Origin of the sequence: Pseudoalteromonas sp. SD03 (assembly GCF_040937955.1) — a bacterium.
Lineage (GTDB): Bacteria > Pseudomonadota > Gammaproteobacteria > Enterobacterales > Alteromonadaceae > Pseudoalteromonas > Pseudoalteromonas tetraodonis.
The window spans coordinates 1-57,671 of sequence record NZ_CP162514.1; the positions used below are offsets into that span (position 1 = coordinate 1).

The window sequence follows — 57,671 nt, forward strand, 5'->3', positions numbered from 1 at the left end:
GTGTATCTGTCGGTTTGGCAAAGTTGTTTATATGTATTGCAAGATGAATTGCCTTCGCAGCAATTTAGTATGTGGGTCAGACCACTTCAAGCAGAAAGTACCGAAGATACCTTGACGATTTATGCGCCTAATCGTTTTGTACTTGATTGGGTAAGAGAAAAATACCTAAATAGAATAAATGAGTTACTGGTTGAAATTTGTGGTGTAGAAGCCCCTGAATTACGCTTTGATGTAGGCAGCAAGCCGCTATTAAATGCACAAGCTGCGCCGGTAGTTGAAACACAATCAGCACCAAGTACGCAAGCAACGGCAAAACAACAACCTCGAGAACAAAAACCAGTTGTTGAGCCCGCTCCTAAATCGGGTTATAAATCAAACATTAAAGAAAACTATACCTTTGACAGTTTTGTTGAGGGTAAATCTAATCAATTAGCAAAAGCGGCTGCCACTCAGGTAGCAGATAATCCTGGCTCTGCATTTAATCCTGTTTTTATTTACGGTGGTACGGGCTTAGGTAAAACGCATTTATTACATGCGGTAGGCAACGGTATTATGGCCAATAAGCCAGATGCTAAAATTGTCTACATGCATTCAGAACGCTTTGTGCAAGACATGGTTAAAGCACTGCAAAATAATGCTATCGAAGAGTTTAAGCGTTATTACCGCAGTGTTGATGCACTCATGATTGATGACATTCAATTTTTTGCTAATAAAGAACGTTCACAAGAAGAGTTCTTTCATACCTTTAATGCATTATTAGAAGGTAACCAGCAAATTATTTTAACCTCTGACCGTTATCCTAAAGAGATAGAAGGGGTTGAAGATCGCCTTAAATCTCGTTTTGGTTGGGGATTAACTATCGCGATTGAGCCGCCAGAGCTTGAAACACGCGTTGCCATTTTGATGAAAAAAGCCCAGCAAAGTAAAATTAATTTACCGCATGAAGTGGCATTTTTTATCGCTAAAAAATTACGTTCAAACGTACGTGAACTTGAAGGGGCTTTAAACCGTGTAATTGCTAATGCAAACTTTACCGGCCGCCCAATTTCTATCGACTTTGTAAAAGAAGCACTGCGTGATTTACTCGCACTGCAAGATAAACTAGTCACCATAGACAATATTCAACGTACGGTAGCAGAATACTATAGAATACGTGTGTCTGATTTACTGTCTAAGCGCCGCAGTCGCTCTATAGCAAGGCCGCGCCAAGTTGCCATGGCATTATCTAAAGAACTCACTAATCACAGCTTACCTGAGATTGGGGATGCCTTTGGTGGGCGTGACCATACAACAGTACTGCACGCGTGTCGCAAAGTTAAATCATTACGTGACGAAAGCCACGAGATTAAAGAAGATTACCAAAATTTAATAAGAACATTGTCATCTTAGGGCTGACTTTATTATGCAAATAACAATATCAAGAGAACAATTTTTAAAACCATTGGTGCAAGTATCGGGTGCCATAGAGCGTAAGCATACGTTACCTATTTTATCTAACGTATTACTCGTGGTAGAAAATGGCCAGCTTTCAATGACAGGGACCGACCTTGAAATTGAATTAGTGGCGAGCGTGTTTGTAGGTGATGATGTTGCCGATACCAAGCTCACATTACCGGCTAAAAAATTACTCGATATTTGTAAAAGTTTACCGGATGGTTCTGATCTTACTTTAAGCTTGCAAGACCATCAGCTACTTTTAACCAGTGGTAAAAGTCGTTTTTCATTGACCACTTTAGCTGCTGAAGATTTTCCTAATTTAGAGCAGTGGGATGGTGAGGTTGAGTTTCAACTAACGCGTTTAGAGTTGCGTAAATTACTTGAAAGCACGCACTTTTCAATGGCAAACCAAGATGTGCGTTATTACTTAAACGGCATGTCGTTTGAAGTTGATAACAGCGATATAAAAACAGTCGCTACTGATGGGCACCGTTTAGCGATTGCACAAAAGCAACTAGGTCAGTCATTAAATACACAGCGCCAATTAATTATACCGCGCAAAGGCGTGCAAGAAATTATGCGCCTAATGGTGGCCGACCAAGAGTTAGTGACTATTCAGTTTGGTGCTAACCACATTCGTATAATTGATATTGAATTTACGTTTACGAGTAAATTAGTTGATGGCCGTTTCCCTGATTACCGTCGTGTTTTACCACGCGGTGGCGATAAAGTTATTACAGCAAACAGAGAATGGTTACGTAATGCATTTCAACGCGTATCGATTTTATCGAACGAAAAGTTTCGTGGTGTACGTTTAAATTTATCAAACGGTTTATTAAAAATTACGGCTAACAACCCAGAGCAAGAACAAGCGGAAGAAGTGGTTGAAGTAATGTACGAGGGCGATGACCTAGAAATAGGGTTTAATGTGTCTTACGTGCTTGATGTATTAAATACATTAAAAACTGAAGATGTGTTATTTACACTTGCCGATTCAAATAGCAGTGCACTAATCGAAGGTGCTGGCGATGAAGAAGCGATGTACGTCGTTATGCCTATGCGTTTATAAGATTATAAATACATAATGAGCTTAAGTCATTTGAGCCTCAAATATTTTCGTAATATTGAGGCGCTGACGCTAGAACCAGTTAATGGCGTTAATATAATTTATGGTGAAAACGGCAGCGGAAAAACCAGCCTTTTAGAGGCTATATATTACCTTTCTCACGGCAAATCTTTTCGAACTTCTAAACATAAAAGTATTATTGCACACCAGCAAGATCAGTTTGTTATTCATGGCCGCAAAGCGTTATACGATTTATCTATCCCTATTGGTATTAGTAAAACCCAAGCGGGTGAAACCAATTTAAAAATCCAGGGTAAGGCGAGTCGAAAAGTATCTGAACTTGCCCAGTTAATGCCGGTACAAATAATAACACCAGAAAGCTACTCACTATTTTTTGGCGGTCCTAAGGAGCGCAGAAAGTTTTTAGACTTAGGTTTGTTCCACGTGGAACATGAGTTTTTTTTCTTATGGCAATCGTTTAATAAAGTGCTTAAACAACGCAACGCCTTATTAAAATCTAAGCCTAAGAATTATTTTGACCAAATCAAGTTTTGGGACAAAGAATTTGTTAGACTGGCAGAACAAATAAATAAATTAAGAATCGCGTATATAACTAGGTTTAAGCAGCAATTTTTTGATAAAATGTGTGCAGAATTAACGCTAATACGCGATTTAGAAATTAGCTTCAATGCGGGCTGGAAAGAGAGTGAATCTCTTTGTGATGCGTTAGAGCAAAGTTTTGAGCGAGATTCTCGCCAAGGCTTTACAAGTAAAGGCCCTCATAAGGCTGATTTTAGTTTTAGTGTCGCTGGCAGCAGTGTTGAGAATGTATTCTCACGCGGGCAATTAAAGTTATTGTTGTATGCGTTAAAAGTAACGCAAAATAGCTTAATTGAGTCAGAGACAGATAAGCAATCTATATTGCTAATAGATGATCTACCTTCAGAACTAAGCGAAGATACAAAAGAGAAAGTGGGCCAGTTATTGACTCACTGTAGTTCTCAAATATTTATTTCTTCAATTTTATCTGAAAGTATTTCTGCTGTGGTGGAACCCATGCAACGAGAACTAAAAATGTTCCACGTGAAACATGGCAACCTAATAACAAGATAAGTGGGATTAACCATGTCTGAGAATTATGATTCGTCGAGTATTAAAGTACTTAAAGGATTAGATGCAGTAAGAAAGCGTCCTGGTATGTATATAGGGGACACCGATGATGGTACGGGCTTACACCACATGGTGTTTGAGGTCGTTGATAACTCTATCGATGAGGCCTTAGCGGGTCACTGTGATGATATTTATGTCACTATTCACTTAGACGGTTCGGTATCTGTAAGAGATAACGGCCGTGGTATTCCTACTTCTATACATGAAGAAGAAGGTGTATCTGCAGCTGAAGTAATTATGACGGTACTACACGCCGGTGGTAAGTTTGATGATAACTCTTATAAAGTATCAGGTGGCTTACACGGTGTTGGTGTATCGGTAGTAAATGCATTATCAGAAAAATTAAAACTAACCATTCGTCGTGAAGGTAAACTTCATGAGCAGTTTTACACTATGGGTGTACCTGATGCACCACTAGCTGTAATTGGTGATTCTGAAACAAATGGTACTGAAATTCGTTTTTGGCCAAGTGGCGAAACGTTCACTAACCTTGATTTTCATTACGATATTTTGGCAAAGCGTTTACGCGAGCTGTCGTTTTTGAATTCAGGTGTAAGTATCATATTAAGCGATGAGCGCGAAGAAAATAAAAGCGACCACTTTAAGTACGAAGGCGGTATCAGAGCATTCGTTGAATACCTAAACCGCAATAAAACACCAGTGCATAAAGGGGTATTCCATTTTACTCACGAACGTGAAGAAGATGGTATTAGTGTAGAAGTATCAATGCAGTGGAATGATGCATTCCAAGAAAACATTTACTGTTTCACAAATAATATTCCTCAACGTGATGGTGGTACTCACTTAGCTGGTTTTAGATCGGCGCTAACGCGTACGCTTAATAACTACATGGAAAAAGAAGGCTTTAACAAAAAAGCTAAAACAACCAGTAATGCAACGGGCGATGATGCACGTGAAGGCTTAACTGCAGTTGTGAGTGTTAAAGTACCTGATCCAAAGTTCTCATCACAAACAAAAGACAAGCTAGTTTCTAGCGAAGTTAAGTCGGCAGTTGAGCAAGCAATGGCTGAAAAATTCACTGAGTTTTTATTGGAAAACCCATTGGATGCAAAAATTGTTGTTGGCAAAATTATTGATGCAGCACGCGCCCGTGAAGCAGCGCGTAAAGCGCGTGAAATGACACGTCGTAAAGGCGCTATGGACTTAGCTGGTTTACCAGGTAAATTAGCTGATTGCCAAGAAAAAGATCCAGCCCAATCTGAACTATACATAGTGGAGGGTGACTCAGCTGGCGGTTCAGCCAAGCAGGGTCGTAACCGTAAGAATCAAGCGATTCTTCCGCTTAAAGGTAAAATCTTAAACGTAGAAAAAGCACGCTTTGATAAAATGCTTTCTTCACAAGAAGTGGCAACGCTAATTACTGCATTAGGTTGTGGTATTGGCCGTGACGAATATAACCCAGAAAAACTACGTTACCACCGTATCATCATCATGACCGATGCCGACGTGGATGGCTCTCACATTCGTACCTTGCTACTAACGTTCTTCTACCGTCAAATGCCGGAAATTGTTGAACGTGGTTACATTTATATTGCTCAGCCACCTCTTTATAAAGTGAAAAAAGGTAAGCAAGAGCGTTATATTAAAGATGACCCTGCATTAGTTGATTACCTTACATCTTTAGCGCTAAGTAATGCTGCTCTTTACACGAGTGATAGTGCAGAAGCGGTTGATGGTGAAGCGTTAGAAGCAATCGTTCATGATTACCAAAACACGGTTAAAGTTATCGAGCGCTTAAAGCGTAAGTATCCAAACACAGTGATGAACCGTTTGATTTACCAAAGCGAGCTGAAAAAAGAAGACCTTTCAGACGAGGCTAAGGTAATTGCTTGGACTAAAGAGCTTGTTGATGACTTAGTTGCGCGTGATGAAGATGCAACTATTTTCCACGCAGGTACAGAGCACGATACAGAGCGTAATTTATATTACCCTGTTGTGAATATTCGTCAGCATGGTGTGGATAAAGCGCATGTACTTCATTATGACTTTATCACTTCAAGAGATTACCAACGTATTGCTGTAACAGGTAAAAACATTGCTAATATCATCACTGAGGGTGCTTATATCCAACGCGGTGAAAAAACAAAACCTGTTGATAACTTTGTGGATGCATTGGAATGGTTGATCGCAGAATCTAAGCGTGGGATCTATATTCAACGCTATAAAGGACTAGGTGAAATGAACCCAAATCAACTTTGGGAAACTACCATGGATCCAAGCGCACGCCGTATGTTGCAAGTAACGATTGAAGATGCTGTTGCAGCGGATCAATTATTTGCCACGTTAATGGGCGATCAAGTTGAGCCTCGTCGTGAGTTCATAGAAACGAATGCACTGCGTGTGGTTAACTTAGACGTATAATTAAATTATGCTAATCACAAAAAAGGAGCCTTAGGCTCCTTTTTTATTTTCTCAATTGCACAAACTGCTTAAAACCTGAGTGTGCACAAGGTATACTGAGGGTAATTTTCACGCTACTTCTCAGATAGTAAAAAGCCAAAATATGCAAAAATATGACGTTAAAACCTTTCAAGGTTTGATCCTGGCTTTACAGGATTATTGGGCACAGCAAGGCTGTGTCATTATTCAACCACTTGACATGGAAGTGGGCGCAGGGACATTTCACCCGCAAACATTTTTAAAATCAATTGGCCCAGAGCCTATGTCGAGCGCTTACGTTCAACCGTGTCGTCGACCTACCGATGGTCGTTACGGTGAAAACCCAAACCGCTTACAACATTACTACCAATTCCAAGTGGTGTTAAAGCCATCTCCAGATAATATCCAAGAGCTTTATTTAGGCTCTTTAGCGGCGATGGGTATTGATACCCTCACTCACGAAGTGCGCTTTGTAGAAGATAACTGGGAATCACCAACGCTGGGTGCATGGGGACTGGGCTGGGAAATTTGGTTAAATGGCATGGAGGTAACCCAGTTTACCTACTTCCAGCAGGTGGGCGGCTTAGAATGCTCACCGGTCACAGGTGAAATTACCTACGGCCTAGAGCGTTTAGCAATGTATATTCAAGGCGTAGATAGCATTTACGACTTAGTATGGGCAGACGGTCCATTAGGGCGCGTAACCTACGGTGATGTATTCCATCAAAACGAAGTAGAGCAGTCTACTTATAATTTTGAACATGCAAACGTAGAAGACTTATTTGCACAGTTTGATAAGTGCGAAGCAGAAAGCCAAAAGTTAATTGAAGCAAACTTACCATTACCTGCCTACGAGCAAGTAATGAAAGCATCGCACGCATTTAACTTATTAGACGCACGTCATGCTATTTCGGTGACCGAGCGTCAACGTTACATTTTACGCGTTCGTGCATTATCAAAAGCGTGTGCACAAAGTTATTACGATGCACGTGAAGCGCTTGGTTTCCCGCTGTGTAAGGATAAGTAAGCATGTCAGCAGAAAATTTATTAGTTGAAATTGGCACCGAAGAATTGCCACCAAAATCACTTCGAAAATTAGCCGAAGCCTTTGCTGCAAACTTAACAGCAGAACTTGAAAGCTTAGAACTTGCTCACCAAGGTGTGAGCTGGTATGCATCGCCTCGTCGTTTAGGTTTACAAGTAAAAGCACTTGACGCTAAACAACAAGACAAAGAAGTTGAAAAACGCGGCCCAGCAACTAAAGCGGCATTTGACGCTGAGGGCAACCCAACCAAAGCAGCCATGGGTTGGGCTCGTGGTTGTGGAATTGAAGTAAAAGATGCGCAAACACTCGAAACCGATAAAGGCGCATGGTTATTACATATTGCTAAAGTAGCAGGGCAAGAAACCAAATTACTAATGGCTGATGCAATTAGTAAAGCGCTTGCTAAATTACCTATTCCTAAACCAATGCGTTGGGGCGCGAATAAAACACAATTTATTCGCCCTGTGCATACAGTCACTATTTTACTGGGTAATGAGCTAATAGAAGGTGAGATACTGGGTAAGCAAGTGAGCAATCAACTGCAAGGCCATCGTTTTCATCATCCAGAAAAAATTAGCATTAACCATGCTGATGATGTGTTTGACGTACTTAAATCAGCTTACGTGATAGCTGACTACGAACAGCGTAAAGCACAAATTCGTGCTCAAATAGAAGACGCAGCAAAAGCAGTTAATGCCGTAGTTGCTATGGATGAAGATTTACTTGAAGAAGTTACTTCATTGGTTGAATGGCCAGTAACGCTAACAGCTACATTTGAAGAAGCATTTTTAGATGTGCCAGCCGAAGCGCTTATTTACACCATGAAAGACGATCAAAAATACTTTCCGTTATTAGATCAAAACGGCAAACTTTTAAATAAGTTTTTGTTTGTTTCTAACATCGAAAGTAAAGATCCAAGTGTGGTTATTTCTGGTAACGAAAAAGTAGTGCGCCCGCGTTTAGCTGATGCGCAGTTCTTCTTTGAAACAGATAAAAAGAAAACACTTGAAAGCCGACTTGAGTCGCTAGACAGCGTTTTATTCCAAAAGCAGTTGGGCACACTTAAAGATAAGTCACAGCGTATCAGTGAACTTGCCGGTTACATTGCAGAGCAACTAGGTGCAGATAAAGCACTAGCAGCGCGTGCTGGCTTATTAAGTAAAACCGATTTAATGACCGAAATGGTGATGGAATTTACCGACGTACAAGGTGTAATGGGAATGCATTACGCACGTCATGACGGTGAAGCTGAAGATGTCGCTGTTGCGCAAAACGAGCAGTACATGCCACGCTTTGCCGGCGATAACTTACCAACGAGTTTGATCAGCTGTGCAGTGGCTATTGCAGATAAGTTTGACACGCTGGTGGGTATTTTTGGTATAGGCCAAGCACCAAAAGGTGATAAAGACCCATTTGCACTTCGTCGTGCGGCTATTGGTGCATTACGTATCATGGTAGAAAAGCAGCTACCACTTGATATTTTAGACCTGGTTGCTAAGTCGCAAACCTTGTTTGGTGAAAAGCTGACTAACCTAAATGTATCAACCGATGTATTCGAATTTATGCTAGGGCGTTTCCGTGCTTGGTATCAAGATGAAGGCATTGAGGTAGATGTAATTCAAGCGGTACTTGCGCGCCGTCCAACGAAGCCTGTTGATTTTGATCGACGAGTTAAAGCCGTAAGCCATTTCCGCACTCTAGACGCCGCAGAATCGCTTGCAGCCGCTAATAAGCGTGTAAGTAATATTCTGGCTAAAAACAACATTACAACGCAAGGTGATGTTGATCAGAGCTTACTAAGTGACGACGCAGAAAAAGTATTGGCTACGCAAGTTGCAAAATTTGCCACTGATTTAGCACCACTGTACAGCGATGGAAACTACCAAGAGGCATTAAGCCAATTAGCAGGCATTCGTGACAGTGTTGATAACTTTTTTGACAATGTCATGGTAATGGCCGACGATGAAGCGGTTAAGCAAAACCGCCTTGCGCTTTTAAGTCAGTTAAGTGGGTTATTTTTAGAAATTGCAGATATTTCTGTATTACAAAAATAACAGCTAACAGCTATTAAAAAAGCCAGCATAATGCTGGCTTTTTAGTGTTTTATTTATATTAGTTAATAGAGGATTCACCATGAAGCTCCCAATGAAACGCATTTTCACGTTAGCCTTAGTGGGCTTATTGAGTGCTTGTACCAGCCAAATTTCAATTAACGACGTGTTGCCGCAGCAAGAATTGGATCGCAGTATTTATTTAAGAGGGGACTTCACATTATGGGATGCCGAACCTCAATATCAATTTAAACAAGTTGGCCCTGCGCTTTACCAAGCCCAAGTTAGGTTTTCGACCCCAGGCAAAGTGTACGAATTTAAAATAGCCGATGCGGATTTTAGTGAAGGTTTTAACTGTGGCTACAGCGATTCACAGCCATCAGGGCAAAGCCTAACACTCGGCCAATCAACACGCGCCGACTGTAATACCATTTATAATTACTTTAGCTACACACCAGCGATTAAAGGCTCCTACATAGTCAGCATTGATTTTAGTGACTACGATGAGCCGCAAGTGACGATAACGAAGAAGTAAAAGCTGTAAGTCGTTAGTTTAAAGATAAAATAAAAAACCGTGCTTGATTTAACAAACACGGTTTTTTTAATTTTGAGCTGATAGCTGATAGCTGATAGCTGATAGCTGATAGCTGATAGCTGATAGCTGATAGCTGATAGCTGATAGCTGATAGCTGATAGCTGATAGCTGATAGCTGATAGCTGATAGCTTTACAACCCTTTCTTCACCACATATCTATATGGTGACTCTTCAACTTCTTTAGCCACTAGCGTGTGATCCATGAACGTACAAAAGCTGGGTATATCACGGGTAGTTGAGGGGTCGTCGGCAATAATAAGCAGTGTTTCACCCTCGCTCATTTTGCGAATTGCAGCGCGTACCATCATCACAGGTTCTGGGCAGCGAAGGCCGATAGCATCTAATTGGTGATCGGGGTTATCAAAGCTCATAAAAATTACCTGTAAAAATAGTCGTGGCTTGGTTAGGTCGGTAGTTTAGCGCAAATAAAGCTGTTGGTTAACTATTTTACGTATAACAAAACAGCTCAACTTATTAATAGATAATCTGAGATAAATTTAATGCACCCGATCACATTATTCATTTTAAACCTGCAAAAGCGGGTGGCATAAAAAAGGCGAACTAACTTGCGCTAGTTCGCCTTTTAATCACCAAGATGGTTTTACATGTTAAAAACTAATTAGTCTTGAACACGTTCAAATACAGTAGCAATACCTTGGCCTAAACCAATACACATAGTCGCTAAACCGTATTTTGCGTTATTGTCTTCCATTAAGTGAATAAGTGAGGTGCTAATACGCGAACCCGAACAACCCAGCGGGTGACCCAGTGCGATAGCGCCGCCATTTAAATTCACTTTTTCGTCAACCACATCCGCTAAACCTAAGTCTTTAAGTACGGGTAATGATTGTGCTGCGAATGCTTCGTTAAGTTCAGCAACATCGATGTCATCAATAGTAATACCAGCTTGTGCCAATGCTTTTTTACTTGCTGGTACTGGGCCGTAACCCATGATTGATGGATCGCAACCGGCAACGGCCATCGCGCGAATATATGCACGAATTGGTAAGCCAAGTTCTTTTGCTTTTTCTTCGCTCATCACTAACATAGCTGATGCGCCATCAGAAAGTGCTGAAGATGTGCCCGCTGTAACAGAACCCGTAGCAGGGTTAAATACTGGACGCAGCTGCGATAAACCTTCAACCGTTGTTTCAGGGCGAATTACTTCATCATCTTCAACAAGGATAAGTGAACCGTCAGCATCGTGACCTTCCATTGCTAAAATTTCGCGGCGGAAACGCCCTTCAACTGTTGCAGCATGTGCACGTTGATGCGAGCGGTAAGCAAACTCATCTTGTTGCTCACGGCTAATACCGTGAATAGTAGCAAGGTACTCAGCAGTTAAACCCATAGAGCCAGATGCTTGTGCAATTGATGTAGCTAAGCCTGGGTGAAAGTCGTTACCGTGAGTCATAGGTACGTGGCCCATGTGTTCAACACCACCAATTAGGTAAGTATCACCAGCGCCAGTCATAATAGCGCGAGCAGCGTCATGCAATGCTTGCATTGATGAGCCACATAAACGGTTCACTGTGGTTGCTGGCACTGAATGTGGAATGCCTGCAAGTAGAGATGCGTTACGTGCAACGTTAAAGCCTTGCTCTAAAGTTTGCTGTACACAACCCCAATAAATATCGTCAATTGACGCAGGGTCAACTGCTGGATTACGTTCTAATAAGCCTTTCATTAAATGAGCGCTTAAGTCTTCCGCACGTTTGTTTTTAAATACGCCGCCTTTTGAGCGACCCATTGGTGTGCGGATACAATCTACAATTACTGGATTATTCATGATATTAACCTTCCACCTTATAGAAAACACGGCCTTCTTCAGCCCACTTGCGAGTTTGCTCTGATACTTGGTAAATCGCACCTAGGTGAGCGTATTTGTCTGCTGCTGCAACAAAGTTAGCTAAACCTGTTTGATCTAAGTAACGGAACGCGCCGCCTCTAAATGGAGGGAAACCAACACCGTATACAAGTGCCATATCAGCTTCTTGAGGAGAAGCAACAATGCCTTCTTGTAAGCAAAGTAGCACTTCGTTGATCATTGGGATCATACAACGGTCAATGATTTCTTGTTTATCAAATTCTTTTGGTGCGTCTGTAATTGGTGCAAGTAGTTCAATCGCTGTTTGGTCATGCGATTTTTTAAGACGACCGCGACGGTCTGTTTCATACTTGTAAAAACCTGCTTTGTTCTTTTGACCAAAACGTTTTTCGTTAGCAAAAACAGTCACTGGATCTTTCTCTGCACGTGCCATACGTTCAGGGAAGCCGTCTGCCATTACGCCAGTACAATGGAAAGCAGTATCAATACCGACTACATCAAGTAGGTAAGCCGGACCCATAGGCCAGCCAAATACGTTTTCCATGACTTTATCTACTTTTGCAAAGTTAGCGCCTTCAACCACTAATTTGCTAAAGCCTGCAAAGTAAGGGAATAAAACACGGTTTACAAAAAAGCCTGGGCAATCGTTAACAACAATCGGCGATTTACCTAGTTTAAGTGCGTAATCAACCACGGCATTAATGGTTTTATCTGAGGTTTTTGCACCACGGATAATTTCTACTAATGGCATTTTTGGTACTGGGTTGAAAAAGTGCATACCACAGAAGTTTTCTGGTTTTTCAAGTGCTTCTGCAAGTAGGTCAATACAAATAGTCGATGTATTTGACGTGAGCACAGTGCCTTCTGGCATATTCTTTTCAAGATCAGCAAGTACGGCTTGCTTCACTTTAGGGTTCTCTACTACCGCTTCAACAATAATATTGGCGTTTTGTAGGTCTGCATCGTTAAGCGTTGGTTTGATTTTGCTAAGCGTTGCTAGCATTTTTTCCATCGGCATGTGGCCGCGCTTAACTTTTGCACCTAATAGCTTAGACGCTTCACCCATACCTAAATCAAGTGCATCCTGTTGGATGTCTTTCATTATGATTGGTGTACCTTTATAAGCAGATTGGTATGCAATACCGCCGCCCATAATACCTGCGCCTAATACAGCAGCTTGTTTAATTTCTACATCGCTGTGCTTAGCAAATTTACGTGCTTTACCTTTAATGTATTGATCCGCTAAAAAGATACCTGTTTGCGCGGCTGCTTCGTTGGTACGAGCAAGCTTTGCAAAGTTGGCATTTTCAATTGCCATTGCTTCGGCGCGTGAGCAGTTTGCTGCCGCTTTAATAGTGCGAACGGCCATAACTGGAGCAGGATAGTGGCCTTTGGTTTTACCCATTACCATACCTTCTGCCATTGCAAAGCTCATGCCTTGCTCAACACGGTTTAATTTAAGCGGTTGTAATTTTACAGCGCGTTTTGCTTGCCAATCTAGCTTGCCAGCAATCGCTAATTCTAATGTTGCTATACTTGACTCTTGTAGTTTGTTGGCACTAACTACTGCGTCAAACGCACCTACTTTAAGGGCATCAGCTGCGCGATTTTCGTTACCTGTGGTGATCCACATCATCGCGTTATCGGCGCCAATAATGCGCGGAAGGCGCACTGTGCCGCCAAATCCAGGCATTATGCCTAATTTAACTTCTGGTAAACCCATTTTTGCTGAGTCACTTGCAACACGATAATCGGTAGCAAGTGCCCACTCACAGCCGCCGCCAAGCGCCAAGCCGTTTATAACACTTAGTGTTGGAAATGGTAAATCTTCAATTGCATCAAAAACGTCAGTTGCATTTTTGATCCACGTTACTAATTCTGCTTCAGGTTTAGTAAAAGTAGGTAAAAATTCGAAGATATCTGCACCAATAATAAAGTGGTCTTTATCACTGGTAAAAATCATGCCTTTAATATCAGCGTTAGCGGCTAATTCTTTTAATGCTGCCGCGCAATCTGAAAGAGTTTGTTGAGATAATGTGTTTACAGAACCTGTAGCACAAAACTTAAACTCGGCGATGTTTTCCTTCACGAAGCTAACTTCAAAGGAATCGCTTTTATATAACATTATTATTCTCCCTAGTTGATGAACTAAGACTGGTACGATGAGTTCATATTCAGACCAGTGTGCTTGCTTTAAATTAAAAATGCAACGAAAAATTTATCTTGGTTACAAACGTCTGGTTAAAATATAGCTGGTTTGGTGCTAAGGTGGGTTTGAAAGTTTTCTTTATTCATTTTATTGCGCTGTCTTAGTGTTCATAGCTTGGGTTTTATTAGAATAAATAGTACAGCTGTGTATGTGCTGTTGTTTACTTACTCTTCGCCACACTTCGTCAGCCTTGAAGGTTACTATGCCCTAAAGGACATTATGAAAAAATACTTATTAAGCGTAGCGGCAGCGACTCTATTTTTCTCTTTCCCCTCTGCCAACGCGAAAACTGATATTGATGCATTTTTAGACGCTGAAAAACAGGCGCGCTATGGCAATTATCAAAATTTTAAAGAAGCGGTGGATTCATTGTCTCATCCGCTTAAACCGTATGTTGAAAAAGCCTATTGGGAACGTTACCCCAGCTTAGCCCATCAAACAGAGATAGAAAATTTTCTCACTGTTTATGAACATACGCCATTAGAGTGGCCAGTGCGTAAAGCATGGTTAAACTATTTAAAACGCAGAAATCAAAAAGCAGCGTTTATTAAAAACTACCGTGAAACCTCTGACAGTGAGCTTACTTGTACCCACCTTACTTTTCAGCTTGATCTTGGTGCGCCTAAAAAAGCAATACTCAATCAGGTAACCGACTTATGGACAGTGGGTGAGTCGCAGCCAAGTGAATGTGATGGCCTTTTTAAACGCTGGCGTCAAAATGGTTATTTAACGCCCGATGTTGTTTGGCAACGAGTCACTTTAGCGGCACAAGGTGGGTCTTATCGTTTACTGCCTTATTTAAAAACATTGTTGCCAGCCAATGAGCGCTACTTAGCCGATTTATACTCAAAAGTAAGACGTGACCCAAGTGCAGCGGCGGGGTTATACCGTTATAAGCGCAAAACAGTGAAAGAGGGTGAAATAGCGCTTTATGGTATTAAGCGTTTAATTTGGCGTGATAAAGAGTTGGCATTAAAGGCATGGCAAAAAATTGAGGGGTTATTTGATTACACTGATGATGAAAAAGCGGATGTATATTATACCTTTGCGCTTTCATTGGCGTCGAGCGGCCATAGCCAAGCTAGCTTCTATTTAAATAAAGTACCCAAAGAGCGCCAAGATCGTAAATTAATGCAATGGCAGTTAGCTAATCTACTCAAAACCCAAGATTGGGAGGGAATTGCGGCATTTTTTACAGGTAAAGAAAATCTTAGCTTAGGGCAACAGTATTGGCTTGCTTATAGTTATGACAAACGCGCAGATCATGAAAAAGCCAAGGCAATTTGGACTAAAGTGGCCGCTAATCGTGATTATTACGGCTTTTTAGCCGCTGCGCGTTTGGGCATACCGGTTGATTTAAATGAGTTGCCCGTTAATGTAAATCAAGCTTTAGTAACAAGAGTGAGTAACGCACCGGGCTTTAAGCGTGCCAAAGCCTTGTATGAGTTAGAGCGCTTTACTGCTGCTCGACGCGAGTGGAATTATTTAACTGATACCTCAGCTGATGATGAAAAATTAGCTGCGTCGGTACTTGCAGCCGAGCTGGATTGGTTTGATAGTACTATATTCACCTTAGCAAAAATAAAAGCATGGGATTATGTGGATTTGCGTTTCCCTTTTGCATTTCAAGAAATGTTTGAGCGTTACAGCAAGCGAAGCAAAATTGACCTAACTTGGAGTATTGCTATTGCACGTCGCGAAAGCTCATTTGCACCTGATGCGCGCTCCCATGCAAATGCACGCGGGTTAATGCAGCTATTACCGAGTACGGCAAAGTATATTAATAAAGGCACGGTTTCTAATCGTCGTTTGTATCAACCAAAAACCAACATTCGTCTCGGGACTCGTTATTTACAGTATTTAAAAAAGAAAAACCACGGCAATGAGGTGTTAGCTACAGCATCTTATAACGCTGGGTATCATCGTATTAAGCGTTGGTTACCAGAAGAAGCAATGCCGGCTGAGCTATGGGTTGAACTTATTCCTTACAGAGAAACCCGAGATTATGTAAAAAATGTATTTGCTTATCGGCAGGTTTATCATACTCGCCTTGGTCGGGAGGGAAACCTTCTAGCCCCCATATTAGAAATGACGATGGGCGGATAGTAAAAATAAATCTACAACCACAGAGGGATATTTACACAGTAAGTATCCCTCTTTTTTGAGCGCTTTGTGTATAAGTGGTAGACTCAAAGCAAGTTAAATTTAACAGATGGGTTTATTATGGAAAAATTAGCCGTTTTATACGCCGAACATATTGCAACATTGCAGCAGCGTACACGTACTATTTGTGAGCAAGAAGGGTTAGAAGGATTAGTCATTCATTCAGGCCAAGCTAAGCGCCAATTTTTAGATGATATGTATTACCCGTTTAAAGTTAACCCCCATTTTAAAGCGTGGCTACCGGTTATTGATAATCCACATTGCTGGATAGTGGTAAATGGTAGCGATAAGCCAAAACTTATTTTTTATCGTCCAATTGATTTTTGGCATAAAGTACCTGATGAGCCAAGAGATTTTTGGGCAGAATACTTCGATATTGAATTGTTATTACAACCTGATCAGGTTGAAAAGCTACTACCTTACGATAAAGCTAAATTTGCCTACATTGGTGAGTATCTCGAAGTAGCACAAGCACTTGGTTTTAGTATTATGAACCCTGAGCCAGTACTTAACTATATTCATTACCACCGTGCTTATAAAACGCAATATGAACTTGAGTGTTTACGTAATGCGAACCGTATTGCGGTTGATGGCCATAAAGCAGCGCGTGATGCGTTTTTTAATGGTGGTAGCGAGTTTGATATTCAGCAAGCTTACTTAATGGCAACGCGTCAAAGTGAAAACGAAATGCCATATGGCAACATTGTGGCCCTTAACGAAAACTGCGCTATTTTGCACTACACCCATTTTGAGCCAAAAGCACCACAAACGCATAATTCATTTTTAATTGATGCGGGCGCTAATTTTAATGGTTACGCTGCGGATATTACCCGTACCTACGACTTTAAAAAGCAGGGTGAGTTTGCTGACTTAGTTAACGCTATGACAGCGCATCAAATTGAGTTAGGAAAAAGCTTAAAGCCAGGTTTACTGTATGGCGATCTGCATATTGATTGTCATAACCGTATTGCTCAGCTATTAAGTGATTTTGATATTGTTAAACTACCTGCAGCTGAAATTGTTGAGCGTCAAATTACCTCAACTTTCTTCCCGCATGGACTCGGGCATCATTTAGGTGCACAGGTTCACGATGTGGGTGGTTTTATGCGTGATGAAACAGGGGCACATCAAGCGCCACCAGAAGGCCATCCATTTTTACGCTGCACTCGCTTAATTGAGAAAAACCAAGTGTTTACTATTGAGCCAGGTTTGTATTTTATTGACTCTTTACTGGGTGATTTAGCACAAACAGACAATAAGCAGTTTATTAACTGGGAAAAAGTCGAAGCGTTTAAACCTTTTGGCGGTATTCGTATCGAGGACAATATTATTGTTCACGAAGATAGCCTAGAAAATATGACGCGTAATTTATTACTCGACTAAATCCTTATTAAAGACGAGTTAGCCAATACGCGCTAAAATAAACGGATACAAAGGGGCCTTTTGGCCCCATTTTTTTAATTAAAGCCTAAGTAAGTGCTATGTCTGAATATAAATACCCAGCCGAAGCTGTATTTCATCAAGAAGAAATTAAAAAAAGTACCTTTATCGTTCATATAGGTCACACGCCCGATCTAAATGCTGCGAAAGCCTTTATTAAAAATATTGAAGAAAAATATAGTGATGCACGCCACAATTGCTGGGCACATGTTGCAGGTAACCCAGGGGGCAGCCATGTTTATGGCTTTTCTGATGACGGAGAGCCCAATGGCACCGCCGGTAAACCCATGCTCAATGTGCTAGTGGGCTCAGGCTTAGGTGAAGTGACCGCTGTGGTAACACGTTACTTTGGAGGTATAAAGCTCGGTACGGGTGGGCTGGTGCGTGCTTATGGTGGTTCACTCAATAATGCCTTAGCAAAACTACAAACCGTGGTGAAAGTGCCGAGCGCTGAGCTGGTGGGCTTTAGTGAATACAGTATGCAAGGGGCGATAGAGCAACATTTAAAAACGAACTTTCAGGTACTTAATATTGAAAAGCAGTTTACTGCAAATATTGAGTGGACTATTACCATTGATAGTCGCCAAGCGCAGCAAGCCATCAAAGATATTTTTGATTTAAGCCACGGCGCAGTTGAGTTAACAATCAAAGAGTAATAGTCTTACATTCATCCCATTTAATGATTAAACATTAAATTTCGAGTCATACAGTAGTTATTTTAATTTACTAATAAAAAAGCGATACGCTCAATGCAATTTCGTACCATCATAAAAATTCTTGGCCAATTGGTTGCGCTATTCAGTATTACTATGGTGCCACCAGCGCTAGTGTCTTTAATTTATAAAGATGGTGGAGGGGTGCCGTTTGTTTTAGCCTTTATATTCAGTGTTGTTATTGGCTTAATGGCTTATTACCCAAATAGGCATGAGCATGGCGATTTAAAAGCCCGCGAAGGCTTTTTAATCGTGGTTTTGTTTTGGCTAGTACTAGGCGCGTTTGCCTCCTTACCGCTGGTATTTTTACAAGAACCCAATCTCTCTTTGGCCGATGCCGTGTTTGAAGCCTTTTCTGGCTTAACCACTACAGGAGCTACCGTACTGACCGGTATAGAGTATCTGCCTAAATCGGTCTTGTTTTATCGCCAACAATTACAGTGGTTTGGTGGTATGGGGATCATTGTATTAGCGGTAGCAATCCTGCCAATGCTTGGCGTAGGTGGTATGCAGTTGTATCGGGCTGAGATTCCAGGCCCCGTAAAAGATTCCAAAATGACCCCGCGTATAGCCGACACCGCTAAACACCTTTGGTATATTTATGTGTCTATTACCCTTGCATGTACTTTGGCGTATTGGAGCGCTGGCATGAATTGGTTTGATGCAATTTGCCATGCTTTTTCTACGGTGGCTATTGGTGGTTTTTCTACTTATGACGCTTCAATGGGGCATTTTGATAGCCCAGTAATTAACTTTATTTGTGTGTTCTTTTTAATTATCGCAGCCATTAACTTTTCTCTGCATTATGCTGCTGTAGCGAGTCGTAATATTAGTGTCTACATTCGTGACCCTGAATTCAAAGTGTTTCTATGTATTCAGCTCGCGCTGGTGGTGATTTGTTTCACGGTACTTTCATCTCACGATGTTTATGCCAATGGCGATGAAACCCTCGATCAGGCATTGTTTCAAGCTGTATCTATAAGCAGCACCGCAGGATTTGCCACAGATAACTTTTCTGCTTGGCCTTTGTTTTTACCTATTTTATTAATATTCTCTAGTTTTATTGGTGGCTGTGCTGGTTCAACTGGCGGCGGTATGAAAGTAGTGCGCGTGTTTTTACTTTATCTACAAGGGGTGCGAGAGCTAAACCGCTTAGTGCATCCTCGAGCTATATACTCTATAAAGTTAGGACGAAAGGCGCTACCAGATAAAGTAGTTGAAGCGGTATGGGGTTTTTTCTCGGCTTATGCACTAGTCTTTATTATTATTATGTTAGCGTTAATGGGCACCGGGTTAGACAATATAACGGCATTCTCAGCAACGGCAGCGTGTTTAAATAACCTTGGGCCTGGTTTAGGTGATGTTGCTTCTCATTATGGCGCTATTACCGATACTGCAAAATGGATATTAACCGTGGCAATGGTATTTGGTCGTTTAGAGATATTTACCTTACTTGTGCTATTTACCCCAACATTTTGGCGTGGATAACGTTATAAATATCAGGAAGGAAATATGCGAAAAACCAATTTGGAAAAGTTAAACCAAATCGTCACGGGTGGCATAGTTGATTTAGAAATCCTCACCCCCACGAGTAGCCGACGCGTAAAAACAGAGTTTATAGGCTTATTAGAAAATAAGTTTATTATTTTAAATTACCCCAATGCAAAACGGCTCCCCATGGCAAGTGATTATTTACGCGATGGTGTGATGGTGGTGGTAAGAGCGCTTATAGAGGGCAGTGGTGGGCATGTTTTAGCGTTTCGTCAGCAGCTTATGTCTGTAGCATCTCACCCAGCTAAGTTATTGTTTATCGACTATCCTTCACAAGTACAGCTATTTGAACTGCGCTCGCAAGCGCGTATACCGACGCTGTTTCCTGCCAAGTTAAAATTATCGGATGATCGCCCTTCCTTTGAAGGCGTTATAAAAGATATTTCGTTAACGGGTGTTATGTTTGATATTAAAACAACTCAAGAAATCGACGACATTAAAGATATGCGTTGCATCGTAGTGTTTGATGAAGATACAAAGCACGAAGGGCAAATATGCAGTGTGAAAAAACATGCTAAGGGCATATATTGCGGAATTCGATTATTTGCCAGTGAAGAGCAAATGAAAACCCTGATGGGGGATCACTTCATTGACCTTAGTGCACTTGAAGTTGAAATTGTATAAGGCCTGTTATCTTTCGACGCTGAACATTTTACAATTCTAAAATATCAACAAGCTCTAACATTTTCGCTCTTTTGCAACAAATAGCCATGTGTTGTTGTTATTTTTAAAAGCCATTTCAAATTTATTTTATAAATTCATTAAAAACAATTAGTTAAATATGTTTTTTATTCTAATTTTTTGTTTATAACAAAATTAAACTCAACTCACCTTCCTTTTTGTTTATTTAATCCTCTTTTTTAGTGGTTGCTCACCGACTGTGTGGGGTTTTCCCTAAACTCAACTCTTTGATTTTTATTGTTTTAATTTTATTGCCTTATCTACTGTTGCTAAAAAGCAACAAAATAACGAGTTAAATAGCGCCATTTTCAGCTAGTTGCTGGTTAATTTATTGAAAATTATGGTTTTTATATTTTTGGCATCGAAGTTGTAATAGTCAGGCTGTATAGAACGAAACGTGATTTAAAGTAAAACACTTAATCGCATAAAACATAAACTTTGAAGGAAGATTGATTATGAAAAGCATTAATAAAACTTTAGCACTTATCGCATTAGCTTCATCATCAGTCGCTTTTGCAGCAAGCGACTTTGACACGCTAGACGTTGACGGCAACGGCGCAATCAGTCAAAGCGAAGCATCGGTTGATGCAAAATTAATGAGCATGTTTTCAGAGCTTGATACTGACCAAAACGGTGAGTTATCAAAACAAGAGTTCTCTAAAGCATAACCCTAAGCTATTAAAGTTTTGGGAGTTAAAAGCTCCCTCATTATTTAAACGATTTTAAGGAATACTCATTATGAAAACATTACACAAAACATTTGCACTTATCGCTCTTGCTTCTTCATCAGCTGCCTTTGCAGCGAGCGACTTCGACACACTAGATACCGACGGCAACGGTGCTATTAGCCAAAGCGAAGCATCGGTTGATGCAAAATTAATGAGCATGTTCTCAGAGCTTGATACTGACCAAAACGGTGAGCTATCAAAAGAAGAATTTTCGAAAGCATAAGGCAAGGCTAAGTATATTCTGAGTTGCCAAAGACAACCTAAATAGGCAGGGAAGCCTATGAAAGAGAATAACAAGGACCGTGATAGCCAGACACAATTTTTTGATAAACCATTGCATTACATTTTGAAGGATTAAATTATGAAAACATTACATAAAACATTTGCACTTATCGCGCTAGCTTCTTCATCAGCTGCTTTTGCAGCAAGCGACTTTGACGCGCTTGATACTGATGGTAACGGTGCTATTAGTCAAAGCGAAGCCGCTGTAAACGCTGATTTAACAGCCGCATTTACTGAGCTTGATACTGACGGTAATGGTGAGCTTTCTAAAGCTGAGTTTGCAAACTTTTAATTTTTGACTTTTTTCATTGCACAGGGATCTCAGAAAAGGATTTCCCTCTTATAGGAGACTTATTATGAAAGCATTAAACACAACACTTGCGATTTTAGTATTAGCGTCATCATCAGCAGCTTATGCAGCGGTAGATTTTGCCTCTTTTGATAGTAATGGCGATGGTGTAATTAGCCAGCAGGAAGCCGCCGCTAATAAACAACTAATGAACATTTTTGATGATTTAGATACCGACGGAAATGGTGAACTTTCTAAAGAAGAGTTTGCAAGAGTACAATAAGTATTAACTCATCATACTCCACTAAAGCCGCTTAATAGTCAGCGGCTTTTTTGTGCTTGTTAGAGGCTATATTTAAGTTGGAGAGAGAAGCTTCTTGGCTTACCATAACGATATTGGTTATAGAACCCAATTTGACCGTAATAATGCTTATCAAATAAGTTATCGATATTTAGACTAACAGATAACTGCTCATTCATTTGATAATCTGCCATTAGGCTTGCAATACCATAGCTAGGCTGGTTTACCTCAACAGCGCCATAAACAGGGTTTTTAACTTCGTCATAGCTGTTGCTTTGCCAGCGATAGCCTCCACCCAATTTTAGATTGTCTAATGCACCTGAGAGTTGATAGCTAGTAAAAAGTTTAAATTGATCGTTTGGGTTGGTGGTATTTAATACCGTATTATCCGGTTTTTCGCCTTTACTATGGGTATAGCCAAAATAAGCGTTCCAGTTATCGGTTAATTTTCCGTTGATTTCTAGCTCGTAGCCTTGAGTTAATGTGCCGTTAATGGGCTTGTAGATGGCCTGAAGTGTTTCTACAATGGTATCGCCCGTGTACTCGCCCACATTATCTTGATAAATTTTAAATCCAGAAAGGGATATGTCTAAACGTTCATCAAGTACAGAAGCTTTTATGCCAAGTTCATAATTCTTACCTTCAATAGGGCTTAAATAATTGCCATTTTTATCAACTCGACTTTGTGGTGTAAAAATATCAGTGTAATTAGCATACAAAGCCCAACTCTGTGTTAGTTCATAAGTTGCTCCAAAATAATTAGTTAGTTCATCACTTATTTTGTAATCATGCTTGCGACCAAAATTATCTTGATTGGTTTGCCATTGATTTAACCGGCTTCCAACAATTAAAGACAAGGCATTGGTTATATTTAGTTGTGCAGCAACATAAAGCGCATCTTGTTTAGTTGTGCCATAAGCGCCGTAAGCCGCTTCTGACTGCCAAGTTGGTTTTGCAATGCTATAACTAGAGTCAGTGAAATCGCCGATAACATAGTCACTTTGTTGGCTAGCATAATAAGGGGTCGAAAACTGTTGCTCTTGGGTATTATAACCAAATAGCAGTTGGTGACTTTGGCCCAGCCAATTAAACCGACCATTGAGTTCGACCTCATAGGTATCCTGCGTTCTGTTCGCATCAATATAGTTTATAGAACCTGGCATCATTCCAGTGTTGTTTATAGGATCGGGCTCTCCTTTTATCCAAAACACATCATAGTCTAGGTCGTTATCACCATAGACATAATTAGCGGTTAGCTGCCAGTTAGCATTAAAGTAATGCTCAAGGCGAATAAACGCATTAAGTGCATCGGTTTGAGAAGATGCCCAATCTTGAGCCGTTGAAGCATCTCTGTCATAAGCTGTACGGGAGCCATCACTATAAAAAATAGGCAAACCACCTGACATTGTTCCTTTAGGAGTTGTCGATTGATTATCAACAGCAAGAGTCAATAAAGTACTGTTAGAAAGATCTGCCTCAATAATGCCATATAATGTTTGACTGGTTTGCGAAAAGCGATCTTGATATGAGAGTCTATCTTGATAAGCAACAACAGCTCGTCCTCTTATACTTTCACTATTATTTATGCTTCCCGACACATCCACCATCGCGCGGTAGTTGTCCCATGAGCCTAATGAAGCAGTAAGATTTATTTGAGTGTTTGCAGTTGGGCGTTTACGTATCAAATTAATTGCTGCCGAAGGGTTACCCGCGCCCAGCATTAACCCCGTTGCTCCTCTAACTATTTCGATACGATCATAAATTGCGGTATCGGTTAGGTTATCTCCATAATTAAAGCGGGTGTCATAGGTGGTCGCTATGCCATCATAAAGTATGCTGGTGACACTAATACCTCGGGCTGAAATAGAAAACTTACCATTATCTGCTTCTCGCGCATTTATGCCTGTCACACTGGTTATAGCTTCAATTGCGGTATTTAGTTGTTGGTCTGCCATGAAGTCGCTTGTTATCGCTATCGTTGATTGCGGCGTTTGCAAATGTGATAGCTCAAGGCCAGTTGCAGAGCTCATAGAATTAACTCTATAGCCCTTCGCTTGCTCTCCGATTACGGTTAACCTTTCGATACCTTCGCTAGTGTGGGCGAGCGTTTGAGTTGAAACTGTTGAAAGTAAAAGGCCAACCAGAGTGTAATGAGTTATGGGAGAATTTTTCTTTGAGAGTAGGTGTATCATTTGAAATCCATTTTTATTTAAAAACGTGAAATTAACTTTTCACATCTGTAGATGTCGCTGCTTGATAATCGAGCAAGAAGAGACTAATGGATTTTTCTTAGTTAGTAAATGCTTTTGATAATGATTTTCATTTAGGTTTGGGTGTTCTCCTTTTTACTTACAAGCGGGTTGTGAATAAAAAGGAGGAATTACTTATAAAAAGATTGCGCTAACTTGGAATAACTTTTCAACCACGTTAATGTGCTTTTTATCAATTAAGAACATGATTACATGATCGCCTGACAAAATAATTGTATCGTCATGGGCAATCAGTACATCGTCATTTCGCACAATTGCACCTATTGTGGTACCTGCAGGCAATTTAATATCGGCAATTGCGCGACCTACCACTTTAGAGGTATTTTCATCACCATGGGCAACCGCTTCTATGGCTTCTGCAGCCCCTTTACGCAACGAGTACACGTTTACAATATCACCACGGCGCACGTGAGTCAGCAATGCAGAAATAGTCGCTTGTTGTGGTGAAATCGCAATATCAATTTCGCCGCCCTGTACTAAATCAACGTAAGCGCCTCGTTGAATAAGTACCATGGTTTTTTGTGCCCCCATGCGTTTTGCGAGCATAGCCGACATTATATTTACTTCATCGTCGTTGGTAACGGCAATGAAAACATCAACCTGTTCAATGTGTTCTTCAGAGAGCAGCTCCTGATCGGATGCATCACCACAAAATACCACTGTGTTGTCGAGCATTTCAGAAAGCTGTTCGGCACGCTCTTTACTTCGCTCTAGTAACTTAACGCTGTGGTTTCTTTCCAGTGAACGGGCTAGACCTGCACCAATATTACCGCCACCGGCAATCATGATTTTTTTATACGAGCGTTCCAGCTTTTGTAGCTCGTTCATTACCGCACGAATGTGTTTGGTTGCGGCAATAAAAAATACTTCATCGTCGGCTTCTATTACGGTGGTGCCTAAGGGTTTTATCGCTTTACCTTGGCGGTAAATAGCGGCTACCCGAGTTTCAACATTAGGAATATGCTGCTTAAGTGTAGATAGGGCATAGCCTACCAATAAGCCGCCATAGTAGGCTTTTACAGCCACTAAAGAGAGCATGCCATCGGCAAATTGCAGTACTTGTAATGCGCCAGGGTAGTCTATTAGGCGGCGAATATACTTAGTAACGAGTGCTTCTGGGGCTATGTAATGATCGACAGGTAAGTCATCATTATGAAAGAGTTTTTCGCGGTATTTTAAATACTGCTCAGAGCGAATACGGGCTATTTTGGTCGGTGTATTAAAAATACTGTAGGCAACTTGGCATGCCACCATGTTAACTTCATCTGAGCTGGTCACCGCAATAATCATATCGGCATCTTCAGCCCCTGCGCGACTTAACACGTCGGGGTGGGCGCCGTGGCCTGCAACACCTTGTAAATCGTACTTATCTTGCAGTTCGCGCAAGCGGTTACCGTCGATATCAACTACGGTTATTTCGTTTTGTTCACCCACTAGGTTTTCTGCGAGTGTGCCGCCAACTTGCCCAGCACCGAGTATGATTATTTTCATTATGTACCCGTATTATTAATACTAATTACATCAAAGTATTAGCTACCTCTAAACTGAAGTAGCTAAATGTGTTGCCTAGGCTTTTTTAACTAATTTAGCGTAGTAAAAACCGTCACTTTCGCCTGGTAATAACTGCAAGCCTGGTGTGGTTTTAGTGTCTTCGCTGTGCAAAGGAATATGCTCTGCGTCTTCATTATTAGCTAAAAACTTAGCAACTTGTTGTTGGTTTTCTTGTGGAAGCACCGAACAGGTTGCATACACCAATGTACCGCCTGGCTTTAACAATGGCCAAATGCTGTCGAGTATATCGCCTTGCAGGGTCGATAAATCGTTAATGTCGGATGCGCGACGTAACCATTTAATATCTGGGTGACGACGAATTACGCCAGTTGCAGAGCAGGGTACATCTAACAAAATACGATCAAACTGTTCTTCATCCCACCAAGTGTGAGGTTGCGATGCATCACCACATTGTAAGTCGGCGCCCAAACCTATGCGTTCTAGGTTTTGTTTAACACGTTCTAGGCGTGTGGCATCGCTATCAAGCGCAAGCACATCTGCGTCGGCAAGCTCTAAAATATGGCAGGTTTTACCACCAGGCGCTGCGCAGGCATCGAGTATTGAATCACCATTTTGTGGGTCTAGATAGCGTGCAGCAAGCTGCGCTGCCGCATCTTGTACTGAACAGGCACCGGTATCAAACTCAGGAAGTGAAAACACATCGCGTGGTTTGCTTAGTTTAATGCCATCAATAAAATCAGGATTTAGAGTATGTTCAATATCGTTAGCGGTTAGCATTTCGCTATATTCTTGGGTGCTAAACTGCGATTGATTCACTCGAAGCCACATTGGCGCTTGTTGCTGATTAGCTTCTAGAATGTCTTCCCAGCTATCTGGGTAGGCTTCTTTTACTTGCTTTATAAACCAGTTTGGATGGTTGTATAAACACACTGGAATCTGTTTGGCTTTTTCTTCAAGCTCAACTTGTTGGCGCTGAAAGCTTCGTAAAATGGCGTTAATAAGCCCTTTTAAGCCAAGAGCGCGTAATTGTTGTAACGCATTAACTGTTTCGCTAATTGCTGCATGCGGCGGTACACGCATGTGTTGTAGTTGGTAAATACCCACATACAACAAAAACTGGAAAATACGGCGTTTGCCTTTAAGCGGTTGTTCTACTAAATGCTGGCAATAATTTTCTAGGCTAGGTAGGTAACGTAATACTCCATAGCAAATTTGCTGCAGTAAGGCTTTATCTTTAGGAGATAGGCCTTGGCTAGCGAAAGGGAGTTCTTGATTAAGCGATGCGCCTTTATCAACCACGTTATATAAAGTTTCAGCGGCTAGCGCTCTGACATTGCTTACATTACTCATTATTTTCGCCTAATACGGTGCCGGGTGTGACCCAGTCGCTACGACCGTTTAAAAAATCATTAATTGCCATTGGCTTTTTGCCTTGTGGTTGTAATTCGCCAATAGATAAAGCGTGTTTACCACAAGCCACAACGATACCGTTTTTATCACTTGTTAATACAGTGCCAGCTGCGCCTGATTGTTCAACCACGTGTGCTTGGTATATTTTTACCGTATTACCACGCATTTGGGTAAAGCATACTGGCCATGGGTTAAATGCACGAATGTTACGCTCGATTTGCTCGGCATCCATAGACCAATCAATGTTGGCTTCGTCTTTTGAGAGCTTTTTAGCGTAATTGGCATCAGCATCGTTTTGTGGCTCAGGCGTTATGTCCCCGTTGGCTAAACGATTTATGGTGTCGATTAATGCATCAGGTCCCAGTTCAGCAAGCTTAGTGTATAAGCTTGCACTGGTTTCAGTACTATCAATAGGGCAGCGGCTAATATGCAGCATATCGCCGGTATCTAGCCCTTCATCCATTTTCATTATGGTTACACCGGTTTGCTGATCGCCTGCCCAAATAGCGCGTTGAATAGGTGCGGCGCCACGCCAGCGCGGTAAAATAGAACCATGTACATTTAAACACCCTAAACGTGGGGCATCTAAAATGGCTTTAGGTAAAATTAAACCGTAGGCAACGACAATCATGATATCGGCATTGAGGCTGCTTAGCTCTTCAAGTGCGTCGTCTGTTTTGAGTGATTGCGGTTGAAAAACGGGTAGGTCATGTTCTAATGCAAGCGCTTTTACTTCACTGGCTTTTAGTTTTTTTCCGCGACCCGCTGGACGATCTGGTTGACTGTAAACGCCCACGATTTGGTGTTTACTATTTATGAGTGCTTGCAGATGGCGTGCAGCAAAGTCCGGCGTACCGGCAAATATAATGCGTAATGGTTGTGTCACTGAGTTTCCTAATTATTTACTAAGGTGCTTATTACTGCGCTGCAAACTTCGCTTCTTTTTCAAGCTTTTTACGAATGCGTTGGCGCTTTAATGGAGATAAATAATCAATAAATAATTTACCTTGAAGGTGGTCAAGTTCATGCTGAATACAAATCGCTAATAATTCGTCAGCATCAAGAATAAATTCTTTACCTTCTTCGTTCAGTGCAGCTACGGTAACGGTTTCTGCACGGTCAACTTTTGCATACGAATGAGGAACTGATAAACAGCCTTCTTCGCTCACGGTTGAGCCATCTTTTTTGATAATTTGCGGATTGATAAGCACGAGTGGTTCATTGCGCTCTTCTGATACGTCGATCACCACAATACGCTGGTGAATATCAACCTGTGTAGCAGCAAGCCCAATACCATTTTCATCGTACATAGTTTCTAGCATATCTTTGACAATTTCACGCACTTGATCGTCAACAACAGTTACTTCTTTTGCGATTGTACGTAAACGTTCATCTGGAAATCTTAAAACTTCTAACCTAGCCATAGTTACCTTTTACACTTATGCTTAAATTTAGGGTATTGTATGTTCTTATTTTAGCCATTCACGTTCCCCTTTAACAGGTTTTGGTTAATAATAATGAAAAAACACTATGAGGAAGCTCAATGAAATCTCCATTAATTGCAATTATACTTGCATTAGGTGCAACTTTTCCTGTGCTGGCAGATGTACTAACTATAAAAAAAGATGCACCTAAACAGTATGTTGTGAAAAAAGGTGACACGCTTTGGGATATCTCAGCTATATATCTAAACGAACCTTGGTTATGGCCTGAACTATGGCAAATGAATCCACAAATAGACAACCCTCACCTTATTTATCCGGGAGATGCGTTAGCATTAATTTACGATACAGACGGTAATCCGCGTTTAGTGATTAATAAAGCGTATCGAAAGCTATCACCTATGGGACGTATTACGCCAAAAGGGAAAGATGCGATAACAACTTTACCTCTTGCGTTGATTAAACCGTATTTGTCGTTTGAGCAAGCTATTAACAGCGATTCGATAAAAGAAAAGCCCTATATTTTGGGCGCCAACGAAAATACCAAAACCCAAACTATTGACCATATTTTATATGTAAAAGGTAACTTAAAACGTCATCAGGCATATGCTATTTATCATAAAGGTGCGCCTTATACTGACCCTAATACCGGTGAAGAGTTAGCGAGTAGAGCATCTTATGTGGGTATGGCTCGTGCATTTAGAACAGGTGATGCGGCCAATGGCGAACCTGCCTCAGTAAGAGTTGAATCAGTAAAACGTGAGATCAAACAGGGTGACTTTTTATTACCTGCAATGGAAGGGCAGATGCTGCCAGTATATTTTGAGATGCATCGTCCTGAACAGCCAATGCAGGGTCAAGTGATTGCTTCTCCGCGCGAGGTGAGAGAATTTAGCACGATGGATGTAGTGGTGCTAAACTTAGGTTCAGAGCAACAAGTTAAAGTAGGTCATGTACTGGATATTGAACGTCAGTCACCTAAGGTGATTGATAGTGCCAGAGGCCCGCGTTATACCGAAGATTCAAGTCGTTTAGAAAAATTGGTATCGGCTACTAGCGAATTATTTGGCTCAGAAACCGATGAAGATAGCGTTACTTGGAAAATGCCAGCAGAGAAAGTTGGTGAAATGATTATTTTTAAAGTGTATGACAAAGTTAGTTATGCGCTGATCACTAAAAATCAGCACCCAATTCGCATTGGAGATTTGGCAGTAATTCATTAAGTAGCGAGTCGGTGTTCTAGGAGGGAACATGGAGCAATCGTTTGGCAAGCTAAGCCATTGGCTTGCCTTTTACTTATGCAAAGGGCTTGGAATAAAAACGCTATTAGCCCTCTCTAAGCAGCACAGTTTAGAGTCGCTGTTTTCCTTATCGCATTCCCAGCTGGTTATGTTGGGCTTAACAGCGAGTCAAGCAAGCAATTTACTTAATACAAATTGGCAGCAAGTTGCGCATTATGAACAGCTTATTAGCCAGCAACATATTATTGTTATTAGTATTTTTGATACCACCTACCCAGAACACCTAAAACAAATAGCCAGTGCGCCATTATTACTTTTTTGTAAAGGCGATATTAGCTTACTGTCTTCTCCACAAATTGCGATTGTTGGCAGTCGAAATGCAACCACCACAGGACTTGAAATTGCTGCAGAATTTGCACATCAGCTAACGCTTGCTGGCATAACAGTAACCTCTGGTATGGCGCGTGGCATTGATGGTGCTGCCCATAAAGGAGCGCTGGCAGGAAATGGTAAAACCATTGCCGTACTAGGGACTGGGGTTGATGTTTATTACCCTAAACGCCATAAGTTACTTACAGAGCAAGTATTAACACAGGGTTTATTGGTAAGTGAGTTTTTACCGGGCACCGCGGCCAACGCGCATAACTTTCCACGACGTAATCGTATTATTTCAGGACTCTCTTTAGGCGTTTTAATTGTTGAAGCCGAAATTAAAAGTGGCTCACTGATCACCGTACGTTATGCGCTTGAACAAAATAAAGAGGTTTTTGCGGTGCCAGGCTCAATTAAAAACCCGCTGGCACAAGCAAGTCATTTTTTAATTAAGCAAGGTGCTAAGCTGGTAGAAAACGTCGCCGATATTCTTGATGAGATGAACTTTTCATACCCTTCTGGTCTAAACTATAAAGAGTTAACTGATGCTGTAACCTCAGATTGCGAGGTGCTTAACAGTATTGGTTTTGAGGTGACCAGTGTGGACGATATTATGCGTCGAGTACAGTGGCCAATTGATAAAGTACAAGCGCGATTGCTTGATTTAGAGTTAGACGATCAAATTGAACGTGTATTAGACGGCTATATTAAATTAAGCGCTGGAGGATAATATGTTTGATATTCTCATGTATTTATTTGAAAACTATGTTCACAGCGAAAGTGATGTATTTGTTGAGCAAAGCACACTTACCGATGAGTTACTCCGCGCAGGGTTTAACAAACCCGAAATTAACAAAGCCATTGACTGGTTAGATCAACTTGCCGCATTACAATACAGCAATGAATCGCCTTATTTATTAGCCACTCCACAACATGCAGTGCGTATTTTTACCGACAGTGAGTGCCAAGTTCTCGACACCGAGTGTCGCGGCTTTTTAATGTTTGTTGAACAAACGGGCGTTATTAATAGCACCACTCGTGAAATGGTGATGGACCGTTTAGCGGCGCTTGATAATTCAGCTATTACTTTGGAAGATTTAAAATGGTTAATTCTTATGGTGTTATTTAACGCCCCTGATTCTCAGCAGGCGTATGAGCAAATGGAAGATCTTATTTTTGATGAGCCCAGTGAAGTGTTACATTAACAGGTTCACGACTAATGATGTGAGTAATCATTATTGCGTGTTTTATTATTTTCAGCGTTAACAAACCGACTGCCATAGCTTGTATCTTTAAGGGTTTTGGGTATATTAGGCGAAAATTCACCAACCACTAGGATTTACATGAGTAAAATCGATCATTCACTTTTCTCGGCTAATAAACACGCCTTAGAAAAAGAATATGAGATATGCCCGCAATGTGGTTCAGAACTCGTCATTCGTAATAGTAAATCTGGGCCTTTTTTAGGCTGCGCGAGTTACCCTAAGTGCGATTTTATTCGCCCGCTTGCACATCATGATAGCAATGAAATCAAAATACTTGAGGACAGCGAGTGTCCAGAGTGTAGCAAGCCGCTGGTGGTGAAAAATGGCCGCTACGGTATGTTTATTGGCTGTACCGGTTACCCTGAATGTCATTATATTGCCAGTGAGCATGACAATACGCCAAGTGAAGAGCCTGTGATTAGTTGCCCTAAATGTAAAAAAGGCCACTTGGTTTCACGCAGCAATAAATTTGGGAAAGTGTTTTATTCTTGCGACTGTTACCCAAGCTGTAAATATACGCTTAATCATAAACCTGTAGCTCAAGCGTGTCCTGTATGTGACTGGCCAGTTGTTACTGAGAAAAAAACCGCGAGTGGTGTTGTGTTACAATGCCCACAAAAAAGCTGTATGCATAAGTTTGCTGCCACTGAATAACGTAAATATCTCTGGAGACAATTTTGTCTGACCTTTCTTCTTTATCTGCTGCAATAACTAGCTTAGAACAAGGCGATGTTATTTTATACCCAACCGAAGCTGTTTATGGCCTTGGTTGCGACCCTGACAATCAACAGGCGGTGGAACGTTTATTGAGTATTAAACAACGCCCCGTTGAAAAAGGGCTTATTTTAATTGCTGACAATTACGGGCAATTATTAAAATACGTCGATGACGCTAAGCTGCCTATGGATAAACGTGCCGATATTTTTTCAAGTTGGCCAGGCGCACTCACTTGGGTGATGCCTGCAGCTAAGTCTACCCCAAAGTGGTTAACAGGGCAGTTTGATACTATTGCAGTAAGAGTAACTAACCACCCTACAGTTAAACGTTTATGCCAACAGTTTGGTAAACCACTGGTATCAACAAGTGCTAATTTAACCGGCCAAGCAACGGTAACAAGTATTGTTGAAGCTCAGCAGCAGTTTGGCGAGCAGGTTAGTTTTTATGTTGATGAACCATTAGGTGGTAATACGCAACCAAGTACCATTAAAGATGCCATGACTGGCAATGTATTTAGAGGTTAACGATGCAAAGCGAATTATTAAAACAAGTAAAAGCGTACTTTATGGCTTTGCAAGATACCATTTGCCAAGGCTTAGAAGCAGCAGACGGGAAAGCACAGTTTGTTGAAGACAGCTGGCAGCGAGAAGAGGGCGGCGGTGGTCGTACTCGCGTTATCACCAATGGTAATGTGATTGAGCAAGGGGGGGTTAATTACTCTCATGTATTTGGTGCCTCTATGCCGGGCTCTGCCACTGCACATAGACCTGAGCTTGCTGGGCGCAGCTTTCATGCGTGTGGTGTATCGTTAGTGATTCATCCTAAAAACCCGCATATACCAACAAGCCATGCCAATGTACGCTTTTTTATTGCCGAAAAAGAAGGTGAAGAACCGATTTGGTGGTTTGGTGGTGGTTTTGATTTAACCCCGTTTTATCCTGTACTTGAAGATGTAGTGCATTGGCACCAAGTTGCGCACGATGTGTGTCAGCCATTTGGTGATGATGTTTATCCAAAATATAAAAAATGGTGTGACGAATACTTTTATTTAAAACATCGTGATGAAACTCGCGGCGTAGGCGGCTTATTTTTTGACGATTTGAATGAGTTAGGTTTTGAGCAAAGTTTTGCATTTATGCAATCGGTGGGTAATGGCTTTTTAGATGCTTACGTTCCTATTATTGAGCGTCGCAAAAACGATAAGTACACCGAACAACAACGCGACTTTCAATTATATCGCCGTGGTCGTTATGTTGAGTTTAATTTAGTCTGGGACCGCGGCACATTATTTGGCTTACAAAGCGGTGGCCGAACTGAATCTATTTTAATGTCGATGCCACCTTTAGCCCGTTGGGAATATAACTATACCCCAGCCGAAGACAGTGCAGAGGCATTACTATATAAAGATTTCTTAAAGCCACGTGATTGGTTAGCTCTAGGCTAGAAATTGTCCGCCAGTCAATAAACTACTTATTGACTGGCTTTTAAAGTTATTGTTTTAGTTTAAAGCTTCGTACCTGCTCATCTAACGAGCGAGCTAAATTGAGTAACTCTTCACTGACTTTTTGATTTTCATCCGCATCTACTAACGATTGCTCTGCATTATCACTGATACCAACAACGCTTCTGTTTATTTCTTCCGCGGCTAGATTTTGCTGCTCTGTTGCATCGGCTATTTGTATATTTAGCTCATTTATTTCATTCATTTGGCTAGAAATATCTTTTAAAGCCTGTGCAACTTGTTGTACTTGTTGCGCTCTTTCGTCTGCCTCCGCACAGGACTCACCCATGGTTTTAACTGTTTGCGCTGCTTCTGATTGCAACTTATCTATAGTACGGCGTATTTCATCGGTAGAGGCATGAGTTCGGGTTGCTAAAGTTCGTACTTCATCAGCAACAACGGCAAACCCTCGGCCTGCTTCACCTGCACGGGCAGCTTCAATGGCTGCATTAAGTGCTAATAAATTTGTTTGCTCGGCGATACTGCTGATCACCTCAAGCACTTTACCCACTTCAAGCGTTTGCTCTTGCAGTTGTCTCACTTGATCTGCCGCTTGGCGTACATCTTCAGCTAGTTGATTTATACTGAGTTCGGTTTGCTCTGCAACCTGCATGCTTTGCTGTGCTAGCTCATTACTGTTCTCAGATTTTTCTTGAGCAAAATGTGTGGTGTTTCTGACTTCATTAGATGAGCTTTCTAGCTCATTAATTGCTGCGGCTACCGAGTCGGTACTTTTCTTTTGTTCTAAAATAGCGCGCTCAGTAGTATCGGCAGAAGTATAAATTTTCTCTGCTGAATGAATAAGCACTTTTGAAGAGTGAGATACCTGAGCAATGTTATCTTTAAACGTAGCAATCATTTGGTTAAAACTAGTGGCAAGCCAGCCGAGTTCATCTTCGGCGTTATCTTCAATGCGTAAGGTTAAATCTTTATTAGTAGTGGCTAGGTGCATTGCATGGCCGAGCTTTTTAAGGCGCACTATAAATATTTTTCTAAACACTATACCTAGCAGCACAAAGGCAATAATAAAAATAGTAGACAGTAGGCTGGTGGTTATTAAGGTGTTGTAAGTTACCTCGCTATCAATATCGGCTAAGGAATAGCTAATTTTTACCACACCCAGTACATCGCCTTCTTGTGCTTGATGGCAGCCTAAACAGTTTGTACCTTTATAATCAGAGCTCGCATACATCGGGCGTAGGTAGGTCATACTGCGGCTATCAGTGTTTTGCTCTATAAATAAGCTTTCTTTACCCTGCAGTGCTTCGCGTTCGTTGTTATTAGTTGCTGTTTGGTTTTTATTTCCGGCCCCATACAGTTTATTAACTATATCGGAGCGAATAATATGAGCATCTTCTATATTAGGGTGTTTGCGTAGCTTTTGGCTCAATAATTCTCGATTAGCCATAGTACCCGTTAGCATCATGGTGTTTATTGAATCAAAATAGTTATCGGCAAGTAGCTTAATATTTTCTGCCACCGTATCTTGTGCGAGCGTGCGCTGTTGACTCGCACTACTAAAAATACTGGCTATGAGTACTATAATGCCGGTTAATGCTAACAAAGCATAAATTTTATGTTGGATTGATTTCACACGCGCCACGCTTTTCTAACTATTTAATAGGGTATTATCTTTATTTTAGAAAAGCGGGTTTTGACTTAGCGCAAATAATCCCCAATTAAAGAACGGGATAGATTAATGCTGATTAATCATATGACTGGCAAGCTGTGCCAGTGATTGGCGTAAACCTTCGCGTAAAACGGGGTTATCAATTTCTATGTCTAAGGTTTTATTCATGCAATACATCCACTGATCACGTAAATCTTGATCAATAGGAAATGGCATATGACGTTTGCGCAGCATTGGATGGCCATGTTTTTCTACAAATAAGTCTGGGCCACCAAGCCAACCCGATAAAAACTCAAAAAATACTTGGCGAATTCTATCTAATGGTTGAGGATGCATATCATATAACGGTTTAGCGTATTCATCGCTGGCCATTATGTCGTAGAATCTATTGGCAATTGCACGCGTGGGCGCTTCTCCGCCGATGATTTCATACGGGGTTTTCTCTGGCGTAGGCGCTTGAGTGGTTGTAGACGGCTTTGATCTTGAAAAGAGTCTTTTAATCATAGTTTTATCATCGTTAATAGGCAGTACTAAAACTGCAAAGAGGTTGTTTAAAATGGACAAATATGCGGTTTTTGGAAATCCAATCAAACATTCAAAATCTCCCAGCATACATCAGCAGTTTGCTAAGTCATTGGGAGAGCAAATCGACTATAGCGCAATCTTAGCACCTATCGATGAGTTTGAAAAAACAGTCGCGACTTTTTTTGCGCAAGGGGGCAAAGGCGCAAATGTCACTGTTCCTTTTAAAGAGCAGGCCTTTGCTTTAGCCGATGAACTAACCCCAGTGGCTAAACTTGCAGGCGCAGTAAACACCCTTAAAAAGCGCGATGATGGTACCTTACTCGGTGATAACACCGACGGCATAGGCTTTGTGAACGATTTACTAGCGAATAAAATAATAATAACAGGTAAACGCCTGCTGATCATTGGTGCAGGTGGCGCTGCCCGTGGTGTTATTTTACCTTTACTTGAGCAGCAGCCTAAAGAAATCATTATCGTTAATCGCACTGCACATAAAGCCCAAACTTTGGCAAAGCTCTTTACTGGGCACGGCAATGTTTCGGGGTATGGTTTTGACGAACTTCCTGAAGTTGATTATCACTTGGTTATAAATTCAACCTCGAGCAGTATGAATAACGAGTTACCTGCACTAAATTCTAAGTATTTAAGCGCATGTGAAATGGCTTATGATATGTTTTATGCGACGCAAAATACGCTATTCATGAATTGGGTCAGCGAACACAACAAAGCGGCTAAGCTATTAGATGGTAGTGGCATGCTAGTAGGCCAAGCCGCACAAGCTTATTATGTATGGCGAAATAAAATGCCGGACATTGTTCCCGTTATTATTGCACTAAAGCAGGGAGTACTTAAATGAATCAAGCAATACAGTTTATAGACCGACTCGAATTTAGAGAACCCACTCATCAATTAGTTTTTTTTGCACAAGTAAGCGGAATGCTAGTTGAGTGTGTGATTGCTGTAAGTAGTTTAAATTTAGCCGATGAGAGTCATGCAACGCGTTATTTTGAACAATATCGATTTGATTACGAAGAGCGTGCCGAGCAGCTAATCGAAGACGAAAGCTATAACTCGGCAGGGCAAATAGAAGTGAGTTTACTTAATTAAGCAAAAAGTTGTGGTTATTTCGCGTCTTCAGCTAAGTATTCATCTTTAAGCTGCACGTAATTATCGGCAGACACTTTTAAAAAGCTCAGCTCTTGATCTGTTAAAGGGCGGGCTTGTTTCGCTGGGCTACCTACATACAAATAGCCAGACTCTAAACGCTTATTAGGAGGTACTAAAGCACCACCACCAATAATCACCTCGTCTTCTACAATCACGTTATCCATAATAATAGCGCCCATGCCCACGAGTATGCGGTTACCTAGAACGCAGCCATGCAGCATTACCTTATGACCCACGGTAACATCATCACCAATAATAAGTGGGTAACCCTCAGAATTGCTTTTAGTCGCTCTTGATAAATGTAAAACACTGCCATCTTGTATATTAGTACGCTTACCGATACGAATATGATTAACATCACCACGGGCAGCAACTAGTGGCCATACACTACTATCATCACCTAGGGTGATATCACCGACTAATACAGACGACTCGTCTATATAAACAGAATCATTAAACGCAGGAGTTATTCCTTTATAAGAACGTATTGCCATATATGCACCTTTAAATTAAACAATATGAATAGTATCAGTGTAACAGTAGCGCTTATTTAAGTACCAGCAAAGCCTGATTTGATTATAAAACTAGCTGTTTCATCTGTTTTAGCTCAGATACTGACCGAACAGTGTGTTTTTTTAGTTTTTCTTTAAAAAAGTACTTGCGTAAAAATCTGTTCTCCCTATAATGCGACCCCACTGAGACGGGGAACGCCAACGCATAGCGAGGAATGAGCTACTCAGAGAGTTAAGTAAAACTTAAGTTTAAATCATCGAAAGAAAGTTTAAAATTAAGTGTTGACTCGAAAAATAAAGGATGTATTATACGCATCCCTAGCGACAACGTCGCAACGTTCTTTAACAATATAAAGCAATCATCTGTGTGGGCACTCGTACAGATTGAGTTCTAACAGCCAAGCTACTTAGGTAGTGAGGCAAACAAATTTAGAGTCTCAATCGAAACTGAGTGACCAACAGAATAATTACTTAGGTAGTTATTCAGCACAGTCAATTCAATATCGAAAGATATTAAATAAATTCAGAATTCATTGAGCTGTCGAAAGACATAAAACTTTTTAATTGAAGAGTTTGATCATGGCTCAGATTGAACGCTGGCGGCAGGCCTAACACATGCAAGTCGAGCGGTAACATTTCTAGCTTGCTAGAAGATGACGAGCGGCGGACGGGTGAGTAATGCTTGGGAACATGCCTTGAGGTGGGGGACAACAGTTGGAAACGACTGCTAATACCGCATAATGTCTACGGACCAAAGGGGGCTTCGGCTCTCGCCTTTAGATTGGCCCAAGTGGGATTAGCTAGTTGGTGAGGTAATGGCTCACCAAGGCGACGATCCCTAGCTGGTTTGAGAGGATGATCAGCCACACTGGGACTGAGACACGGCCCAGACTCCTACGGGAGGCAGCAGTGGGGAATATTGCACAATGGGCGCAAGCCTGATGCAGCCATGCCGCGTGTGTGAAGAAGGCCTTCGGGTTGTAAAGCACTTTCAGTCAGGAGGAAAGGTTAGTAGTTAATACCTGCTAGCTGTGACGTTACTGACAGAAGAAGCACCGGCTAACTCCGTGCCAGCAGCCGCGGTAATACGGAGGGTGCGAGCGTTAATCGGAATTACTGGGCGTAAAGCGTACGCAGGCGGTTTGTTAAGCGAGATGTGAAAGCCCCGGGCTCAACCTGGGAACTGCATTTCGAACTGGCAAACTAGAGTGTGATAGAGGGTGGTAGAATTTCAGGTGTAGCGGTGAAATGCGTAGAGATCTGAAGGAATACCGATGGCGAAGGCAGCCACCTGGGTCAACACTGACGCTCATGTACGAAAGCGTGGGGAGCAAACAGGATTAGATACCCTGGTAGTCCACGCCGTAAACGATGTCTACTAGAAGCTCGGAACCTCGGTTCTGTTTTTCAAAGCTAACGCATTAAGTAGACCGCCTGGGGAGTACGGCCGCAAGGTTAAAACTCAAATGAATTGACGGGGGCCCGCACAAGCGGTGGAGCATGTGGTTTAATTCGATGCAACGCGAAGAACCTTACCTACACTTGACATACAGAGAACTTACTAGAGATAGTTTGGTGCCTTCGGGAACTCTGATACAGGTGCTGCATGGCTGTCGTCAGCTCGTGTTGTGAGATGTTGGGTTAAGTCCCGCAACGAGCGCAACCCCTATCCTTAGTTGCTAGCAGGTAATGCTGAGAACTCTAAGGAGACTGCCGGTGATAAACCGGAGGAAGGTGGGGACGACGTCAAGTCATCATGGCCCTTACGTGTAGGGCTACACACGTGCTACAATGGCGCATACAGAGTGCTGCGAACTCGCGAGAGTAAGCGAATCACTTAAAGTGCGTCGTAGTCCGGATTGGAGTCTGCAACTCGACTCCATGAAGTCGGAATCGCTAGTAATCGCGTATCAGAATGACGCGGTGAATACGTTCCCGGGCCTTGTACACACCGCCCGTCACACCATGGGAGTGGGTTGCTCCAGAAGTAGATAGTCTAACCCTCGGGAGGACGTTTACCACGGAGTGATTCATGACTGGGGTGAAGTCGTAACAAGGTAGCCCTAGGGGAACCTGGGGCTGGATCACCTCCTTATACGATTTAGAACTTATTTGTTCGTAGTGTCCACACAGATGATTGTTAATTGTAAAGAGAACAACACTTATTGTTTGGGTCTGTAGCTCAGCTGGTTAGAGCGCACCCCTGATAAGGGTGAGGTCGGTAGTTCAAATCTACTCAGACCCACCACTTCTTCTTAATACTTCGTTGTAAGCTTCGTTGTTTAGTAAACTAAACGGCCTCAACTTACGCCTTGTCTTAAAAAGAAGTCGGTATACAAACAGTAAGACCAGCATATGTGGGGCTATAGCTCAGCTGGGAGAGCGCCTGCCTTGCACGCAGGAGGTCAGCAGTTCGATCCTGCTTAGCTCCACCACTTTACTTCTTAAAAATAAATATTCTTTTATCGGGTAGCACAATCACCTGAGAATAGAGTGTGTTTAATTTTGAGAAGTTTTTGATTCTCTGCTCTTTAAAAATTTGGAAAAGCTGATAATAAAATTCGTATGAATACATTGTATTTGTACAGAGTTTTCAAAAGTAAAAAAGAATGATAGCAGTATCATTCAGTGCCATTTAATAAACGTTTACGTTTGTTGATTGGTATCTACTTTAGTATTCAATATTAACTTCTGGCGAAGTTAAACTGTCACAAAACAAAGACCCGTTTGGGTTGTATGGTTAAGTGACTAAGCGTACACGGTGGATGCCTTGGCAGTTGGAGGCGATGAAGGACGTATTAACTTGCGATAAGCCTAGTCAAGCTAGTAAAAAGCACTTGAGACTAGGATTTCCGAATGGGGAAACCCACCTGCTTGCAGGTATCGTTAACTGAATACATAGGTTAACGAGGCGAACGCGGAGAACTGAAACATCTAAGTACCCGTAGGAAAAGAAATCAACCGAGATTCCGATAGTAGCGGCGAGCGAAATCGGAACAGCCCTTAAGCTTATTATGTGTTAATGGAAGGCTCTGGAAAGTGCCACGATACAGGGTGATAGTCCCGTACATGAAAACGCATTTTAAGTGAAATCGAGTAGGTCGGAGCACGTGAAACTTTGACTGAATATAGGTGGACCATCATCTAAGGCTAAATACTCCCAACTGACCGATAGTGAACCAGTACCGTGAGGGAAAGGCGAAAAGAACCCCTGTGAGGGGAGTGAAATAGAACCTGAAACCGTGTACGTACAAGCAGTAGGAGCCCACTTGTTGGGTGACTGCGTACCTTTTGTATAATGGGTCAGCGACTTATATTTTGTAGCGAGGTTAACCGATTAGGGTAGCCGTAGGGAAACCGAGTCTTAACTGGGCGAATAGTTGCAAGGTATAGACCCGAAACCCGGTGATCTAGCCATGGGCAGGTTGAAGGTTGAGTAACATCAACTGGAGGACCGAACCCACTAACGTTGAAAAGTTAGGGGATGACCTGTGGTTAGGAGTGAAAGGCTAATCAAACCGGGAGATAGCTGGTTCTCCCCGAAATCTATTTAGGTAGAGCCTCGGACGAATACTTACGGGGGTAGAGCACTGTTAAGGCTAGGGGGTCATCCCGACTTACCAACCCTTTGCAAACTCCGAATACCGTAAAGTAATATCCGGGAGACACACGGCGGGTGCTAACGTCCGTCGTGAAGAGGGAAACAACCCAGACCGCCAGCTAAGGTCCCAAAGTCATAGTTAAGTGGGAAACGATGTGGAAAGGCCCAGACAGCCAGGAGGTTGGCTTAGAAGCAGCCATCCTTTAAAGAAAGCGTAATAGCTCACTGGTCGAGTCGGTCTGCGCGGAAGATGTAACGGGGCTAAACTATGCACCGAAGCTGCGGATTCAAAATTTATTTTGAGTGGTAGGGGAGCGTTCTGTAAGCGGTTGAAGGTGTACCGGGAGGTATGCTGGACGTATCAGAAGTGCGAATGCTGACATGAGTAACGATAATGCGGGTGAAAAACCCGCACGCCGGAAGACCAAGGGTTCCTATCCCATGTTAATCAGGGTAGGGTAAGTCGACCCCTAAGGCGAGGCCGAAAGGCGTAGTCGATGGGAAACGGATTAATATTTCCGTACTTGGTATAATTGCGATGGGGGGACGGAGCAGGCTAAGCAAGCATGGCGATGGTAGTCCATGTGAAAGTGTGTAGGCTAGTGACTTAGGTAAATCCGGGTTACTGTTAGGCTGAGACACGAGACGAGTCACCAAGGTGATGAAGTTGCTGATGCCATACTTCCAGGAAAAGCCTCTAAGCTTCAGATTATACCGAATCGTACCCCAAACCGACACAGGTGGTCAGGTAGAGAATACTAAGGCGCTTGAGAGAACTCGGGTGAAGGAACTAGGCAAAATCGTACCGTAACTTCGGGAGAAGGTACGCTCCGATTGGTGATGAGACTTGCTCTTTAAGCTGATTGGAGCCGCAGTGACCAGGTGGCTGGGACTGTTTATTAAAAACACAGCACTGTGCAAAATCGCAAGATGACGTATACGGTGTGACACCTGCCCGGTGCCGGAAGGTTAATTGATGGGGTTATCTTCGGAGAAGCTCTTGATCGAAGCCCCGGTAAACGGCGGCCGTAACTATAACGGTCCTAAGGTAGCGAAATTCCTTGTCGGGTAAGTTCCGACCTGCACGAATGGTGTAACCATGGCCACGCTGTCTCCACCCGAGACTCAGTGAAATTGAAATCGCAGTGAAGATGCTGTGTACCCGCGGCTAGACGGAAAGACCCCGTGAACCTTTACTACAGCTTGGCACTGAACATTGAACCTACATGTGTAGGATAGGTGGGAGACTTAGAAGCAGAGACGCTAGTTTTTGTGGAGTCGTCCTTGAAATACCACCCTTGTAGTTTTGATGTTCTAACGTTGGCCCCTGAATCGGGGTTACGGACAGTGCCTGGTGGGTAGTTTGACTGGGGCGGTCTCCTCCCAAAGAGTAACGGAGGAGCACGAAGGTTGGCTAAGTACGGTCGGACATCGTACGGTTAGTGTAATGGTAGAAGCCAGCTTAACTGCGAGACAGACACGTCGAGCAGGTACGAAAGTAGGTCATAGTGATCCGGTGGTTCTGAATGGAAGGGCCATCGCTCAACGGATAAAAGGTACTCCGGGGATAACAGGCTGATACCGCCCAAGAGTTCATATCGACGGCGGTGTTTGGCACCTCGATGTCGGCTCATCACATCCTGGGGCTGAAGTCGGTCCCAAGGGTATGGCTGTTCGCCATTTAAAGTGGTACGCGAGCTGGGTTTAGAACGTCGTGAGACAGTTCGGTCCCTATCTGCCGTGGGCGTTTGAGAATTGAGAGGGGTTGCTCCTAGTACGAGAGGACCGGAGTGAACGAACCGCTGGTGTTCGGGTTGTCATGCCAATGGCATTGCCCGGTAGCTACGTTCGGAACTGATAAGCGCTGAAAGCATCTAAGCGCGAAGCAGGCCTCGAGATGAGTTCTCACTAGACTTTTAAAGTCTCTGAAGGGCCGTTGAAGACTACAACGTTGATAGGCAAGATGTGGAAGTGGTGTGAGCCATTAAGCTAACTTGTACTAATTACCCGTGAGGCTTAACCATACAACGCCAAACGCGTTTTATGTGATAGTTTAAGCGAAGAAGTTAATATAACTAAAGTAGATTACTTGAAGACTTTATTATCAGAGATTCCAAATTTTAGTAAGGTCGATTAAATCGACCTTACACCAAATTTGCTTGGTGACAATAGCGTTTTGGACCCACCTGACCCCATGCCGAACTCAGTAGTGAAACGAAACAGCGCCGATGATAGTGTAGCATTTGCTATGTGAAAGTAGGACATTACCAGGCTCCAAATTAAAGAAAGCCCGACTAGCAATAGTCGGGCTTTTTTACGTCTGCAGGAAAGTGAAAATGCAGGTTCGAGGTGAAATACTTCAAAACTTATAACTGAGGGCTTAACACTGACTTGTCTTTAGAGTAACTGTCCTACTTCTTAGCGACAGCGCAGTAGCATGTAGTGGCAGAACAGCGTGGAGAGTCATAATGAAGGCATGAAGGATTATACCAATCCGCAATAATACTCAATCATTTTGCGGGGCTAAACGTGTCGCTATCTGCGTTAAAAAATTCTCATTTAGAACAACTAAATAGCGAATTTTTTGCCTAGCTATCAATCCGTTTTTCCTGCCTGAAAATAGACCGCTTAATTAAGCGAATTGGTATTGTTTCTTCCTTTTAACTGGTGCCTTTCCATCAGCATTCTCCCTTTACTGATCTCAGTTATTCTCCTTGCACCTTTAAACTAGTCCCTAAATTATCATCTTGTTGCAATTTCATTGTTGGTTTAATAACTGTCCTGTGTAAAACTATCTAGGATAATTTAGTAAATCAGGTGACATGAATGTCGAATATAAAAGCTTGGAAACTTCTCAGCCTGTTTTGTTTGTTTACAGCACTGATTGGTTGTCAATCTAAAGAAGAACAGCTACAACAAACAATTCAAGAGTCCATTAAAAAGGCCGATGTCGAGCTTACTCAGCTTGGTAAAGCACTTGATAATGGTAGTATACGTAATGCGATTATTCTTAAAGAATACAGTCGTATCCTTAAACAACAGCAACCTGAACTCAGTAAGGTTGTTGATGTAGTTAGCCTTGATGCCACACGCCAGGGAGCCCTTTATAGTGGCTTAACCCAACGCCTTGATGATATTAAGGGTAATTACTTAATTCCTCCTTACGAAGACACTTTATACAATATTGATTTATTGCGTGAGGCAGCAAAGCCAACGTTATTTTCTGATGCCTTAACCGATCCTATTAATATGCTTGCGGATATGTCGAATGGTTCTTTGGCACGAGTTGGTGCTATAAGCCAAAAAGCTGAAGGCGAAGGGGTCGGTAACCAAATGGTAGGTAATCCTAACTATGGTAATTGGCAAACGAATAGTAGCGGTATTAGCTTTTGGCAATGGTACGGCATGTACCGTATTTTGGGTGATGTATTTGACCGAGTTGAATACGGAAGTTGGAGTAAACGCCGTAAGTATAGTTACTACAATGACTATGGTCGTACTCGTTACTCAAGCCCTAAACAAATAAAAACCCAAAGTGCATTAGAAACACGTACACGACAATCTTACCAACGCCAAGGCAAGCAGTTCACTAGTCCTTATGCGAGTAAAAAAACAGGTGCATCAGGTTTGAGTCGCAGCAGTTATACGCCGCCTAAAAGTCGCAGCAGTTACTCAAGAGCGAGTAGTTATAGCAATAATTCAGGATCGGTTCGTAATAGCAGTAGCAGAACCTCGCGCGGCGTAAGTCGTGGTAAGTAAAGAATAACGTTGGAGTTAGAATAATATGTATGAATTTAATGGAATAACTATGTGGTCTTTGCAAGCACTGTCTGTGGACTTTGCAATTATCATCTTACTGTTTGTGAGCTTAAAGTATATTAAAGGTTGGGTATCTAATTTACACGCCAATGATGAAATTACCGAGCGCGATAACTTTGCATTTGGAATAAGCTTTGCCGCTGGTTTGGTAGCACTTGCGATTGTGTTAACGGGCGTGAGTAGTGGTGCCTTTGCTGCTACGTTACAAAAAGAAGCTCTGTTAATGCTTGGCTATGGCGCATTAGCAATTTTGCTTATAAAGCTGGGTCACTTTTTTCAAGATAAAGTGGCGCTGCGTAAAGTGAGCTTACATAACGAAATAGTCAAAGGTAACGTTACTGCGTCAATTATTGATTTTGGCCATGTAGTAAGTGTTGCAGTGGTTATCCGCTCTGCACTATTGTGGGTTGCTACTGAAGGTTGGCATGGCATTCCTATTGTTATTGCTGCGTTTGTCATTGGTAGTGTGGTATTGCTGTTAGTAAGCCAATATCGCGTGCAGTTATTTAAGCGCACCAATAAAAGTGGCGACTGCCTACAACAGGCTATTATTGATGGTAATTTAGCAGTAGGTGTTCGTTATGCAGGCTTTTTAATTGGTAGTGCATTAGCCATTACTGCTGCAACAGGCATTGCTCCTTATGCTGCTGACAATATTAATGCGAGTTTACTTTACTGGGCGCTAAGCGCCGTTGTTTGTTTGGTTGCTTTCATTTTACTGCACTTACTGACGATTAAAATCATTCTTGCTGGCTGTAATATTTCAGATGAAGTGAATCGTCAAAAGAATGTGGGTGTTGCCGCTATTTCTGCAGCTGTGTCATTTGCTGTCGGGATCACTATGGCCACACTACTGGGTGCATAATCACGTGTCATCAACTCAAGCTTCCCCAAGTAAATTTAATTTACTTGGGCATGATATTTTACTGATCACTGTTATGGCCGTACTCGCTGGGTGCGGCCTTATTTATGAATACTTACTTTCTCATTATGCTGGCCGAGTACTCGGCTCAGTTGAGAGTGCAATTTACGCCATGATAGGCACTATGATTGTAGCTATGGGGATGGGTGCATTTTTAGCGCGTTGGTTTAAAGATGCCTTTACCGCATTTGCTTGGCTAGAGAGTATTATTGCGCTCATAGGTATGGGCTGTATATTAGCCATTGCCAGCATTATTGCCGTGAGTTATTCACTCCCTCATTTATTCTCAAGTATTTTTAATATTCCACCTGACGTTATTCTTAATGGTTACGTGTTTCAAAAGCTGCAAGAGTGGTCTCGCTTTTTACCTTATGTATTTGGCTTAATATTAGGGCTATTTATTGGTATGGAAATACCGCTTATTGCGCGCATTCGCCAGCATGTTTATGGACGTTTTTTAGAAAATAACGCCGGCACTATATATGGGGCTGACTATATTGGCGCTGGTATTGGCGCGGCAATTTGGGTGAGTATTATGCTCGCAATGCCAATAATGCAAGCCGCCGCTTGGACAGCGCTATTTAACATTATTGCCGGACTTGCCTTTTTATGGCGTTATCATAGCTATGTACGCTTTGCTAAGTTGCTATTGGTTTGCCATATATTACTGCTGGTGTTATTCGCTTTTATTTTGCAGTTTGGTAGTAGCTGGATGGATAACCTAAGTAACGTACTATACAAAGATAAAGTTATTTACTCTCAGGCGACTAAGTATCAACATGTGGTGCTAACAGAGCGTTTAAGTAAAAATCAGCCTCAGCCAATTACTGATCTATATTTAAATGGTCGTTTGCAGTTCTCTAGTGTAGATGAGCAAATATATCACTCAATGCTTGTTTATCCTGCAATGCTCGCATCTAATCGTCATGACCGTGTTTTGATTATTGGTGGCGGTGACGGATTAGCCATGCGTGATGTATTAAAGTGGCCAGTCAAAGAAGTCACACTAATTGATTTAGATGGCCAGCTACTGAATTTATTTGGCCATGAAGACGATAAATTCACACCGCCAGAAGAGATTAAACAGCGGTTGGTAGCACTCAATAATGAATCGATGCATGACCCGCGAGCAAATATTATTGTGGGCGATGCATTTTTAGAAGTTGAAAAGCTACTGGATCAGTCAAAGCAATTCGATACTATTTTAATTGATTTGCCAGACCCTAATCACCCTGATCTTAATAAGATGTACAGCGATTACTTTTATAATCATGTACGCCAATTATTAGCGCCTGATGGTGCTATGGCGGTACAGTCAACATCGCCTTATCATGCGAAAAAGGCATTTTTAAGTATTGCCAAAACGGTGAAAGCCGCAGGTTTTGATTATGTAGAGCAATATCAGCAAAACATTCCTTCGTTTGGTCAATGGGGATGGACTATTGCGACTAAAATGGGGCAATCACCTAGTGCCCGTATTAGCAATATAACTGATATGCCAGTGCCATCTCGGTGGATTAGTAAAAAATATTTATTAGCGAGTTTTGCATTTCCTAATAACTATTTTGAACAAGTGAACGATATTGAAGTCAATAGGTTAGGTTCTGGTCGCTTATATGATTACTACCGAGCAGCTTGGCAAATAGAAAGTGAATTGTATAAAAATTAATAAAACATGGTTGACATAATATGTCGGTCGTGCGAATCTTAACTCAGACATAATATGTCAAACGACAAAAAGGCAGAGACATGGAATTAAATGAACTTTCAATAAAATTAGCGTCTTTTGAAACCGAGGGTGCTAACTTTGAGTCTTTCTTGATTGCCAATCCAGGTGAGCAAGATGTTTTACAAGTCATTGTTGATGGAAATGACGAGCTTCCAATTTTTGTTACTCAAACACAAGAGCAATTACTATGTATTAGCTACTTGTTTGACGAAGATGAAGTAAAAAGTGAATTACGCAACGAGTTAAACGAAACATTACTGCGTTTAAACGTGCCAATTCCACTGAGTGCATTTGCTAAGATCGATAATAAATACGCGATTTTTGGTGCACTGTCGGTAAATTCATCTCTAGATGATGTTACCCACGAACTAGTGACATTAGCTGATAACGCTATAGATGCACTAGAAGCCGTGACCTTATATTTAAACGATTAGTAGCTAGTTAGTGGAGTTAAGATTATGAGTATTTTAAAAAAATTATTTACAGCAGTACGTGGCGGCGCACGTGAAGCAGGCGAAGCAATTGTTGATGCCAATGGTATTCGTATTTTTGAGCAAGAAATTGCTGATGCACAAAATGCGTTACACCGTGCTAAAAAAAGCCTAACAGAAGTAATGGCTAAAGAAATGCAAACTAAGCGTAAAATTAGCGCAGTAGATGCATCAATTGCTGAGCATGAAGCTTATGCAGGTCAAGCCCTTGAAAAAGGTAATGAAGCATTAGCATTAGAAATTGCAGAAAAAATTGGTGACTTTGAAGCTGAGAAAGCTGAGCACGAGCAAGTGTTAGCGGGCTTTAGTAATCACATAGTGACTTTGAAGCAGCAAGTAAAAGATGCTGAAAAATCAATTAAGGAAAATCAGCGTCAGCTTACTATGGTTAAAACCACAGAAAGCGTTCAGCAAGCGACAATGGCTGTAAACAGCACGCTTAATACTAATAATTCATCAATGACATCGGCGCGTCAGTCGCTTGAGCGTATTAAGCAACGCCAACAAGACCGTACTGATCAATTAGGTGCTGCAAAGTCTCTAGAAGCAGATGTTAATGGCGACGATTTAAAAGCTAAAATGGCTGAAGCAGGTATTGGTGATACGAATCCAAAAAGTGCTGATATTTTAGCGCGCATTAAAGCGAAGCAAAATAGCTAACATTTAGAACCATATCAAAAAGGTAACCGAGTTTCGCTCCGTTACCTTTTTTGCTTACAGAGGCACCTTATATGTTTAATTTTTTCAAATCTAAAAAAAAGCCAGAACGTCAGCTTAATCATGCGAGTGACCTTAAAAAAGGCGACATGTTTACTGTCATTGATTCGTTTGCTTATCCTTCATGGCTTAAAGGTCAAACGTTGCGCGTTATTGATGTGCAAACGTATCAGTACCAACACAGCAGTGATACTGAATTTGTACTTGAAACTAACACTGGCCAAGTGGTGTTTTTACAAATAGAGCAAAATGATGGTGAACAGTGGGCAAACTTCTCTATAAAAATTCAGCGTGATGAAGTTGAAGAGATTTTTGGTCTTGATGAATTTGCGCGTATTTTTGATGAAGAGTCATTAACACATATCACGGTACAAAATACCCCTGAGCGTTTTATGCAATTTTTAGCGAAAAGCTATCAACAAAGTGAATCGCCTTATGTATGTTATTTTCATAATAAAGACTTTCGTGGCCAAACGCTGCCTCGCTATGAGCAAGAAGGTGGTGAACCATGCGAAATGATTTGCTTAGCCTCTCCTGATGAAGGACATAGCGTTAATATAGAGATTTGGGAGGGAGGTGAAACAGAAGTCTCACTGACGTTAACTCGCCCAATTAGCGATATTGTTGATTTGTTTCCTGGAGATGCCCAGTGAGTGATGCTAAAGACAAGTGGTTGCGCCAAGAGCAAGCTGTGCGCGCCACGCAAATGGCATTTGATTTGAGTAGTGAGGTACAAAAGTCGATAAAAAAACAAGCTATCGATCAAGAGCTCACTCCCTCAGATATGATCCGTAAAATTTTAGGTCTTGATGTAAAGTCTAAAAAAACACGGCAACGACTATCGTTTAATTTAAATGATGACGAAATAGCGCAATTGGCTAGCCGGTTTGAAGTGGCAGTAGATGATAAAAGAGCGGTAAAGCAACAGGTAGCAGAGTTACTCATTGAGCATACAAAAAAGACTAAGTAACCCTTTTGCCTTCTTTATGTAAAATACTTACACTGGGGCTATTATTTTCTAAAAAAGTGCCGCTGTGAATATCTTATTGATTGCCTACTTACTCATGTTTGCTTTATTTGGCACGGCGGCAAGCTACTTCGTGCGTTTTATATATGCTTACTGGGTACAGAAAAAAATGCCACTGGAATACATTTTTAAGGCAGGTGTGTGTATTTTCATGGTGGTGGTTATTTCGGTGTTAATACCACTATTAGATTAACACCGAAACGAACTGCTACTGGTAGTTAACTGTTTTACATTGATTATCAATACATAAAGAGTGGACTTCTAGCACTGGTGAACAGTCTTTGAACTCAAGCATTGCATTATCTAGTTGTTCTTGCTCAGTGATTTTTTGCGCTAATTGCTCTGCTTGTTCTTGAGAGTGATTTAATGTTGAGTACACAACATACTTACTCGGCCCCCCACAGACACGCGAGCCAACACCTAACACCTTACATTGATAGCTGGCTGTGCAGCTTTTATTACTTGTAAGCTCATTAAGTTGAGTATTTAAAACAGATTCACTCGCGTTTTGAGCTTTGCTTGATGTTAGTGCACTACTGCAACCGCTAAGCAGCATAGTCATAACAACACAGGTAGCTGATAGCTTAATTACGGATGACAAACAACTCATAATCTAATCCTTAAAATACACTTACCGCAGAGCCTTCAAGTTTAACACATTTATTTTCAACACACTGAGTGCTTGGCACAGTTAAATGTTGGCAAATACTCATCATGCCTTTTTGCGCATTATAGGTACTTTCCAATTGAGTGATAGTATCGCTTAGGGCTGAAACCTGCTCTTGGGGTGCGCTTTGTGTAGAGTACACAATGTAATCACTTGGTCCACCACAGGCACGGCTACCAACAGCACTGACTTTACACTGTGAACTAGTTGAACATTGTTTATCTGCTATGAGGTTATTTAATTTATTTTTTGCTGTTTTAATATCATCAAGCGACACTTCTTTTGCAGCATCAACCGGTAGTTGCTGTGCTATTTTATTTTGCTTATTCGCTTGTGGTAGTTTTTGTTGTGGTATCGGCGTAGACGTGTTTTCTACCGCATTGGTTTTAGTTTGCTCAGTTTCATTTGAGGTGGTTTCTAAGCAAGCTGTTAAGCAAAGCGTTAGCAGTAGAGCGAGTAATGGAGTACGCATAATCGTTCCTGATAGTGATGAATTATTCATCACTATCATACACGGTGCATCCATTACGGCAATAAAAACTCTACTATCAATATATTAAAGCGCCATTAATGGCGCTTTTACATTAACCCACCTTGGGTTAATTTAGCTGGATTGAGTAATCCCTCTAATTCTGAGCGAGATAGGTCAGTCTCTTGCTCGGCGATATCAATAATTGGCTTTGCTTGCTGGTAAGCTTGTTTGGCAATTTTTGCTGCTTTTTCATAGCCAATAACTGGGTTGAGTGCAGTAACTAAAATAGGATTTTTAGTCAGCGCTTTATCAATCTGTGCTTGATTAACTTTAAAGCTAGCAATGGCTTTATCCGCTAGTGCTTGCGCACTGTTAGCAAGTATCTCTGTACTTTGCAGGATATTATAAGCAATCACGGGTAGCATTACGTTAAGCTCAAAGTTGCCAGCTTGGCCTGCTACGGTAATTGTGGCGTCGTTACCGATTACTTGCGCACTAGCCATTGCAGCGGCTTCTGGGATCACCGGGTTCACTTTGCCAGGCATAATGGATGAACCAGGCTGCAATGCTTCAAGCTCTATTTCACCAAGTCCCGCAAGCGGCCCTGAATTCATCCAACGTAGATCGTTGGCTATTTTCATTTGCGCAACGGCATAGACTTTCAGCTGCCCTGATAAAGCCACAATGGCATCTTGCGAGCCAATATTATAAAAAAAGTTATCACTGGGGATAAAGTTAATCCCTACTTTTTCACTTAGCTGTTTGGCAAATAGCGTAGCAAATTGTGGATCGGCATTAATACCGGTGCCGACCGCTGTTCCCCCCTGAGCCAGCTCACAAACACGTATTAGTGCATGCTCAATACCGCTGGCTGCGTGCTTTACCTGCGATTGCCATGCGCTGAGTGTTTGCTCAAAGGTCACTGGCATTGCATCCATTAAATGAGTGCGCCCAGTTTTAACTATATGACCGATGTCTGCTTTTTTCTGCTCTAAGGCGTCGGCTAAGTTTGCTAGTGCTGGCAGTAATTTTTTATCAACACTGATAGCACTGCTTAAGGCGATTGCAGTGGGAATAACATCATTCGAGCTTTGTCCCATATTCACATCGTCGTTAGGGTGAATAGGTTGATTAGCATGTTTTGAAGCCAAACTTGCAATAACTTCGTTGGCATTCATATTTGAGCTGGTACCTGATCCCGTTTGAAAAATATCAACAGGGAAATGCTCATAATGTTTACCATCAATAATTTCTTGGCAGGCATGCTCGATTGCATTTGCTTTTGTTTTATCTAAATGGCCCAGCTTTAAATTGGTTAATGCTGCGGCTTGTTTTATATACGCTAAAGCAATAATAAATTGCTGTGGCATGGTGAGGTTGCTAATTGTAAAGTTATTAATGGCGCGTTGGGTTTGTGCTTTATAAAGTGCGTTAGCGGGTACGTCGAGTGTGCCCATGCTATCTGATTCTATTCTAAAGTTACTCATTAGTACTCCTAAAAAAGAGAATATATGACATTAAACTACGCTATATAAAAAGATATGGTGCTGTTATTGCTATTTACAACGGTATAGTTAAAAAGTAGGGGGCGTCAAGGCAAGTTAACAAGTGGGGTTAAAACTAAAAAGTCGACTTAAACGGATTTTAAGTCGACTTAAATAATGTATTTATATAAACAGCCAGTTATAAGGCTAAACAGAATTTTAATTGTAGCCAAGAATAAATATTTGGTCTGTTTCATGTTTGTTTTGTGCCTTTTGAGGGTGTTTTACATGAGAAAGTAAGTCGATAACCGTTGCTCTACAATCTGTTTCATGACTCGTTTTATCTAGGCTTTTATCGGTAATTGCCATTACAGCGTCTACGGCGGTATAGGGTGAAATATACATAATGTTATCCTTTTGTAGTTTAGTACTCATTAAGTGAGTAATTTAATAAAAGCATATAGCGTACCAGCTCGGTAAATATAATTTAACGTATTGAAATTAAAGTTATTTTATTATTTTGGTTAATTTACTCACGACAAAATAGCTGAAATTTGATTTACTATTGTGCATTCATTTGCAATTTAGGTGCATCAGTATGACCAAACCGTTTTCACAAGCCTGCGAAAATAATAAAAATCATATACTTAAGGCTTTGCAGCCTGCATTGCAAAATGCAGGGTCGGTACTTGAAATAGGCTCGGGGACGGGTCAGCATAGCGTTTTCTTTGCCAAAAAATTGCCACATTTACAATGGTATACCAGTGATCGAGAGGTTAATCATCAAGGAATAAAGTTATGGCATGATGAGGTGCATCTGGCAAACTTGCATCCGCCTTTATTACTTGACCTAAACGATCCTTGGCCAGTAAATAAAGTGGATGCGATATATACTGCTAACACTTTTCATATAGTGAGCTGGGAGTTAATTACGCGTTTTTTTGCTGGAGTAAATCAGCACTTAAACCAGCAAGGGGTGGTGTGTGTATATGGCCCTTTCAAATATAAAGGGGAGTTTACCAGCCCCAGTAATAATGAATTTAACAGTTTATTGCAAAGTCGCGATCCACTTAGTGGTATCCGTGATTTCGAAGCGATTGAGCAACTTGCAGTGCAATCAGGGCTTAAGTTACTCAGCGATACGGCGATGCCTGCAAATAATCAGTTACTCATTTTTAAACGGCAATAAAGAGCTGCATTGTTGTTTATAAATGTCGATATGTTGGCATTCGCGTTCTAAGTAATCTGCAATAGCATGATTAAAATCGGGGTGAACAATGTGATGGGCAGAGTAAGTGGTTATCGGTTGGAAACCGCGTGCTATTTTATGCTCACCCTGAGCACCGGCATTAAAACAGTGAATATTATGCTTAATCGCATATTCAATGCCTTGGTAGTAACACAGCTCAAAGTGAAGAGAATCAATCTCTTCGCTTGCTCCCCAATAACGCCCATAAAGGGTATTGTCACCAATTAAACTTAATGTGGCGGCAATCACTTTATGGTCTTTTTTGGCTAGCATAATGAGCAACTTTTCAGCCATTAAAGCGTGTAGCAAGCTAAAAAACTCACTGTTTAAGTAGCCTAAATGGCCTGAGCGTTTTAAATAAGTACGTTGATAAAATTCACAAAAAAGCTGCATCACTGTTGTGGTGATTTGCTCACCTTCCAACCATTCAATGGTGATATTTTGCTGTGTTATTTTAGCGCGTTCTTTTTTTACTGCTTTGCGCTTACGGGCATTAAAGGTTTTTAAAAAATCATCAAAGTCTTTAAATTCATTATTAAACCACTGAAACTGTACCCCGGTTCTCAGCATGGCACCTGCATCATTTAGCTGTGAGGCTTGTGCTTTATCGCAAAAGTTTATATGCCAGCCTGACCAGGCTTGTTTTGAGCAGTGGGTATTAAGTTGCTCTGTTATATACTCATACACTAACTGTGGATTGCTATGCATAATACCTATTCTTTGCCCCTCAATCGGACTAAAGGGAATACAGCACAGCCATTTAGGGTAATAATCTAAGCCATTTTTTTCATAAGCTTCAGCCCATGCCCAGTCAAATACATATTCACCGTAGGAGTGCGCTTTTAAGTAGCCAGGGGCAAGGGCAACTAGTTTATCGCCTTCATAAACGGCTAAGTGGTGAGGCTGCCAACCTGTTTTTGCGCTTACACATTGGCTTTGCTCAAGTGCATATAAAAAAGCGTGTTGAGTAAAAGGGTCACTACCAAAAAAATAATGCCATTGTGTTGCGTCAATTTGGTTGATGCTATTAAACCATTGATGTGAAAAGTGGCTCATAATGCTTTGCCTACTATTTTTTAAGTGGGTTGCTGATTAATTTTGGTAATAGTGCGACAGCCATATTTGGTTTTCTGTTTTCGATAAATCTTTATGGTTTATCTGGCGCAATATATTGAGATAGGCACTGTATAAGCTTATCGAGTTCGAGAGGTTTTGCAAGATGTTCGTTAAAACCAATTGCTAAGGCATTGGCTTTATCTTCAGGCATTACATCAGCAGTTAAGGCAATAATTGGTAATTGCTCAGTACTTTTAATTTGACGTATCAAGGCGGTGGCTTGGTAACCGTCCATAATCGGCATTTGGCAATCCATTAATACTAAATCGAAGTCATTTATTTTAACTTGTTCTACTGCTAATTCGCCATTTTCAACCAGTGTTGGTGTAATCCCTAAAGAGCTAAGCATTGCTTTTATGACTAATTGATTGACGCTGTTATCTTCTGCAACCAGTATTTTTAGTTTACTTAAATCAACATGCTGGTGTATGTGCTTTGCCGTTACTTGTTGCGCTGCACATGTATTTAACTCGACAGACAGAGTAAAAGTAGAGCCCTTACCTGGCTCGCTTTGTACGCTGATATCTCCAGACATAAATAAGCTAAGCTCTTTTGCGATTGCTAAACCAAGCCCTGTGCCACCAAATTTACGTGATGTTGAGCTATCGGCTTGGGTGAACGCATCAAATAACTTACTTTGCTCTGATGGCGCAATACCGATACCCGAATCCTTAATAGTCAAGGTAATTTGACGACGTCTATCGGTGATCTCTTTGCTGTATGCGCTAACACTTACTTCACCTTCATAGGTAAACTTAATGGCGTTACTACATAGGTTTAATAAAATTTGCTCAATTCGCATAACATCACCTTCAAACCAAATATCGGTTGGTAATTGGTTATCAACTTTCCAGTGAATGCCTTTTTGTTCTGCGCTTTGCTCGAACATACTACTGATCCGAGCAAGAAGCGCATTCAAATCAAAAGGAGCGACTTCTAAGGTGAGCTTTTGTGATTCAATTTTAGAGATATCGAGTACATCATTGATTAAACTTAACAATGATTTAGACGCTAAATTAATTTTATTTAAATAATCAGAAAGAATTTCAGGGCTATCTTCATTTTTAGCTAGGGTTGAAAAGCCAATCACAGCGTTAAGTGGGGTGCGAATTTCATGGCTCATATTTGCTAAAAATCGGCTTTTAGCCTGATTTGCTAAATCAGATTGCTGTTTAGCTTTAACGAGCGAGCGAGTACGCTCTGCTACCAAGCGTGAGAGTGCAAGGTGCTGGTTATTAAATAACAGTAATATCAGTAAAATGAGTGAGCTTACAATGACCTGTAAAATAAGTAAAAAGAGGGTCATATGATTGTTTTGATGCGGTAGGAATTCATCATTAATTGTTAAATCAACCAGCCATGTTTGCCCTGCAAAATTAATCGTGATGGTTGTCAGTTTATTGCTTTTGGTCGGTATATTTTCGGCGTTTGAATAAAATGGATTGCTAGTATTAGCTTCATAAATAGCGATATTAAACATCTTATTTTGTGCTTGGGTAATCGACTGAGCAAGTATGTTTTTTACTAAAAATACACCTGTTGCGTAGCCTTTAATTGAGGCAACTTCGTTATTTTGTTGATACACAGGAGCAAATAATAAATACGCAGGTTCAGGTTGTTTTGCTTGAACTAACTGAATTATTTTAGTGCCCACAGGGCGATTTTTAATGCGTGGGTCGAGTAAAGTCTCACGGCGATCTTTACGAGAATTGAGATTAAAACCTATGGCAGATTGGTTTTCTGCAAAAGGGGCAATATAGGTAATAACCACCAATGGATCGTTGCTTGATAATGGCGCCCCTTTAATGCTCGGATCAAAGTTGTATGCAGTATAAACTTCATTGAGCTGTTTGTTAAAGTCACTGACCTGAGCGGGGAGGATTTTACGATTCCATGAAAATGCTTTAATAAATGAATGCTCAGCCAGTAATTCGGCACTGTAGCTATCAAACTCTTGCTTGCTTAAAGTCGGTGTTGATTGTATTTGGCTTGCAAGGCTTTGTACGGTTATTTGGCTGAGGTTTAAATTGCTCAGCAAACTGTTTTCAATAATAGATGTTTCGCGCTTAGCTATTTGTATCGCATTTGAATACGTCTCTTGGTTGTATAGCTTAGTGGTTAAAGCTACAGAGATAAATAATACCGAGCACACTGCAATAGTAGGTAATGGGGTAACATCATGGCGTTTAAATTTTGGTTGTAATAACGCCAATAAAAAGGGAGTTGCGATCAGTACGCCGAGAGAGTCACCAAGCCACCAAAAAGTAACGTTGTTCCAATGATTATCAATGCTGTAAGCAGGGTTAAACTGACTTAAAGCATAGACGCCAATATTGGCCGATATTAGGCTGACGACAATACCGACGACAAAAATAAAATAAATAATAGATTGGCGTTGTTTTAAATACAACGGATGGCCTAGCCAGTACTTTAAAAGAGCAGCGCCAATCATGCCTTGTAGCACGGCGCCTAAACCGATTAGCAGTACTTGTTGTAGTGTATTACCAATTAAAACCTGATCAGTGATTGGGTTATCACCGGTACTTAAATTAAAGGCGACAGAGGCAATAAATAATGCTGGGATAAAACGCCACCACCAGATAAAACAGCCAACTAGGGCAATACCTGCAGGGAGCCAGATAGGGATGACTTGTGATTGAAAGGCAAAATTAGTCAATAACTTACCAGTTGCAAAATACGCAACCGCAAATGATATGTAAAAAACAAAAGAACTGGATGTTGAACGAAAAATCTTCACATGCATCCTTGTTAAATATTATTTTTATAATGATATTTTAGTATAGCGAATCGGCACTAAATAGTATTATTTTTTAAAGTGGTAGCTGCTTTTTACTAAATGATTG

General features: G+C 41.4%; 51 protein-coding genes, 2 tRNA genes and 3 rRNA genes (1 of these 56 running past the window's edge). 38 read left to right on the top strand and 18 right to left on the bottom strand.

The window, feature by feature from the left end:
* The 7 genes from dnaA to ABZP26_RS00035 all read left to right on the top strand — a co-directional run bounded on the left by dnaA (position 1) and on the right by ABZP26_RS00035 (position 9,704).
* The gene (dnaA, locus tag ABZP26_RS00005; RefSeq protein ID WP_008467048.1) at positions 1 to 1,389 is read left to right on the top strand and encodes a chromosomal replication initiator protein DnaA; all 1,389 of its coding nucleotides are present in this window, start codon (positions 1 to 3) and stop codon (positions 1,387 to 1,389) included.
* Between the two features lie 13 nt (positions 1,390 to 1,402).
* A complete protein-coding gene (gene dnaN, locus ABZP26_RS00010; protein ID WP_008112965.1) occupies positions 1,403 to 2,506 on the top strand; it encodes a DNA polymerase III subunit beta in 1,104 nt (367 codons plus the stop codon).
* A gap of 15 nt (positions 2,507 to 2,521) precedes the next feature.
* Entirely contained in the window at positions 2,522 to 3,616 is a 1,095-nt protein-coding gene (recF, locus tag ABZP26_RS00015) for a DNA replication/repair protein RecF (RefSeq protein ID WP_016900030.1), read from the top strand.
* A 12-nt stretch (positions 3,617 to 3,628) separates the two neighbouring features.
* Entirely contained in the window at positions 3,629 to 6,055 is a 2,427-nt protein-coding gene (gene gyrB, locus ABZP26_RS00020; protein ID WP_013463644.1) for a DNA topoisomerase (ATP-hydrolyzing) subunit B, read from the top strand.
* 142 nt (positions 6,056 to 6,197) lie between these two features.
* The gene (gene glyQ / locus ABZP26_RS00025) at positions 6,198 to 7,100 is read left to right on the top strand and encodes a glycine--tRNA ligase subunit alpha (RefSeq protein WP_013463645.1); all 903 of its coding nucleotides are present in this window, start codon (positions 6,198 to 6,200) and stop codon (positions 7,098 to 7,100) included.
* Between the two features lie 2 nt (positions 7,101 to 7,102).
* On the top strand, positions 7,103 to 9,172 hold the full coding sequence (glyS, locus tag ABZP26_RS00030; protein WP_368485185.1) for a glycine--tRNA ligase subunit beta: 2,070 nt from the start codon (positions 7,103 to 7,105) through the stop codon (positions 9,170 to 9,172).
* A gap of 79 nt (positions 9,173 to 9,251) precedes the next feature.
* On the top strand, positions 9,252 to 9,704 hold the full coding sequence (locus ABZP26_RS00035; RefSeq protein ID WP_024601485.1) for a hypothetical protein: 453 nt from the start codon (positions 9,252 to 9,254) through the stop codon (positions 9,702 to 9,704).
* Positions 9,705 to 9,895: 191 nt separating this feature from the next.
* Here the strand turns inward: ABZP26_RS00035 and tusA are convergent, their stop codons facing one another.
* The 3 genes from tusA to fadB all read right to left on the bottom strand — a co-directional run bounded on the left by tusA (position 9,896) and on the right by fadB (position 13,717).
* On the bottom strand, positions 9,896 to 10,135 hold the full coding sequence (gene tusA, locus ABZP26_RS00040; protein ID WP_028834902.1) for a sulfurtransferase TusA: 240 nt from the start codon (positions 10,133 to 10,135) through the stop codon (positions 9,896 to 9,898).
* A gap of 248 nt (positions 10,136 to 10,383) precedes the next feature.
* Positions 10,384 to 11,553, bottom strand: coding sequence for an acetyl-CoA C-acyltransferase FadA (gene fadA / locus ABZP26_RS00045; RefSeq protein ID WP_033102898.1), 1,170 nt, complete (start codon positions 11,551 to 11,553; stop codon positions 10,384 to 10,386).
* A 4-nt stretch (positions 11,554 to 11,557) separates the two neighbouring features.
* Entirely contained in the window at positions 11,558 to 13,717 is a 2,160-nt protein-coding gene (fadB, locus tag ABZP26_RS00050) for a fatty acid oxidation complex subunit alpha FadB (protein WP_028834903.1), read from the bottom strand.
* A gap of 303 nt (positions 13,718 to 14,020) precedes the next feature.
* Here fadB and ABZP26_RS00055 point away from each other — a divergent pair, with 303 nt between their 5' ends.
* The 9 genes from ABZP26_RS00055 (at position 14,021) to ABZP26_RS00095 (ending at position 21,931) form a co-directional block, all read left to right on the top strand.
* Positions 14,021 to 15,907: a lytic transglycosylase domain-containing protein gene (locus ABZP26_RS00055; RefSeq protein ID WP_024601481.1), complete on the top strand. Its 1,887-nt coding sequence runs from the start codon at positions 14,021 to 14,023 to the stop codon at positions 15,905 to 15,907.
* Positions 15,908 to 16,024: 117 nt separating this feature from the next.
* The gene (gene pepQ / locus ABZP26_RS00060) at positions 16,025 to 17,347 is read left to right on the top strand and encodes a Xaa-Pro dipeptidase (RefSeq protein WP_013463654.1); all 1,323 of its coding nucleotides are present in this window, start codon (positions 16,025 to 16,027) and stop codon (positions 17,345 to 17,347) included.
* A gap of 98 nt (positions 17,348 to 17,445) precedes the next feature.
* Positions 17,446 to 18,060: a YigZ family protein gene (locus tag ABZP26_RS00065; RefSeq protein ID WP_013463655.1), complete on the top strand. Its 615-nt coding sequence runs from the start codon at positions 17,446 to 17,448 to the stop codon at positions 18,058 to 18,060.
* Positions 18,061 to 18,153: 93 nt separating this feature from the next.
* On the top strand, positions 18,154 to 19,605 hold the full coding sequence (locus ABZP26_RS00070; protein WP_013463656.1) for a TrkH family potassium uptake protein: 1,452 nt from the start codon (positions 18,154 to 18,156) through the stop codon (positions 19,603 to 19,605).
* Between the two features lie 24 nt (positions 19,606 to 19,629).
* A complete protein-coding gene (locus ABZP26_RS00075) occupies positions 19,630 to 20,292 on the top strand; it encodes a flagellar brake domain-containing protein (RefSeq protein ID WP_368485186.1) in 663 nt (220 codons plus the stop codon).
* Between the two features lie 512 nt (positions 20,293 to 20,804).
* A complete protein-coding gene (locus tag ABZP26_RS00080; protein ID WP_368485187.1) occupies positions 20,805 to 21,017 on the top strand; it encodes an EF-hand domain-containing protein in 213 nt (70 codons plus the stop codon).
* Between the two features lie 70 nt (positions 21,018 to 21,087).
* Positions 21,088 to 21,300, top strand: coding sequence for an EF-hand domain-containing protein (locus ABZP26_RS00085; protein WP_013463659.1), 213 nt, complete (start codon positions 21,088 to 21,090; stop codon positions 21,298 to 21,300).
* 138 nt (positions 21,301 to 21,438) lie between these two features.
* Complete coding sequence (locus tag ABZP26_RS00090; RefSeq protein ID WP_016900038.1) at positions 21,439 to 21,651, top strand: EF-hand domain-containing protein; 213 nt, start codon at positions 21,439 to 21,441, stop codon at positions 21,649 to 21,651.
* 64 nt (positions 21,652 to 21,715) lie between these two features.
* A complete protein-coding gene (locus ABZP26_RS00095; protein ID WP_016900039.1) occupies positions 21,716 to 21,931 on the top strand; it encodes an EF-hand domain-containing protein in 216 nt (71 codons plus the stop codon).
* Between the two features lie 59 nt (positions 21,932 to 21,990).
* On the opposite strand, the gene ABZP26_RS00100 is transcribed toward ABZP26_RS00095, so the two are convergent.
* The 5 genes from ABZP26_RS00100 to def all read right to left on the bottom strand — a co-directional run bounded on the left by ABZP26_RS00100 (position 21,991) and on the right by def (position 28,565).
* The gene (locus ABZP26_RS00100; RefSeq protein ID WP_368485188.1) at positions 21,991 to 23,979 is read right to left on the bottom strand and encodes a TonB-dependent siderophore receptor; all 1,989 of its coding nucleotides are present in this window, start codon (positions 23,977 to 23,979) and stop codon (positions 21,991 to 21,993) included.
* Positions 23,980 to 24,333: 354 nt separating this feature from the next.
* Positions 24,334 to 25,710 carry a Trk system potassium transporter TrkA gene (trkA, locus tag ABZP26_RS00105; protein ID WP_008112933.1) on the bottom strand — a complete coding sequence of 459 codons (1,377 nt, stop codon included), beginning with the start codon at positions 25,708 to 25,710 and terminating at the stop codon, positions 24,334 to 24,336.
* Between the two features lie 75 nt (positions 25,711 to 25,785).
* A complete protein-coding gene (gene rsmB, locus ABZP26_RS00110) occupies positions 25,786 to 27,081 on the bottom strand; it encodes a 16S rRNA (cytosine(967)-C(5))-methyltransferase RsmB (protein ID WP_033102903.1) in 1,296 nt (431 codons plus the stop codon).
* Positions 27,074 to 28,027 carry a methionyl-tRNA formyltransferase gene (fmt, locus tag ABZP26_RS00115; RefSeq protein ID WP_368485189.1) on the bottom strand — a complete coding sequence of 318 codons (954 nt, stop codon included), beginning with the start codon at positions 28,025 to 28,027 and terminating at the stop codon, positions 27,074 to 27,076. Before fmt ends, rsmB begins: the two co-directional genes overlap by 8 nt.
* A gap of 31 nt (positions 28,028 to 28,058) precedes the next feature.
* Entirely contained in the window at positions 28,059 to 28,565 is a 507-nt protein-coding gene (gene def / locus ABZP26_RS00120; RefSeq protein WP_013463665.1) for a peptide deformylase, read from the bottom strand.
* 119 nt (positions 28,566 to 28,684) lie between these two features.
* On the opposite strand from def, the gene ABZP26_RS00125 reads away from it, so the two are divergent.
* The 6 genes from ABZP26_RS00125 (at position 28,685) to hemF (ending at position 33,622) form a co-directional block, all read left to right on the top strand.
* Positions 28,685 to 29,806: a LysM peptidoglycan-binding domain-containing protein gene (locus tag ABZP26_RS00125; RefSeq protein WP_016900042.1), complete on the top strand. Its 1,122-nt coding sequence runs from the start codon at positions 28,685 to 28,687 to the stop codon at positions 29,804 to 29,806.
* 28 nt (positions 29,807 to 29,834) lie between these two features.
* Positions 29,835 to 30,926, top strand: a complete 1,092-nt coding sequence (gene dprA / locus ABZP26_RS00130; RefSeq protein ID WP_076922772.1) for a DNA-processing protein DprA — start codon at positions 29,835 to 29,837, stop codon at positions 30,924 to 30,926.
* A gap of 1 nt (position 30,927) precedes the next feature.
* Positions 30,928 to 31,401, top strand: a complete 474-nt coding sequence (locus tag ABZP26_RS00135) for a DUF494 family protein (protein WP_013463668.1) — start codon at positions 30,928 to 30,930, stop codon at positions 31,399 to 31,401.
* Between the two features lie 138 nt (positions 31,402 to 31,539).
* Positions 31,540 to 32,115, top strand: coding sequence for a type I DNA topoisomerase (locus tag ABZP26_RS00140; protein ID WP_033102907.1), 576 nt, complete (start codon positions 31,540 to 31,542; stop codon positions 32,113 to 32,115).
* Positions 32,116 to 32,138: 23 nt separating this feature from the next.
* Entirely contained in the window at positions 32,139 to 32,702 is a 564-nt protein-coding gene (locus ABZP26_RS00145; protein ID WP_214553328.1) for an L-threonylcarbamoyladenylate synthase, read from the top strand.
* 2 nt (positions 32,703 to 32,704) lie between these two features.
* Positions 32,705 to 33,622, top strand: coding sequence for an oxygen-dependent coproporphyrinogen oxidase (gene hemF / locus ABZP26_RS00150; protein WP_013463672.1), 918 nt, complete (start codon positions 32,705 to 32,707; stop codon positions 33,620 to 33,622).
* A gap of 46 nt (positions 33,623 to 33,668) precedes the next feature.
* On the opposite strand, the gene ABZP26_RS00155 is transcribed toward hemF, so the two are convergent.
* Together ABZP26_RS00155 and ABZP26_RS00160 are read right to left on the bottom strand one after the other, a co-directional pair.
* Positions 33,669 to 35,273, bottom strand: coding sequence for a methyl-accepting chemotaxis protein (locus ABZP26_RS00155; protein ID WP_064663332.1), 1,605 nt, complete (start codon positions 35,271 to 35,273; stop codon positions 33,669 to 33,671).
* 102 nt (positions 35,274 to 35,375) lie between these two features.
* Positions 35,376 to 35,813: a group II truncated hemoglobin gene (locus ABZP26_RS00160; protein WP_013463674.1), complete on the bottom strand. Its 438-nt coding sequence runs from the start codon at positions 35,811 to 35,813 to the stop codon at positions 35,376 to 35,378.
* A gap of 52 nt (positions 35,814 to 35,865) precedes the next feature.
* Between ABZP26_RS00160 and aroE the strand changes: the two genes are divergently transcribed.
* Complete coding sequence (aroE, locus tag ABZP26_RS00165; protein WP_368485190.1) at positions 35,866 to 36,690, top strand: shikimate dehydrogenase; 825 nt, start codon at positions 35,866 to 35,868, stop codon at positions 36,688 to 36,690.
* The gene (locus ABZP26_RS00170) at positions 36,687 to 36,941 is read left to right on the top strand and encodes a DUF1488 domain-containing protein (RefSeq protein WP_013463676.1); all 255 of its coding nucleotides are present in this window, start codon (positions 36,687 to 36,689) and stop codon (positions 36,939 to 36,941) included. The genes aroE and ABZP26_RS00170 overlap by 4 nt, the downstream gene beginning before the upstream one ends.
* Positions 36,942 to 36,955: 14 nt before the next feature.
* Here the strand turns inward: ABZP26_RS00170 and ABZP26_RS00175 are convergent, their stop codons facing one another.
* Positions 36,956 to 37,495, bottom strand: a complete 540-nt coding sequence (locus ABZP26_RS00175; protein ID WP_368485191.1) for a gamma carbonic anhydrase family protein — start codon at positions 37,493 to 37,495, stop codon at positions 36,956 to 36,958.
* Between the two features lie 579 nt (positions 37,496 to 38,074).
* Here ABZP26_RS00175 and ABZP26_RS00180 point away from each other — a divergent pair.
* The 13 genes from ABZP26_RS00180 to ABZP26_RS00240 all read left to right on the top strand — a co-directional run bounded on the left by ABZP26_RS00180 (position 38,075) and on the right by ABZP26_RS00240 (position 50,012).
* Positions 38,075 to 39,608, top strand: a 16S ribosomal RNA gene (locus tag ABZP26_RS00180).
* Between the two features lie 76 nt (positions 39,609 to 39,684).
* Positions 39,685 to 39,761, top strand: a tRNA-Ile gene (locus tag ABZP26_RS00185).
* Positions 39,762 to 39,872: 111 nt separating this feature from the next.
* Positions 39,873 to 39,948 (top strand) — tRNA-Ala (locus ABZP26_RS00190).
* Positions 39,949 to 40,251: 303 nt separating this feature from the next.
* Positions 40,252 to 43,138: ribosomal RNA gene (locus tag ABZP26_RS00195) — 23S ribosomal RNA — on the top strand.
* 134 nt (positions 43,139 to 43,272) lie between these two features.
* Positions 43,273 to 43,387 (top strand): 5S ribosomal RNA (rrf, locus tag ABZP26_RS00200).
* The 16S, 23S and 5S rRNA genes sit together here with 2 tRNA genes alongside, the layout of an rRNA operon.
* 553 nt (positions 43,388 to 43,940) lie before the next feature.
* Positions 43,941 to 44,873: a hypothetical protein gene (locus ABZP26_RS00205; RefSeq protein WP_010392530.1), complete on the top strand. Its 933-nt coding sequence runs from the start codon at positions 43,941 to 43,943 to the stop codon at positions 44,871 to 44,873.
* Positions 44,874 to 44,898: 25 nt separating this feature from the next.
* Entirely contained in the window at positions 44,899 to 45,798 is a 900-nt protein-coding gene (locus tag ABZP26_RS00210; protein WP_013463678.1) for a DUF350 domain-containing protein, read from the top strand.
* 4 nt (positions 45,799 to 45,802) lie between these two features.
* On the top strand, positions 45,803 to 47,524 hold the full coding sequence (locus ABZP26_RS00215; RefSeq protein ID WP_016900245.1) for a polyamine aminopropyltransferase: 1,722 nt from the start codon (positions 45,803 to 45,805) through the stop codon (positions 47,522 to 47,524).
* 80 nt (positions 47,525 to 47,604) lie between these two features.
* Complete coding sequence (locus ABZP26_RS00220) at positions 47,605 to 48,018, top strand: YjfI family protein (RefSeq protein ID WP_004335098.1); 414 nt, start codon at positions 47,605 to 47,607, stop codon at positions 48,016 to 48,018.
* A gap of 24 nt (positions 48,019 to 48,042) precedes the next feature.
* Positions 48,043 to 48,735 (top strand): PspA/IM30 family protein, encoded by a 693-nt coding sequence (locus ABZP26_RS00225; protein WP_008113282.1) that lies wholly within the window; start codon positions 48,043 to 48,045, stop codon positions 48,733 to 48,735.
* Between the two features lie 71 nt (positions 48,736 to 48,806).
* Positions 48,807 to 49,445 (top strand): hypothetical protein, encoded by a 639-nt coding sequence (locus ABZP26_RS00230; protein WP_013463680.1) that lies wholly within the window; start codon positions 48,807 to 48,809, stop codon positions 49,443 to 49,445.
* The gene (locus ABZP26_RS00235) at positions 49,442 to 49,762 is read left to right on the top strand and encodes a hypothetical protein (RefSeq protein ID WP_008113280.1); all 321 of its coding nucleotides are present in this window, start codon (positions 49,442 to 49,444) and stop codon (positions 49,760 to 49,762) included. Before ABZP26_RS00230 ends, ABZP26_RS00235 begins: the two co-directional genes overlap by 4 nt.
* Positions 49,763 to 49,826: 64 nt before the next feature.
* Positions 49,827 to 50,012 carry a hypothetical protein gene (locus tag ABZP26_RS00240; RefSeq protein ID WP_008113278.1) on the top strand — a complete coding sequence of 62 codons (186 nt, stop codon included), beginning with the start codon at positions 49,827 to 49,829 and terminating at the stop codon, positions 50,010 to 50,012.
* A gap of 15 nt (positions 50,013 to 50,027) precedes the next feature.
* Here the strand turns inward: ABZP26_RS00240 and ABZP26_RS00245 are convergent, their stop codons facing one another.
* The 4 genes from ABZP26_RS00245 to ABZP26_RS00260 form a co-directional block, all read right to left on the bottom strand.
* Positions 50,028 to 50,429, bottom strand: coding sequence for a hypothetical protein (locus ABZP26_RS00245; protein ID WP_008113277.1), 402 nt, complete (start codon positions 50,427 to 50,429; stop codon positions 50,028 to 50,030).
* A 10-nt stretch (positions 50,430 to 50,439) separates the two neighbouring features.
* The gene (locus ABZP26_RS00250) at positions 50,440 to 50,958 is read right to left on the bottom strand and encodes a hypothetical protein (RefSeq protein ID WP_368485602.1); all 519 of its coding nucleotides are present in this window, start codon (positions 50,956 to 50,958) and stop codon (positions 50,440 to 50,442) included.
* 107 nt (positions 50,959 to 51,065) lie between these two features.
* Positions 51,066 to 52,445, bottom strand: a complete 1,380-nt coding sequence (locus ABZP26_RS00255) for a class II fumarate hydratase (RefSeq protein ID WP_368485192.1) — start codon at positions 52,443 to 52,445, stop codon at positions 51,066 to 51,068.
* 216 nt (positions 52,446 to 52,661) lie between these two features.
* The gene (locus ABZP26_RS00260; protein ID WP_368485193.1) at positions 52,662 to 52,847 is read right to left on the bottom strand and encodes a hypothetical protein; all 186 of its coding nucleotides are present in this window, start codon (positions 52,845 to 52,847) and stop codon (positions 52,662 to 52,664) included.
* 193 nt (positions 52,848 to 53,040) lie between these two features.
* On the opposite strand from ABZP26_RS00260, the gene ABZP26_RS00265 reads away from it, so the two are divergent.
* The gene (locus ABZP26_RS00265) at positions 53,041 to 53,631 is read left to right on the top strand and encodes a DUF938 domain-containing protein (protein WP_368485194.1); all 591 of its coding nucleotides are present in this window, start codon (positions 53,041 to 53,043) and stop codon (positions 53,629 to 53,631) included.
* Here the strand turns inward: ABZP26_RS00265 and ABZP26_RS00270 are convergent.
* From ABZP26_RS00270 to ABZP26_RS00280, 3 genes are all read right to left on the bottom strand, one after another.
* Positions 53,608 to 54,747, bottom strand: coding sequence for a GNAT family N-acetyltransferase (locus ABZP26_RS00270; RefSeq protein ID WP_368485195.1), 1,140 nt, complete (start codon positions 54,745 to 54,747; stop codon positions 53,608 to 53,610). The two genes, ABZP26_RS00265 and ABZP26_RS00270, sit on opposite strands and share 24 nt — an antisense overlap.
* A gap of 91 nt (positions 54,748 to 54,838) precedes the next feature.
* A complete protein-coding gene (locus ABZP26_RS00275; protein WP_368485196.1) occupies positions 54,839 to 57,565 on the bottom strand; it encodes a CHASE domain-containing protein in 2,727 nt (908 codons plus the stop codon).
* Positions 57,566 to 57,638: 73 nt separating this feature from the next.
* On the bottom strand, positions 57,639 to 57,671 hold the final stretch of the coding sequence (locus ABZP26_RS00280; RefSeq protein WP_013463689.1) for an Lrp/AsnC family transcriptional regulator. The gene runs 423 nt beyond the window's last position; only the last 33 of its 456 coding nucleotides appear in the window; the start codon falls outside the window, past its right edge; its stop codon occupies positions 57,639 to 57,641.

What these genes read in the sequence shown, in the direction of transcription:
- dnaN (WP_008112965.1), top strand. Translation starts at nt 1,403, where the DNA reads ATGCAAATAACAATATCAAGAGAACAATTTTTAAAACCATTGGTGCAA.
- recF (WP_016900030.1), top strand. Translation starts at nt 2,522, where the DNA reads ATGAGCTTAAGTCATTTGAGCCTCAAATATTTTCGTAATATTGAGGCG.
- gyrB (WP_013463644.1), top strand. Translation starts at nt 3,629, where the DNA reads ATGTCTGAGAATTATGATTCGTCGAGTATTAAAGTACTTAAAGGATTA.
- glyQ (WP_013463645.1), top strand. Translation starts at nt 6,198, where the DNA reads ATGCAAAAATATGACGTTAAAACCTTTCAAGGTTTGATCCTGGCTTTA.
- glyS (WP_368485185.1), top strand. Translation starts at nt 7,103, where the DNA reads ATGTCAGCAGAAAATTTATTAGTTGAAATTGGCACCGAAGAATTGCCA.
- ABZP26_RS00035 (WP_024601485.1), top strand. Translation starts at nt 9,252, where the DNA reads ATGAAGCTCCCAATGAAACGCATTTTCACGTTAGCCTTAGTGGGCTTA.
- tusA (WP_028834902.1), bottom strand. Translation starts at nt 10,135, where the DNA reads ATGAGCTTTGATAACCCCGATCACCAATTAGATGCTATCGGCCTTCGC.
- fadA (WP_033102898.1), bottom strand. Translation starts at nt 11,553, where the DNA reads ATGAATAATCCAGTAATTGTAGATTGTATCCGCACACCAATGGGTCGC.
- fadB (WP_028834903.1), bottom strand. Translation starts at nt 13,717, where the DNA reads ATGTTATATAAAAGCGATTCCTTTGAAGTTAGCTTCGTGAAGGAAAAC.
- ABZP26_RS00055 (WP_024601481.1), top strand. Translation starts at nt 14,021, where the DNA reads ATGAAAAAATACTTATTAAGCGTAGCGGCAGCGACTCTATTTTTCTCT.
- pepQ (WP_013463654.1), top strand. Translation starts at nt 16,025, where the DNA reads ATGGAAAAATTAGCCGTTTTATACGCCGAACATATTGCAACATTGCAG.
- ABZP26_RS00065 (WP_013463655.1), top strand. Translation starts at nt 17,446, where the DNA reads ATGTCTGAATATAAATACCCAGCCGAAGCTGTATTTCATCAAGAAGAA.
- ABZP26_RS00070 (WP_013463656.1), top strand. Translation starts at nt 18,154, where the DNA reads ATGCAATTTCGTACCATCATAAAAATTCTTGGCCAATTGGTTGCGCTA.
- ABZP26_RS00075 (WP_368485186.1), top strand. Translation starts at nt 19,630, where the DNA reads ATGCGAAAAACCAATTTGGAAAAGTTAAACCAAATCGTCACGGGTGGC.
- ABZP26_RS00080 (WP_368485187.1), top strand. Translation starts at nt 20,805, where the DNA reads ATGAAAAGCATTAATAAAACTTTAGCACTTATCGCATTAGCTTCATCA.
- ABZP26_RS00085 (WP_013463659.1), top strand. Translation starts at nt 21,088, where the DNA reads ATGAAAACATTACACAAAACATTTGCACTTATCGCTCTTGCTTCTTCA.
- ABZP26_RS00090 (WP_016900038.1), top strand. Translation starts at nt 21,439, where the DNA reads ATGAAAACATTACATAAAACATTTGCACTTATCGCGCTAGCTTCTTCA.
- ABZP26_RS00095 (WP_016900039.1), top strand. Translation starts at nt 21,716, where the DNA reads ATGAAAGCATTAAACACAACACTTGCGATTTTAGTATTAGCGTCATCA.
- ABZP26_RS00100 (WP_368485188.1), bottom strand. Translation starts at nt 23,979, where the DNA reads ATGAGCTCTGCAACTGGCCTTGAGCTATCACATTTGCAAACGCCGCAA.
- trkA (WP_008112933.1), bottom strand. Translation starts at nt 25,710, where the DNA reads ATGAAAATAATCATACTCGGTGCTGGGCAAGTTGGCGGCACACTCGCA.
- rsmB (WP_033102903.1), bottom strand. Translation starts at nt 27,081, where the DNA reads ATGAGTAATGTAAGCAATGTCAGAGCGCTAGCCGCTGAAACTTTATAT.
- def (WP_013463665.1), bottom strand. Translation starts at nt 28,565, where the DNA reads ATGGCTAGGTTAGAAGTTTTAAGATTTCCAGATGAACGTTTACGTACA.
- ABZP26_RS00125 (WP_016900042.1), top strand. Translation starts at nt 28,685, where the DNA reads ATGAAATCTCCATTAATTGCAATTATACTTGCATTAGGTGCAACTTTT.
- dprA (WP_076922772.1), top strand. Translation starts at nt 29,835, where the DNA reads ATGGAGCAATCGTTTGGCAAGCTAAGCCATTGGCTTGCCTTTTACTTA.
- ABZP26_RS00135 (WP_013463668.1), top strand. Translation starts at nt 30,928, where the DNA reads ATGTTTGATATTCTCATGTATTTATTTGAAAACTATGTTCACAGCGAA.
- ABZP26_RS00140 (WP_033102907.1), top strand. Translation starts at nt 31,540, where the DNA reads ATGAGTAAAATCGATCATTCACTTTTCTCGGCTAATAAACACGCCTTA.
- hemF (WP_013463672.1), top strand. Translation starts at nt 32,705, where the DNA reads ATGCAAAGCGAATTATTAAAACAAGTAAAAGCGTACTTTATGGCTTTG.
- ABZP26_RS00160 (WP_013463674.1), bottom strand. Translation starts at nt 35,813, where the DNA reads ATGATTAAAAGACTCTTTTCAAGATCAAAGCCGTCTACAACCACTCAA.
- aroE (WP_368485190.1), top strand. Translation starts at nt 35,866, where the DNA reads ATGGACAAATATGCGGTTTTTGGAAATCCAATCAAACATTCAAAATCT.
- ABZP26_RS00170 (WP_013463676.1), top strand. Translation starts at nt 36,687, where the DNA reads ATGAATCAAGCAATACAGTTTATAGACCGACTCGAATTTAGAGAACCC.
- ABZP26_RS00175 (WP_368485191.1), bottom strand. Translation starts at nt 37,495, where the DNA reads ATGGCAATACGTTCTTATAAAGGAATAACTCCTGCGTTTAATGATTCT.
- ABZP26_RS00205 (WP_010392530.1), top strand. Translation starts at nt 43,941, where the DNA reads ATGTCGAATATAAAAGCTTGGAAACTTCTCAGCCTGTTTTGTTTGTTT.
- ABZP26_RS00210 (WP_013463678.1), top strand. Translation starts at nt 44,899, where the DNA reads ATGTATGAATTTAATGGAATAACTATGTGGTCTTTGCAAGCACTGTCT.
- ABZP26_RS00220 (WP_004335098.1), top strand. Translation starts at nt 47,605, where the DNA reads ATGGAATTAAATGAACTTTCAATAAAATTAGCGTCTTTTGAAACCGAG.
- ABZP26_RS00225 (WP_008113282.1), top strand. Translation starts at nt 48,043, where the DNA reads ATGAGTATTTTAAAAAAATTATTTACAGCAGTACGTGGCGGCGCACGT.
- ABZP26_RS00230 (WP_013463680.1), top strand. Translation starts at nt 48,807, where the DNA reads ATGTTTAATTTTTTCAAATCTAAAAAAAAGCCAGAACGTCAGCTTAAT.
- ABZP26_RS00245 (WP_008113277.1), bottom strand. Translation starts at nt 50,429, where the DNA reads ATGAGTTGTTTGTCATCCGTAATTAAGCTATCAGCTACCTGTGTTGTT.
- ABZP26_RS00250 (WP_368485602.1), bottom strand. Translation starts at nt 50,958, where the DNA reads ATGCGTACTCCATTACTCGCTCTACTGCTAACGCTTTGCTTAACAGCT.
- ABZP26_RS00255 (WP_368485192.1), bottom strand. Translation starts at nt 52,445, where the DNA reads ATGAGTAACTTTAGAATAGAATCAGATAGCATGGGCACACTCGACGTA.
- ABZP26_RS00260 (WP_368485193.1), bottom strand. Translation starts at nt 52,847, where the DNA reads ATGTATATTTCACCCTATACCGCCGTAGACGCTGTAATGGCAATTACC.
- ABZP26_RS00265 (WP_368485194.1), top strand. Translation starts at nt 53,041, where the DNA reads ATGACCAAACCGTTTTCACAAGCCTGCGAAAATAATAAAAATCATATA.
- ABZP26_RS00270 (WP_368485195.1), bottom strand. Translation starts at nt 54,747, where the DNA reads ATGAGCCACTTTTCACATCAATGGTTTAATAGCATCAACCAAATTGAC.